53 protein-coding genes, 1 tRNA gene, 1 pseudogene and 2 riboswitches (1 of these 57 cut by a window edge) are annotated in these 56,521 nt (G+C 66.2%); of the genes and pseudogenes, 37 read left to right on the forward strand and 18 right to left on the reverse strand.

The features are described from left to right. Both ASG86_RS04865 and ASG86_RS04870 read left to right on the forward strand, forming a co-directional pair. Positions 1–1,288: L-serine ammonia-lyase (locus ASG86_RS04865; protein WP_056331364.1), on the forward strand; the 1,288-nt coding region annotated here is incomplete at its 5' end. A 15-nt stretch (positions 1,289–1,303) separates the two neighbouring features. After that, a pseudogene (locus ASG86_RS04870) lies at positions 1,304–1,545 on the forward strand (L-serine ammonia-lyase, iron-sulfur-dependent, subunit alpha); the annotation flags it as partial. A gap of 52 nt (positions 1,546–1,597) precedes the next feature. On the opposite strand, the gene ASG86_RS04875 reads toward ASG86_RS04870, so the two are convergent. Further along, entirely contained in the window at positions 1,598–2,110 is a 513-nt protein-coding gene (locus ASG86_RS04875; RefSeq protein ID WP_235565102.1) for a TspO/MBR family protein, read from the reverse strand. Between the two features lie 154 nt (positions 2,111–2,264). Between ASG86_RS04875 and ASG86_RS04880 the strand changes: the two genes are divergently transcribed. The 3 genes from ASG86_RS04880 to ASG86_RS04890 all read left to right on the forward strand — a co-directional run bounded on the left by ASG86_RS04880 (position 2,265) and on the right by ASG86_RS04890 (position 6,367). Continuing rightward, complete coding sequence (locus ASG86_RS04880) at positions 2,265–3,398, forward strand: lipid II:glycine glycyltransferase FemX (RefSeq protein ID WP_082566676.1); 1,134 nt, start codon at positions 2,265–2,267, stop codon at positions 3,396–3,398. A 131-nt stretch (positions 3,399–3,529) separates the two neighbouring features. Further along, entirely contained in the window at positions 3,530–4,846 is a 1,317-nt protein-coding gene (locus ASG86_RS04885) for a peptidoglycan bridge formation glycyltransferase FemA/FemB family protein (protein ID WP_056331085.1), read from the forward strand. A 33-nt stretch (positions 4,847–4,879) separates the two neighbouring features. Then, positions 4,880–6,367, forward strand: coding sequence for a threonine/serine ThrE exporter family protein (locus ASG86_RS04890; protein ID WP_056331088.1), 1,488 nt, complete (start codon positions 4,880–4,882; stop codon positions 6,365–6,367). A 19-nt stretch (positions 6,368–6,386) separates the two neighbouring features. On the opposite strand, the gene ASG86_RS04895 is transcribed toward ASG86_RS04890, so the two are convergent. Both ASG86_RS04895 and ASG86_RS04900 read right to left on the reverse strand, forming a co-directional pair. After that, positions 6,387–7,226: a siderophore-interacting protein gene (locus ASG86_RS04895; RefSeq protein WP_056331091.1), complete on the reverse strand. Its 840-nt coding sequence runs from the start codon at positions 7,224–7,226 to the stop codon at positions 6,387–6,389. Positions 7,227–7,240: 14 nt separating this feature from the next. After that, positions 7,241–8,011 carry a uracil-DNA glycosylase gene (locus ASG86_RS04900; protein ID WP_056331093.1) on the reverse strand — a complete coding sequence of 257 codons (771 nt, stop codon included), beginning with the start codon at positions 8,009–8,011 and terminating at the stop codon, positions 7,241–7,243. A 154-nt stretch (positions 8,012–8,165) separates the two neighbouring features. Between ASG86_RS04900 and ASG86_RS04905 the strand changes: the two genes are divergently transcribed. The 5 genes from ASG86_RS04905 (at position 8,166) to groL (ending at position 12,765) form a co-directional block, all read left to right on the forward strand. After that, positions 8,166–8,495 carry a DUF3263 domain-containing protein gene (locus ASG86_RS04905; RefSeq protein WP_018769531.1) on the forward strand — a complete coding sequence of 110 codons (330 nt, stop codon included), beginning with the start codon at positions 8,166–8,168 and terminating at the stop codon, positions 8,493–8,495. 50 nt (positions 8,496–8,545) lie between these two features. Beyond that, positions 8,546–9,187: a LytR C-terminal domain-containing protein gene (locus ASG86_RS04910; protein ID WP_056331096.1), complete on the forward strand. Its 642-nt coding sequence runs from the start codon at positions 8,546–8,548 to the stop codon at positions 9,185–9,187. 166 nt (positions 9,188–9,353) lie between these two features. Then, positions 9,354–9,560 carry a cold-shock protein gene (locus ASG86_RS04915; protein WP_156386126.1) on the forward strand — a complete coding sequence of 69 codons (207 nt, stop codon included), beginning with the start codon at positions 9,354–9,356 and terminating at the stop codon, positions 9,558–9,560. Next, positions 9,560–10,840 carry an ABC transporter substrate-binding protein gene (locus tag ASG86_RS04920; protein ID WP_056331102.1) on the forward strand — a complete coding sequence of 427 codons (1,281 nt, stop codon included), beginning with the start codon at positions 9,560–9,562 and terminating at the stop codon, positions 10,838–10,840. Before ASG86_RS04915 ends, ASG86_RS04920 begins: the two co-directional genes overlap by 1 nt. A 290-nt stretch (positions 10,841–11,130) precedes the next feature. Continuing rightward, positions 11,131–12,765, forward strand: a complete 1,635-nt coding sequence (gene groL / locus ASG86_RS04925) for a chaperonin GroEL (protein WP_056331105.1) — start codon at positions 11,131–11,133, stop codon at positions 12,763–12,765. A gap of 82 nt (positions 12,766–12,847) precedes the next feature. On the opposite strand, the gene ASG86_RS04930 is transcribed toward groL, so the two are convergent. After that, positions 12,848–14,158 (reverse strand): ABC transporter substrate-binding protein, encoded by a 1,311-nt coding sequence (locus tag ASG86_RS04930; RefSeq protein ID WP_056331107.1) that lies wholly within the window; start codon positions 14,156–14,158, stop codon positions 12,848–12,850. Between the two features lie 296 nt (positions 14,159–14,454). Here ASG86_RS04930 and ASG86_RS04935 point away from each other — a divergent pair, with 296 nt between their 5' ends. After that, the gene (locus ASG86_RS04935) at positions 14,455–15,555 is read left to right on the forward strand and encodes a ribonuclease HI family protein (RefSeq protein ID WP_056331110.1); all 1,101 of its coding nucleotides are present in this window, start codon (positions 14,455–14,457) and stop codon (positions 15,553–15,555) included. A gap of 25 nt (positions 15,556–15,580) precedes the next feature. On the opposite strand, the gene ASG86_RS04940 is transcribed toward ASG86_RS04935, so the two are convergent. From ASG86_RS04940 to ASG86_RS04955, 4 genes are all read right to left on the reverse strand, one after another. Continuing rightward, the gene (locus ASG86_RS04940) at positions 15,581–15,868 is read right to left on the reverse strand and encodes a WXG100 family type VII secretion target (protein ID WP_056331113.1); all 288 of its coding nucleotides are present in this window, start codon (positions 15,866–15,868) and stop codon (positions 15,581–15,583) included. Positions 15,869–15,971: 103 nt separating this feature from the next. After that, a complete protein-coding gene (locus ASG86_RS04945) occupies positions 15,972–17,474 on the reverse strand; it encodes a sensor histidine kinase (RefSeq protein ID WP_056331116.1) in 1,503 nt (500 codons plus the stop codon). A gap of 2 nt (positions 17,475–17,476) precedes the next feature. After that, the gene (locus tag ASG86_RS04950; protein WP_056331118.1) at positions 17,477–18,187 is read right to left on the reverse strand and encodes a response regulator transcription factor; all 711 of its coding nucleotides are present in this window, start codon (positions 18,185–18,187) and stop codon (positions 17,477–17,479) included. Between the two features lie 73 nt (positions 18,188–18,260). After that, positions 18,261–18,761 (reverse strand): DUF427 domain-containing protein, encoded by a 501-nt coding sequence (locus tag ASG86_RS04955; protein WP_056331121.1) that lies wholly within the window; start codon positions 18,759–18,761, stop codon positions 18,261–18,263. Positions 18,762–19,013: 252 nt separating this feature from the next. Here ASG86_RS04955 and ASG86_RS04960 point away from each other — a divergent pair, with 252 nt between their 5' ends. Both ASG86_RS04960 and ASG86_RS04965 read left to right on the forward strand, forming a co-directional pair. After that, the gene (locus tag ASG86_RS04960) at positions 19,014–19,271 is read left to right on the forward strand and encodes a hypothetical protein (protein ID WP_056331124.1); all 258 of its coding nucleotides are present in this window, start codon (positions 19,014–19,016) and stop codon (positions 19,269–19,271) included. Between the two features lie 5 nt (positions 19,272–19,276). Continuing rightward, complete coding sequence (locus tag ASG86_RS04965) at positions 19,277–20,146, forward strand: FHA domain-containing protein (RefSeq protein WP_056331126.1); 870 nt, start codon at positions 19,277–19,279, stop codon at positions 20,144–20,146. A 16-nt stretch (positions 20,147–20,162) separates the two neighbouring features. On the opposite strand, the gene ASG86_RS04970 is transcribed toward ASG86_RS04965, so the two are convergent. From ASG86_RS04970 to ASG86_RS04980, 3 genes are read right to left on the reverse strand one after another with little or no spacing between them, the layout of a single operon-like run. After that, entirely contained in the window at positions 20,163–21,809 is a 1,647-nt protein-coding gene (locus ASG86_RS04970; protein WP_056331129.1) for a DNA repair helicase XPB, read from the reverse strand. Positions 21,810–21,821: 12 nt separating this feature from the next. Next, the gene (locus ASG86_RS04975) at positions 21,822–24,290 is read right to left on the reverse strand and encodes a helicase-associated domain-containing protein (protein WP_056331368.1); all 2,469 of its coding nucleotides are present in this window, start codon (positions 24,288–24,290) and stop codon (positions 21,822–21,824) included. A 10-nt stretch (positions 24,291–24,300) separates the two neighbouring features. Beyond that, the gene (locus tag ASG86_RS04980; protein WP_056331370.1) at positions 24,301–24,534 is read right to left on the reverse strand and encodes a hypothetical protein; all 234 of its coding nucleotides are present in this window, start codon (positions 24,532–24,534) and stop codon (positions 24,301–24,303) included. 225 nt (positions 24,535–24,759) lie between these two features. Here ASG86_RS04980 and ASG86_RS04985 point away from each other — a divergent pair, with 225 nt between their 5' ends. Then, positions 24,760–25,143 (forward strand): cold-shock protein, encoded by a 384-nt coding sequence (locus tag ASG86_RS04985; RefSeq protein WP_056331132.1) that lies wholly within the window; start codon positions 24,760–24,762, stop codon positions 25,141–25,143. 6 nt (positions 25,144–25,149) lie between these two features. After that, on the forward strand, positions 25,150–25,701 hold the full coding sequence (locus tag ASG86_RS04990; RefSeq protein WP_056331134.1) for a DUF3027 domain-containing protein: 552 nt from the start codon (positions 25,150–25,152) through the stop codon (positions 25,699–25,701). A gap of 60 nt (positions 25,702–25,761) precedes the next feature. On the opposite strand, the gene serC is transcribed toward ASG86_RS04990, so the two are convergent. Continuing rightward, positions 25,762–26,892, reverse strand: coding sequence for a phosphoserine transaminase (serC, locus tag ASG86_RS04995; RefSeq protein ID WP_056331137.1), 1,131 nt, complete (start codon positions 26,890–26,892; stop codon positions 25,762–25,764). Positions 26,893–27,185: 293 nt separating this feature from the next. Between serC and ASG86_RS05000 the strand changes: the two genes are divergently transcribed. The 10 genes from ASG86_RS05000 to ASG86_RS05045 all read left to right on the forward strand — a co-directional run bounded on the left by ASG86_RS05000 (position 27,186) and on the right by ASG86_RS05045 (position 38,598). Further along, a complete protein-coding gene (locus ASG86_RS05000) occupies positions 27,186–27,881 on the forward strand; it encodes a metal-dependent transcriptional regulator (protein ID WP_056331139.1) in 696 nt (231 codons plus the stop codon). A gap of 146 nt (positions 27,882–28,027) precedes the next feature. Further along, positions 28,028–28,239: riboswitch (cyclic di-AMP (ydaO/yuaA leader) on the forward strand. Positions 28,240–28,251: 12 nt separating this feature from the next. Next, positions 28,252–29,073, forward strand: a complete 822-nt coding sequence (locus ASG86_RS05005) for a M23 family metallopeptidase (RefSeq protein WP_082566679.1) — start codon at positions 28,252–28,254, stop codon at positions 29,071–29,073. Positions 29,074–29,201: 128 nt separating this feature from the next. Further along, a riboswitch (cyclic di-AMP (ydaO/yuaA leader) is annotated at positions 29,202–29,382 on the forward strand. 70 nt (positions 29,383–29,452) lie between these two features. After that, on the forward strand, positions 29,453–30,139 hold the full coding sequence (locus ASG86_RS05010) for a C40 family peptidase (protein WP_056331144.1): 687 nt from the start codon (positions 29,453–29,455) through the stop codon (positions 30,137–30,139). 163 nt (positions 30,140–30,302) lie between these two features. After that, the gene (locus tag ASG86_RS05015; RefSeq protein WP_056331146.1) at positions 30,303–31,076 is read left to right on the forward strand and encodes an NlpC/P60 family protein; all 774 of its coding nucleotides are present in this window, start codon (positions 30,303–30,305) and stop codon (positions 31,074–31,076) included. 266 nt (positions 31,077–31,342) lie between these two features. Beyond that, positions 31,343–31,843, forward strand: a complete 501-nt coding sequence (locus ASG86_RS05020) for an HNH endonuclease (protein ID WP_056331149.1) — start codon at positions 31,343–31,345, stop codon at positions 31,841–31,843. A gap of 116 nt (positions 31,844–31,959) precedes the next feature. Then, complete coding sequence (mobA, locus tag ASG86_RS05025; protein ID WP_056331152.1) at positions 31,960–32,685, forward strand: molybdenum cofactor guanylyltransferase; 726 nt, start codon at positions 31,960–31,962, stop codon at positions 32,683–32,685. After that, the gene (locus ASG86_RS20925) at positions 32,682–32,978 is read left to right on the forward strand and encodes a DUF6457 domain-containing protein (RefSeq protein ID WP_056331155.1); all 297 of its coding nucleotides are present in this window, start codon (positions 32,682–32,684) and stop codon (positions 32,976–32,978) included. The genes mobA and ASG86_RS20925 overlap by 4 nt, the downstream gene beginning before the upstream one ends. Further along, positions 32,975–34,513, forward strand: a complete 1,539-nt coding sequence (locus ASG86_RS05035) for a molybdopterin molybdotransferase MoeA (RefSeq protein ID WP_056331158.1) — start codon at positions 32,975–32,977, stop codon at positions 34,511–34,513. Before ASG86_RS20925 ends, ASG86_RS05035 begins: the two co-directional genes overlap by 4 nt. A 50-nt stretch (positions 34,514–34,563) precedes the next feature. Next, positions 34,564–35,442, forward strand: coding sequence for a formate dehydrogenase accessory sulfurtransferase FdhD (gene fdhD / locus ASG86_RS05040; protein WP_056331159.1), 879 nt, complete (start codon positions 34,564–34,566; stop codon positions 35,440–35,442). 123 nt (positions 35,443–35,565) lie between these two features. Further along, positions 35,566–38,598: an alpha-mannosidase gene (locus tag ASG86_RS05045; RefSeq protein ID WP_056331162.1), complete on the forward strand. Its 3,033-nt coding sequence runs from the start codon at positions 35,566–35,568 to the stop codon at positions 38,596–38,598. Between the two features lie 210 nt (positions 38,599–38,808). On the opposite strand, the gene ASG86_RS05050 is transcribed toward ASG86_RS05045, so the two are convergent. Both ASG86_RS05050 and ASG86_RS05055 read right to left on the reverse strand, forming a co-directional pair. Continuing rightward, positions 38,809–39,546 carry a hypothetical protein gene (locus tag ASG86_RS05050; RefSeq protein WP_056331165.1) on the reverse strand — a complete coding sequence of 246 codons (738 nt, stop codon included), beginning with the start codon at positions 39,544–39,546 and terminating at the stop codon, positions 38,809–38,811. After that, positions 39,543–40,274 carry a hypothetical protein gene (locus ASG86_RS05055; RefSeq protein ID WP_056331168.1) on the reverse strand — a complete coding sequence of 244 codons (732 nt, stop codon included), beginning with the start codon at positions 40,272–40,274 and terminating at the stop codon, positions 39,543–39,545. Before ASG86_RS05055 ends, ASG86_RS05050 begins: the two co-directional genes overlap by 4 nt. 250 nt (positions 40,275–40,524) lie before the next feature. On the opposite strand from ASG86_RS05055, the gene ASG86_RS05060 reads away from it, so the two are divergent. Next, positions 40,525–42,186, forward strand: a complete 1,662-nt coding sequence (locus ASG86_RS05060; protein ID WP_056331171.1) for an ABC-F family ATP-binding cassette domain-containing protein — start codon at positions 40,525–40,527, stop codon at positions 42,184–42,186. A 2-nt stretch (positions 42,187–42,188) separates the two neighbouring features. Further along, the gene (locus tag ASG86_RS05065) at positions 42,189–44,102 is read left to right on the forward strand and encodes an ABC transporter ATP-binding protein (RefSeq protein WP_056331172.1); all 1,914 of its coding nucleotides are present in this window, start codon (positions 42,189–42,191) and stop codon (positions 44,100–44,102) included. Here ASG86_RS05065 and ASG86_RS05070 read toward each other — a convergent pair. The 3 genes from ASG86_RS05070 to ASG86_RS05080 form a co-directional block, all read right to left on the reverse strand. Next, positions 44,099–44,551: an NUDIX hydrolase gene (locus ASG86_RS05070; protein WP_056331175.1), complete on the reverse strand. Its 453-nt coding sequence runs from the start codon at positions 44,549–44,551 to the stop codon at positions 44,099–44,101. The two genes, ASG86_RS05065 and ASG86_RS05070, sit on opposite strands and share 4 nt — an antisense overlap. Further along, on the reverse strand, positions 44,548–45,027 hold the full coding sequence (locus ASG86_RS05075) for a DUF6314 family protein (protein ID WP_442854289.1): 480 nt from the start codon (positions 45,025–45,027) through the stop codon (positions 44,548–44,550). The genes ASG86_RS05070 and ASG86_RS05075 overlap by 4 nt, the downstream gene beginning before the upstream one ends. A gap of 1 nt (position 45,028) precedes the next feature. Continuing rightward, a tRNA-Arg gene (locus tag ASG86_RS05080) sits at positions 45,029–45,101 on the reverse strand. An 83-nt stretch (positions 45,102–45,184) separates the two neighbouring features. Here ASG86_RS05080 and ASG86_RS05085 point away from each other — a divergent pair. Next, entirely contained in the window at positions 45,185–45,952 is a 768-nt protein-coding gene (locus ASG86_RS05085) for a DUF998 domain-containing protein (RefSeq protein ID WP_056331178.1), read from the forward strand. Here the strand turns inward: ASG86_RS05085 and ASG86_RS05090 are convergent. Continuing rightward, positions 45,949–46,575, reverse strand: coding sequence for a hypothetical protein (locus ASG86_RS05090; protein WP_056331181.1), 627 nt, complete (start codon positions 46,573–46,575; stop codon positions 45,949–45,951). The genes ASG86_RS05085 and ASG86_RS05090 overlap by 4 nt on opposite strands. 32 nt (positions 46,576–46,607) lie before the next feature. Between ASG86_RS05090 and ASG86_RS05095 the strand changes: the two genes are divergently transcribed. The 9 genes from ASG86_RS05095 to ASG86_RS05135 all read left to right on the forward strand — a co-directional run. After that, the gene (locus ASG86_RS05095) at positions 46,608–47,438 is read left to right on the forward strand and encodes an inositol monophosphatase family protein (protein ID WP_056331183.1); all 831 of its coding nucleotides are present in this window, start codon (positions 46,608–46,610) and stop codon (positions 47,436–47,438) included. Between the two features lie 89 nt (positions 47,439–47,527). Beyond that, entirely contained in the window at positions 47,528–50,080 is a 2,553-nt protein-coding gene (gene pcrA / locus ASG86_RS05100; protein WP_056331186.1) for a DNA helicase PcrA, read from the forward strand. 19 nt (positions 50,081–50,099) lie between these two features. Next, positions 50,100–50,816, forward strand: a complete 717-nt coding sequence (locus ASG86_RS05105) for a hypothetical protein (protein WP_235565103.1) — start codon at positions 50,100–50,102, stop codon at positions 50,814–50,816. Positions 50,817–51,040: 224 nt separating this feature from the next. Next, positions 51,041–52,210 carry an ADP-forming succinate--CoA ligase subunit beta gene (gene sucC, locus ASG86_RS05110; protein WP_056331192.1) on the forward strand — a complete coding sequence of 390 codons (1,170 nt, stop codon included), beginning with the start codon at positions 51,041–51,043 and terminating at the stop codon, positions 52,208–52,210. An 11-nt stretch (positions 52,211–52,221) separates the two neighbouring features. Further along, positions 52,222–53,124, forward strand: a complete 903-nt coding sequence (gene sucD, locus ASG86_RS05115; protein ID WP_056331195.1) for a succinate--CoA ligase subunit alpha — start codon at positions 52,222–52,224, stop codon at positions 53,122–53,124. A 194-nt stretch (positions 53,125–53,318) separates the two neighbouring features. Beyond that, on the forward strand, positions 53,319–54,050 hold the full coding sequence (locus ASG86_RS05120; protein WP_056331197.1) for a FadR/GntR family transcriptional regulator: 732 nt from the start codon (positions 53,319–53,321) through the stop codon (positions 54,048–54,050). 220 nt (positions 54,051–54,270) lie between these two features. Beyond that, positions 54,271–55,620 (forward strand): MFS transporter, encoded by a 1,350-nt coding sequence (locus tag ASG86_RS05125; protein ID WP_056331202.1) that lies wholly within the window; start codon positions 54,271–54,273, stop codon positions 55,618–55,620. Positions 55,621–55,629: 9 nt separating this feature from the next. Continuing rightward, positions 55,630–56,406 (forward strand): SDR family NAD(P)-dependent oxidoreductase, encoded by a 777-nt coding sequence (locus ASG86_RS05130; RefSeq protein ID WP_056331206.1) that lies wholly within the window; start codon positions 55,630–55,632, stop codon positions 56,404–56,406. Between the two features lie 113 nt (positions 56,407–56,519). Beyond that, positions 56,520–56,521 carry a 2-nt sliver of a GntR family transcriptional regulator gene (locus ASG86_RS05135; RefSeq protein WP_056331209.1) on the forward strand. Its footprint extends 688 nt past the window's final position, so a 2-nt sliver of its 690-nt coding sequence is all that appears in the window; only part of the start codon is in view: it crosses the right edge, with 2 bases visible at positions 56,520–56,521; its stop codon lies off the right edge, out of view.

The raw sequence follows: 56,521 nt of genomic DNA on the forward strand, positions 1-56,521 counted from the left end.
TGGGTCGCTGGCCGCGACGGGGCACGGGCACGGGACGATGACCGCTGTGCTGTTGGGGTTGGAGGGGTTCCATCCGGAGCTGATCCTGCCGGCGGAGGTGGAGGAGCGGCTGGCCTCGATCGAGGAGACTGGGATGCTGAACCTGGCCGGTGCGGTGCCGTTGCCGTATGGGGTGAAGGACATGGTGYTGCGGCCGTTGACGGTGTTGCCGCGGCACACGAACGGGATGACGTTCACGGTGTCCGATGCAGAWGGTTCGGTGCTGCATGCGGCGACGTTCTTCTCGGTCGGTGGCGGSTTCATCGTCCGGGAGGGTGAGGAGGACGCGGCGCAGCAGGAACTGGACGCGTCCAAACAGGAACTGCCGCTGCCGTTCCGGACCGCCGCGGAACTGCTGGAGCACTGCGCGGTGACCGGGCTGGGCATCGCCGACGTGATGCTCGTGAACGAGAAAGCCTCCCGCACCGAGGAGCAGATCCGGGCGGGGCTGCTGCACATCTGGTCGGTGATGGAAAACTGTGTGGCCACCTCCCTGAAGCGTGACGGGGTGTTGCCGGGCGGGTTGAAGGTCCGCCGCCGCGCCCCKGACTGGTACGAACGGCTSAARAAGGAAACCGCCGAYATCCGGGACGAGGAGCAGGACGGGGACTGGGACGCSGTCCGCTTCGACCCCCGGTATTGGCAGGAGTGGGTTAACTTGGTGGCCCTGGCGGTAAACGAGGAGAACGCCTCCGGCGGCCGGGTGGTCACCGCCCCGACCAACGGCGCGGCCGGGATCATTCCCGCGGTGCTGTTCTACGCCCTGCACTTCGCCCCCGGTATGGACCGGGCCAGCCARRCSGACCGGGACGACGTGGTGGTGAAGTWCCTGCTCGCCGCCGGCGCGGTCGGGGTGCTCTACAAGGAACAGGCCTCSATCTCCGGGGCCGAGGTGGGCTGCCAGGGCGAGGTGGGCTCGGCGTCCTCGATGGCCGCCGCGGGCCTGGCCGAGGTGATGGGCGGGACCCCGGCGCAGGTGGAGAACGCCGCGGAGATCGCGATGGAACACAACCTGGGCCTGACGTGTGACCCGATCGGCGGGCTGGTCCAGGTCCCCTGCATCGAACGGAACGCGATCGCCGCTGCGAAAGCGATCAACGCCGCGAAAATGGCGCTCTGGGGCGACGGCACCCACCGCGTCTCCCTGGACGAAGTCATCATCACCATGCGCGAAACCGGCAAGGACATGTCCTCCAAATACAAGGAAACCGCCATGGGCGGCCTCGCCGTCAACGTCGTCGAATGCTGACCACAACAAACCCGNACAACCTGGGCCTGACGTGTGACCCGATCGGCGGGCTGGTCCAGGTCCCCTGCATCGAACGGAACGCGATCGCCGCCGCGAAAGCGATCAACGCCGCGAAAATGGCGCTCTGGGGCGACGGCACCCACCGCGTCTCCCTGGACGAAGTCATCATCACCATGCGCGAAACCGGCAAGGACATGTCCTCCAAATACAAGGAAACCGCCATGGGCGGCCTCGCCGTCAACGTCGTCGAATGCTGACCACCACCAACACGGCACGGTGGGCACGGCAGCTGACTGGTGTTCCCTGCGCCTAGTTGTGCGCTGCCGCCCACCAGTTCAGGCTGGCAGCGAACACCAGCCATGACATGTAGGGCAGCAGGAGCAGTCCGGCCGTCCGGCTGATGGGGCCGAAAAACAGGACCGTTACCGCGACGGCGGCAATCAGGGCAAGGATGACGACCAGCCCCAGCCACAATGCCGGTGTGCCGAGGGCGGGGTAGAGGGCAAAGAACGCCGGGGTCCAGGCGAGATTGAGGACCAGCTGGACGGCGTAGGCGGCCAGCGCCGACCGTGTCCGGTTGGTCCGCTTACGCCATACCAGCCAGGCGGCCACGGCCATTGCGGTATAGAGGATGGTCCAGACGGGGCCAAACACGCCGTTGGGAGGGGACCACGGTGCCTTGTCGGCGGTGGCGTACCAGCCCGTGACATTGGCCGCGGAAGCCAGGCCCCCCAGTGCTGCCACCACCAGGGACGCCACCAGGAATCCGATGAGCGCGGCCACCTGAATCCCGGCGCTGTAGGGCTGCCTGCCGCTTCCCATGCGAGCTGTGGTTTCTTTCCCATTCGGCCTCATGCCTCAACCCTTGTTCAACGCCAACAGCGCCGTCAAGCGGGCACCCGGCACGGCGGAAGGCGCGCTGTCCCGCCGTGCGGGGAAATGCCGGAAGCACATCAGGCTTTAGACTTGAGGCTGCATGTCCGCACGCATCCAGAAGTACAGAAACCGCGCACAGACCCGATTGGACAAGGCCCCCTTGCGACAATTCACCGCACGTTTTGCCACCGCCGAGGAAATCGAAAACTGGGACAAGCACGTCACGGCCAACCCGAACGGCGGCAATATGCTGCAGTCCGCAGCCTACGCATCGGTCAAGAACGGAAGTGGCTGGAAAGTCCGGTTCCTGGTGCTGGAAGGCGACGGAAACGCCAGCTACAACCTGGTGCTGGAGAGGAGCTTCCCCGTCCTGGGACGGTTGTGGTACCTGATCAAGGGCCCCGACCTGGCGGCTGCAGCGGACCTTGGAGCCGCCCTTGAAGCCTGCGCATCCTTTGTCCGCAGCAGGAAGCTGAACGTCTTCACCATCAAGGTGGAGCCGGACATCATCGATTCCGACGAGGCGCAGGAGGAACTGCGCGAAGCCGGCCTGGTCAAGGCGCCCAATATCCAGTCCAACGACTCCACCGCCCTGCTGGACATCTCCGGCTCTGAGGAGGAAGTCTTCAAAGCCATCTCCTCGCGCGCCCGCAATGCCGTCCGGCGCGCCGAGCGCGAGGGCTGCCAGGTGGTCCGGCAGGAACAAGGACCTGAATCCTACCGCGCCCTGTACGACCTGATGGCCAACACCGTCAACGCCAAGGGATCCATGCCCCTGCGCAGCTACGACTACTACGCACGGTTCTGGGACGAGTTCTGCAACCGCGGCCAGGGAAACTTTTTCTTCACCTACGAGGACGGAAAACCCAGCGTTGGCGCATTCGTCATCAACTACGGTGCCAAGGCAACCTACAAGGACGGCGGTTCCACGCAGAACCGCAAGCAGTACGGGGACTCGCACCTGGTGCAGTGGGCCGCCATCCGGCGGATGCAGGAGCTCGGCTGCACGGAATACGACTTCTGCGGAACCCCGCCGGCTGCACGGATCAAGGACAAGACCCACAACCTCTACGGAATGGGCATGTTCAAGACCAGCTTCACCAAGACAGTCACCGACTTTGTCGGCTGCCACGACTTCGTCCTTTCCCCGCTGCGGCACCGGCTCTGGGTCAAGGGCGGCGAAAAGGTCTTCCGCCGCATCGAAACCGCAAGGACCGGCCAGCAGTTCTACTGACCTGACGCCGCCACACCGAAAAACCAACGCGACCCAGCAGGCCCCGTACACATCCGTTGCGGCCCGCTCCGAACACCGCCCGTCCAGCGCGTGCCCACCAGGCCGCGAAGAGTCCAGAAGAAGGTCACCCCTTGAATCCAGTTACCGCCGCTACCGGGCTTGAGTACGCCAACCTCAGCGACGCCGAATTTGAGGCCTTCGCCCTGAAGCACCCGCAGAACAGCTTCCTGCAGTCCATCGATTTTGCCCGCTTCCAGCGGTCCCGCGGCCAGCAGGTGGAACTCTTCGGCGTCCGGCGCAACGGGGAACTGGTGGCAGCAGGAAAGCTGAACTACACCACCACCCGCCTCGGGTACACCGTCTGCGAATGCGCCAAGGGCCCCCTCATGGACTACACGGACAGTGAACAGGTACGTGCCGTCGTCGAACTTCTGCGCAAGCACGCGGCACGCCGCAAGGCCGCCGAACTCCGGATCTCGCCGAACGCCAGGTACATCGCCCGCGATGCTGACGGCGCCGAGCACCCCGAGATCGAGGACAACCGGCCCCTGGTGGCCGACCTGGAACGGCTGGGGTTCCGGCACCAGGGCCTGGACATGAACTTCGTCAACGTCAACTGGATGTTCATCAAGAACCTGGTGGGCATCCAGGACGCCGAAGAACTGATCATGAGCACCAGCTACCGGACCCGCAAAGCCATCCGCAAGGCCGAAAAGAACGGCGTCTTCCTGGAGCAGGCCACCCTGGAAACCCTGGACGATTTCTACGGCGCCCTGAGCCGTGCCGGTGACGAAAAGGGATTCGTCTACCGCGAACGCGAATACTACGAACACCTGCTCCGCACCACCTCTGCGGAATTCACCAAGCTGATGATGGCCAAGATCGACATCCCGGCATACCGGAAATCCATCACCGAGCGCCTGGCCACCGAATCCGCCACCGCAGCAGATCTCCGCCGTGAGGTGGAGGAGACCGGCAGCAAGAAGAAAGCCAACCGCCTCAAAGTGGTCCAGGACCTGGTGGACAGCTACGAGCGGAGCCTGAAGGACATCGAAAGGTTCCCCGATTCGGTAGGGACTGCCACCGTGGCAGCCATCCACTTCGTCTGCTACGGCGACGAGGTGGTGTGCGTCATCGGCGGCACCGTCCAGGACTACATCTACTTCAACGGCGCCACCTCCCTGTACTGGGGAATGATGCTGCATGCACTCGAGAAGGGATACCCGAGGTACAACTTCTACGGCACCTTCGGCATCTCCGGCCAGGACGAGGAAGGCCACGGCGGCTACGAATTCAAGAAGGGATTCGGCGGGGAAGTGGTCCAGCTGGTGGGCGACTTCGTCCTGCCGGTCCGGCCCGCCGTCTTCCACGCCAACCGGCTTGCCAGGTCCGCTGCGGCGGCCGCCCGCGCGCTGCTGGGCAAGCTGCCCCTGAAGCGTGCAGCCTGACCGTCATAAACCGCGTACAGGGAGGAAACGGGCATGACCGACCGGCCCGCACGGCCAGGGCACAGGCCGAAGACTGACGGCCTGCCCAAGACTGAACCGCTGACCCCTGCGCAGCTTCGGCAGGATGCTGCCGCCAAGAGGATGCTGCGCCGCCTGGTACAGGGGGAGAACCCGCCAACGGCACCGTTGAGCATCGTGGACCGGCTGGCCGGCAGCCCGTACGCCAACCCCACCATCCAGGTGGGTGGCGTGGATACGTCCGCCCGGAAAACCCTGGACTTCGCCCTGCACCTGGCCGAGACCATGTTCCGGTACGGTGCCGGCGCCCTCGAAGTGGAGACCAGCATCATCGCCGTCACCGCGGCCCTGGGGCTGAAGAACATCGAAGTGGACATCACCAACCAGTCCGTGGGCATCAATTACGCGCCCAAGGACCAGACCCCCATCGCCTTGCTGCGTGTGGTGCGGTCCTGGACCAACAACTATGCCGGCCTGGCAAAAGTGCACCAGCTGGTCACGGACATCGTGGCAGGCGGCGTGGGCCGTGACGAAGCGATCCGCCGGTTGAACGAGGCCATCACCAGCCCCAAGCCGTACCCGCGTTGGATGGTCACGGTGGCCTTCGGCATCTTCGCCGCCGTGTTTGTCGGCGTGCTCGGTGGCGGTCCCGTTTCCTCGGCAGTTGCCTTCGCGGCCAATATCGGTATCAGCCTGCTGGCCCGGCAGCTGGGGCGCTGGCGGGTGCCGGACTTCTTCATCACCGCCAGCTGCTCCTTCGTGGTCACCATGCTGGCGCTGCTGCTCTGGCAGTTCGGTCTCACCGCGTCGCCGTCCATCGTGGTGGTGGGCGGCATCCTGCTGCTCCTGCCCACCGGACGCCTGGTGTCCTCGGTGCAGGACGCCATCAACGGCTTCCCGGTGACGGCGGCCGGACGGTTCCTCTCCACCCTGCTGACGTTCGGCGCGATCGTTGCCGGGATCGCCGTGGCCTTCGTGGTGGGGGAGCTGACCGGGCTGCAGCGCATCGACGTCACGCAGACCTTCCCGCCCGCCTATGATCTGTGGGTCCTCATCATCTTCGTGGCCGCTGCAGTGATGGCCATCGGCATCACCGAACAGACCACCTGGAAGCTCCTGCTGCCCACGGCAGGCGTCGGCGTGGCGGGCTACCTCGTGCTGCTCGGCTGCGGCCTGCTCGGCATCGGCGACCGTTTCGCCCCTGCCATCGCCGCCGTCGTCATTGGGCTGCTGGCAAGGGTGGTTGCCTTGCGGATGGGGGCGCCCCAGCTTGTGGTGGCAGTTCCCGCCGCCCTGATCCTGCTGCCGGGCCTCACTATATTCCGTTCCATGTATGTCTTGACCGTCGAGGAGTCCGAAATCCTGGCCGGCGCGGGAGGAATGCTCAGTGCCGGGGCGATCGTGCTGGGAACGGCCGGGGGAATCGTCCTGGGCGACGTGCTGGCCCGCCCGCTGACCCGCAGCCTTGCAAGCAACGAGCGGCGCCGGGCCCGCCGCCGCTAGCCTTCAGCAGCAGGTCCGCCTAGATCTGGCCGACGGGGAGCTTCTTCTCGGCCTGGAATACATCCTCCACCCGGCCCTGCGCCCAGTACCCGGAGAGTGACACCTGCCGGCGCTCCAGCCCGCGCTGCTTGAAGAAGACTTCGCGGAGGGACTTCATGTAGGCGCGTTCGCCGTGCGCAAACACATCCACAGTGCCGCCGGGCCACTCGGCGTCCGCCACTGCCTTGGCCAGCAGGTCGCTGGAACCTGCAGGAGTGCCGTTGCGGGCCAGCCAGGTGATGTCCAGCCCGGCGGGAGCGGAGATGGGCTGGATGTCGGCCTCGGAACCAACCTCAAGGAAGGCAAGGCCGGTGGCGTCGGCCGGCAGCGCCTCGATGCAGGCGGCGATGGCCGGCAGCGCCGCTTCATCTCCTGCGAACAGGTACCAGTCCGCGTCCGGGTTGGGGTTGTAGGCGCCGCCGGGGCCCGTGAACGTGAGGTTGTCGCCGGGCTGGGCCGCGGCTGCCCAGGGACCCGCCAGGCCCTCGTCGCCGTGGACCACAAAGTCGATGGCCAGCTCCCGTGCCTCCGGGTCCACCCATCGCAGTGTGTAGGTGCGGGTGAACGGCCATTGTTCGCGCGGCATGGTTTCCCGGACAGCCCACAGATCCAGCGGGGAGGGGTAATCCACGCCGGGCTGGGGGAAGACGATTTTCACGTACCGGTCCGCGAAGCCGTTGTTGGCGAAGTCGCTGAAGCCCTCTCCGCCGGCCACGATCCGGACCATGTGCGGCGACAGTTGCTCCTTGCGCAGCACGGTCAGGTTGACCTGGGGTCGGCTCTTCTTCGTGGCGCTGGTGGCGGCGGGGACGGTGCTCATAAGGCAAGCCTAAGCTAGGGCGACGGCGGGAGCTCCCAGGTTACGGCCGGCGCACCTTGTTCACGCAGCAGTTGGTTGACGCGGCTGAACGGCCGGGAGCCAAGGAAACCGCGGGAGGCGGACAGCGGGCTTGGGTGGGGGCTGCTGACGGCGGGGGCACCGGCCAGGAGCGGCCGGACGCCCTCGGCCTCCTTGCCCCACAACACCGCCACCAGCGGTTTCCTGGACCCGTCCGCAGCCCGACGGTTGGCGAGGGCGGTGACTGCCGCCGTCGTAATCTCCTCCCAGCCCTTGCCCCGGTGGGAAGCCGCCGAGCCTGCCCTGACAGTGAGCACGCGGTTCAGGAGAAGCACACCCTGCTCCGTCCACGCCGAGAGGTCGCCATGGGCACGCGGCGGAATGCCAAGGTCCGACTCAAGCTCCTTGTAAATGTTCACCAGGCTGCGGGGGAGGGGCCGGACGTGCGGCTCGACGGAAAATGACAGGCCGACGGCGTGTCCCGGCGTGGGGTACGGGTCCTGCCCAACGATGAGGACCTTCACGTCCTCGAAGGGCTGGCGGAAGGCGCGCAGGACGTTCGACGGCGGCGGCAGGAGTTGGTGCCCCGCCGCCTCTTCAGCGGCCAGGAAGGTCAGGACCGACCGGAGCTTGCCCTCCACGCCCTGCAGGGCCGCCGTCCAGTCCGGAGCCATGAGCTCCGCCAGGGGCAGGGCAGCCAGGTCTGCGAAGCGGGCTCCGTCCGCCGGGTCCTGCTCCAGCTCGAAGAGCGCGTCCGATTCAAACATCGTTCCATTCTTGCAGGCGCCCTCCTTGCGGGCGTTCGGCTAAAGACCTCCCGACGGCCCCAACCTCCAGCGGGGCGGCGGCGAATGACACTGGTGTTATTCGACCGGTAGCATGGGGGTAAGACATTTACCGTAACCAGCGAAGGAGTGTGCCGTGGCGGAACCGGCCCGGGAACACCTGCCGGAGCAGGATCCGCGGAAGTCCCTCCTGGCGGATTTCACCCTCCGTGAGTCCTCCCTCTCCGAGCGGGAACAGCAGATGCTGGCCCTGGAACGGCAGTGGTGGAAGTACGCCGGGGCCAAGGAACAGGCCATCCGCGACCTGTTCGACCTCTCCGCGACGCATTATTACCAGCTCCTCAACGCCCTGATCGACCGGGAGGATGCCCTGGCCCACGATCCCATGCTGGTGAAGAGATTGCGTAGACTACGTACGTCGCGCCACCGCGCGCGCACCGCCCGGCGCCTGGGATCAGACGCTTAATACGCCCAGGCCGGGACAACCGCCGCAATCAACAAGGATGTCCTTCCACCATGACCAGATACGCCCGCGATGAATTCGACAAGGTCCCGGAGGCCGCGTCGCGACAAGGTGTCCACCGGACGGCCTCGGCCCCGTCCCGGGTGCGGCTCTGGCCCATCCTGGCGGTGGGAATGGCGGCCCTGGCCATTGGGCTGGTGTCCTTCCTGATCCTTCCCAAGCTCGGGCTGAACGCCACGGTGAGCCAGGCATCGGCAAACGTGGAGTCCGCCCCGCTGGCCGGCACCGGAACCACCCCCTCGGCCACCCAGGCATCCGCTCCTCCTGCTGTGCCGGCGCCGTCTGCTTCGTCCGCGCCAACCCAGAGCAATGACCCAGAGCCCCAGGCGAGACCTTCCGCAACCACCCCGCAGGCCGTCGTCGACAGGACCCAGGCCGTTGCCGTCTATAACGCCGCAGGCACTGCGGGCCTGGCCAGCCGGGTGGGCGGAACGGTCCAGGCTGACGGGTGGCGCCTGGGCCAGGTGGGCAACTGGTCCGGCGCCCCACAGAAATCCTCCGTGATCTTCTACTCCGGCCCCCAGCAGCTGGCCAGCGCGCAGGCGCTTGCCGAGCTGCTCAACATCCCCACAGTGGTAAGCAGCACCGAATTCCAGGTGCCGCTGGTGGTAGTGCTGGGCCCCGGATACCGGTAGCCGCACCCGCTCCAGTCACGCCTGCATAACGTTCCTGGTCCACGGCAGGCCGCTGTCAGCGCCGGGCTGCGGGGATTGGCTAGAGTGATTTCCAGGCCAGGGCCGGCCCGGCTCTAAGCCCCACGGTCCGGTCCCACCCGGCCCCCAACGGAAAGAGTTGTTCATCATGGCACTGGGAACCGTCAAATGGTTCAACGCTGACAAGGGCTATGGCTTCATCACCGTTGACGGCTCCGGTGACGACGTCTTTGTCCACTGGTCCGCGATCCAGGGGGAGGGCTACCGCGCCCTCGATGAAGGACAACGGGTGCAGCTGGACCTTGGGGAGGGCGAAAAAGGCCCCCAGGCGGAAAACGTCCGGCCCGCCCAGTGATGCTGTTTCAGAGGTCCGCAGTCCGCGTCCGTCCGGCACTGGCCGTTTCCCTGGTAGCCGTCCTGGCGGTCACGGCATGTTCGGGGGCCGGCGGCAACGCCAGGGTGGACACAGCGGAAGCCTCCGGAGACGGTGTGCTGCGGGTGGGCCTGATCCTGGACAACACCGGCAACAACGCCTTCCTTAATGCGCCCCAGTTGGCCGCCGCCAAGCTGGCCATCCAGGAGATCAACGCAGCCGGCGGACACAAAGGCCGGCCGGTGGAGCTGCTCCCGGCGCGTCCCGACCGGGAAGCCGCAGGGCAGGCGAGTGACCTGGTGGACGCCAAAGCGGATGTGGTCATTGGACCGACAGATTCCACCCACGCAACCGCCGCTGTGGACGTCCTGTCCCGCGCGCATATACCCCTCATCTCGCCGGCCAACACCGCTGCCGCCCTCTCCGGAATCGCCAGTGGAGGCTACTACTTCCGCACCGCTGCCGCCGACGTCGCACAAGGGCCCGTGCTTGCCAAGCTCGCCAGGGACGCCGGGGCGGCCACCATCAGCGTGCTGCACCAGGAAGGCGCCTACGGCAAGGACCTCTCGGCTGCCGTCACGGAGGCTGCCCGGCAGTCCGGCCTCACGGTCCTGCCCGGGGCCGGTTTCAAGCCCGGTGATGCCGCCCAGGCCGCACGCTCCACCGCCAAGGCCAACCCGGACGCCGTCGTCCTCATTGCCCGGGAAGGTGCGCAGGGGGCATTGGCCGAGCTGAACAATTCCGGCCTCAACGGTTCGAAAATCATCCTCAGCGATGGCGGCTTCGCCCGCTACGGGTCAGGGCTCGCCTCCCGCGTCCTGGACGGCGCCCGCGCCGTGGTCCCCGGCCAGCTGCCCACCGCCGCCTTCCAGGGAAGACTCCTGGCCGTGGATCCATCCCTGAAGGATGTTTCCTATGCGGCTGAAACCTACGACGCCGTAACGCTGGCGGCACTGGCCGGTGCCAGGGCCCAGGATGACGCGGGACGCTCCATCGCTGCCAACCTGATCCCGGTATCGGGAGGGACTGCACCTGCGGGGAGTGGCAGTGCGGGCGCATCGGGGCCTGCCCCGTGCCTGACCTACAAGGAGTGCCTGGGCGGGCTCGCCGCCAGCCGGGACATCAATTACGACGGCGAATCGGGCCCGGTTGCCTTCGATTCCAACGGGGATATCACCAGCGCCGTTTTCTCCGTCTACAGATATGGCCCGGACAACAACCCCAGCCCCACAGGCCGGGAGACGGCCGGACGCACTGGCTGATCGCCCTGGGCGAAGCGACTCCCTTTACCCGGCAGCCCGGCGTCTTTTCGCTTGCACTCTCACCTGGGGAGTGCTAATTATTGAGTTAGCACTCTGACGTACCGACTGCTAAAGCAAAGCCTGGTCCCGGCCGGCAGCGCGTGGCACCGGTCGAGGAGCGAAAGAAACACCTCACTTCAGTGAGATCCGCACCCGGAGGCATACAGAGGCCGCCGTCAAAGGATCGTCCGTCGCGGGCACTGCAGCGAAGGTTCATTCTTAACGACTGTCCCGAAAGGACTACTGCCGTTATGGCCAAGATCATTGCATTTGATGAAGAGGCACGCCGCGGCCTTGAGCGTGGCCTGAACACCCTCGCCGACGCCGTTAAGGTCACCCTCGGCCCGCGTGGACGCAACGTCGTCCTCGAAAAGAAGTGGGGCGCCCCCACGATCACCAACGATGGTGTTTCCATCGCCAAGGAGATCGAGCTGGACGATCCTTACGAGAAGATCGGCGCCGAGCTGGTCAAGGAAGTTGCCAAGAAGACCGACGACGTCGCCGGTGACGGCACCACCACGGCTACCGTGCTGGCACAGGCCCTGGTCAAGGAAGGCCTGCGCAACGTTGCCGCCGGCGCCGACCCGCTGTCCCTCAAGCGCGGCATCGAGAAGGCCGTTGACGCCGTCACCGCCGAGCTGCTGAACTCCGCCAAGGAAATCGAAACCAAGGAAGAGATCGCGGCCACCGCCTCCATCTCCGCCGGTGACGACGAGATTGGTGCGCTCATCGCCGAAGCCCTGGACAAGGTGGGCAAGGAAGGCGTCATCACGGTCGAGGAGTCCAACACCTTCGGCCTGGAACTCGAGCTCACCGAAGGCATGCGCTTCGACAAGGGCTACATTTCCGCCTACTTCGTCACGGACACCGAGCGCCAGGAAACGGTCCTCGAGGATCCGTACATCCTGATCGTCAACTCCAAGATCTCCAACGTCAAGGAACTGGTTGCTGTCCTGGAAAAGGTCATGCAGTCCAACAAGCCGCTGCTGATCATCGCCGAGGACATCGAGGGCGAGGCCCTGGCCACCCTGATCGTCAACAAGATCCGTGGCACCTTCAAGTCCGTCGCCGTCAAGGCTCCGGGCTTCGGTGACCGCCGCAAGGCCCAGCTGGCCGACATCGCCGTCCTCACCGGCGGCCAGGTCATTTCCGAAGAGGTTGGACTCAAGCTGGAGAACGCCGGCCTGGAGCTCCTGGGCCAGGCCCGCAAGGTTGTTGTCACCAAGGACGAGACCACCATCGTCGAAGGTGCCGGCGACGCCGACCAGATCGCAGGCCGCGTTTCCCAGATCCGCGCCGAGATCGAGAACTCAGACTCCGACTACGACCGCGAGAAGCTGCAGGAACGCCTGGCCAAGCTGGCCGGCGGCGTGGCAGTCATCAAGGCCGGTGCCGCCACCGAGGTTGAGCTCAAGGAACGCAAGCACCGCATCGAGGACGCAGTCCGCAACGCCAAGGCTGCAGTTGAAGAAGGCATCGTTGCCGGTGGCGGCGTGGCCCTGATCCAGGCCGGCGCCAAGGCATTCGCCAACCTTCAGCTGTCCGGCGACGAGGCAACCGGTGCCAACATCGTCCGTGTTGCCATCGACGCCCCGCTGAAGCAGATCGCCTTCAACGCAGGCCTCGAGCCCGGCGTGGTTGTGGACAAGGTCCGCGGCCTCCCCGCAGGCCACGGCCTGAACGCAGCAACCGGCGAGTACGTCGACCTGCTGGCTGCCGGCGTCAACGATCCCGTCAAGGTAACCCGCTCTGCCCTGCAGAACGCGGCTTCGATCGCCGGCCTGTTCCTCACCACCGAAGCAGTGGTGGCTGACAAGCCGGAGAAGAACGCTGCTCCCGCAGGCGGAGACGACATGGGCGGCATGGGCGGCATGGGCGGCTTCTAAGCCTTCCTGCCGGGACCTGTCCCGCTAAACAAAATGCGGCCCCCTCGTTTGTGAGGGGGCCGCATTTTTGTGTCCGGTGGAATTACTTGCGGGCCGAGTCCAGCATTCCCTGGACTTCCTCTTTAAAGGCTTCCGCCGCAGCCTGCGGAGTCATCCGGTCATACAGCACTTCATCCGTGTACCGCTTGATGACGTTCTGGACGCTGCCTGCACCTACCGGCGGGACCGGCGGTGCCTCCTTGATGTCCGGCCCCAGGTCCTTCAGGAAACCAACCACGGTGGTGTCGGCCGGCTTGAGTTGCGGGGTGATGCCGGCAACGATTTCCGAGTTGGTGGGGACGCCCCTGTCGGTCATCAAAATGGCGCCCGCCTCCGGGCTGTTGGTCAGGTAGTTGATGAACTCGGCGGCCTGCTGGGGATGCTTTGAGCGGGAGGACGCTGACCAGAACATGCTGGGCTTGTAGTACATGCCGTTGCCGGCCGAGGTTCCATCGACGCTGGGGGCCCGCAGCATCTTGATGCTGCTGCCGGTGGTGGCCTGAAGCGAACCAAGCTGGTTGGTCCACCACCAGGCCATGCCCACCCGGTTCGTTCCGAACAGGCTTTCTTCGAGGCCGGCGCCTGCATCCTCGGTGGCCACGGTGGCCGGCGGGCTGGCCTTGGAGTCGCGCTGTTCCTTCAGCCGTTCCCAGAAGGAGGCCGCAGTGGCGGTCTCAAAGTCGAGCTTGCCGTCCGCCGAGTACAGGTTCTCCCCGTGCTGGCGGAGCCAGATGATCAGGTCGGCTTCGTTGCTCCCATAAGCGGCCCCGTAGCTCTTTCCGTCTCCTGCTGCGCTGATCTTCGCCGCCGTCTCCACGAAGTCTTTCCACGTCCACGTCTTGTCGTCCGGAACGGGCACTCCCGCGTCCTGGAAGACCTTGGTGTTGGCCATGATGACGTAGGCGTTCTGGCCGGTGCTCAGCCCGTACTGGGCGCCGTCGTACTGGCCGGAGGCCAGTGCTTCCTTGTCCAGTTTTGAGGTATCGATGCCGTTCTGTTTGGACAGGTCCAGCAGCGCTCCGCGGCCGCCGTACTCTGCGATGTATTTCTGGTCCATCTGGATGACGTCCGGCGCATCATTGGCGGCAGTCTTGGTTGCCAGCTTGTCCCAGTAGCTGGACCATTCGCCCGGTTCGGCCTTGATCTTGATGTTGGGGTGCGATGCTTCGAAGGCCGCGATGACCTTGTCCGTCTGTGCGTTCAGGTATTCATTTCCCCACCAGGCGAACCGCAGGGTGACCTGGCCGTTGTCGCCTGACCCGCCGGGGGCTCCGCAGCCGGTGGCCAGGATGGAGAGGGCCAGTGCGGCGGCACCCATCTGGAAGCGGCGTCGGCTTACGACTGGAATCTTCATTGATGTTCCTTCCGGATTGGCTCCTCTCCGTGGGGGCAGCAATGGTTGTTGACCACTCCAGTGAGAAACCGCTTTCTTAGGTAATGCTGTGATTGTTTCGCGGGGCCGCCGCTTTCGTCAAGAACATTCGGTAAACGTTTTCCCGCACGTGAGGGAGGTCGTGCCTATTCCGCGTTCGCGCCCACGGACCTGGCCCGGCACGCGAGCCTGCCAAGCGCGCAAGGGCGGGGTCGACCGTTCGGGATCCTGGCCGCCAGTGGCATTCCGTTGTCCGTGGCTTCTGGCAGGATGGATTGGTGACGATTACTGCAGCGGCTGATGGTTCGGCCTTGGGAAATCCCGGCCCGGCCGGTTGGGCCTGGTATGTGAATGACGATTGCTGGCGGGCCGGCGGCTGGCCGCACGGTACCAACAACCAGGGCGAGCTGATGGCTGTCCTTGACCTCCTGCGCGCAACCGCGCATCTGCCCGGGGAAGACCTGCGCATCCTTTGCGACAGCCAGTATGTCATCAACTCCATTACCAAGTGGATGCCGGGCTGGAAGCGCAAGGGCTGGCGCAAGGCTGATGGAAAGCCCGTCCTGAACGTGGAACTGTTGAAGGAACTCGACCGCGCATTGGCCGGCCGGACCTACACGTTTGAGTGGGTCAAGGGCCACGCCGGCCATGAGCTGAACGAGGCTGCCGACGAACGGGCCAGGGCCGCGGCGACTGCCTACCAGCAGGGAGTGGCAGCAAGGTCCGGCCCCGGCTTCCCCGGCGGACACCATCCTGGCACACACCAAGCCGCTTCCGGGCGTGCCGCGAATGCCCAGGCACCCTCCGGCAGTGGCCTGCAGCCCGCCACCCTGGACATCCCTTCCGCCACCCTTGACATCCCGGCCGCTGCATCTGCGCGCCAGGCAACGCGACCCGGCGCCGGCGCACCTGCGGCGGGCGGCGGCCGGCCCCCGGCCATACCTGAACCGGTCGCTGCCTTCGATGAACTGGACCTGTTCAGTGAACTGGACAGCGAAGCCCTTGAAGAGGCCGAGGCAACGCAGCAGGCCGGCTCCATCCCGCCCGAGGCCCTGGTGGAAGAACTCGAACGCGAGCTGCTGGGGCCACTGGTCCGGGGGGATATCGGCCGGACCGCTGTCCTGCTGCACCCGGACTTCATGGAGATCGGCAGCTCCGGAAGGGTCTGGACCCGGGACGCCATGATGATGGCCCTCGAAGAGGACCCAGGAGAACGGACCGACATCGAGATCCTGGGTGTTGACCGCATCGGCGCCGGCGCCGTCCTCCTCACCTACCGGAGCTTCGCCCGCTCCGGTACCACGCTGCGCAGCTCGCTGTGGGTCCTGGACGGCGGCCGGTGGCGGCTGCGGTTCCATCAGGGAACGCCGGAAGCCTAGGTCCCCATCCGGCTGGACCGGATCGTCAGCTGAACCGCTGCGTGTTCCCCTGCTCGGCCTGGACATACGTGGCGGCGGCAGAGGCCAGGGCCGCGTTGATGGATGCCAGCGACGCCTCCACCCGGCCTTGGGTGATGGTCCATTCGGTGACGAGCGCCTGGAAGCTGGTGGCCGCGGAACCGCGCCATGAACCCTGTAGTTCGTCGAGGCCGCGCTTCATTGTTTGCACATCGGTACTGATCCGGTCCACGGTTGCCTGGACGTTGGCGGATTTCAGCTGCAGTAATTCAGTGTCGACGGAAATGATGCTCATGGCTGTCCCTTTCGAACGGCGGGCGGGAACGCCCGCGCCCGGCGGATCCGGGCTGCTGGAATCAGCCTATGGAGCAGGGGCAGGAGCCAGCCATGGCCGGCGGCTATATGTGGATAACTGATCCGCCGCCAGTGGCTTCGGCAGGGGCAGCAGTGTCCTGCCCGTCCACGCCGTCAGTGCTGGCTGCGTCCTCACGCCGCGGAAGGCTGACCACCAGTGTGGCGCCGCCGCCGTCGGTCTTTTCCACCCTTACCGACCCGCCATGGGATCCCACGATTGCCGCCACGATGGCGAGCCCAAGGCCGCTGCCGCCCGTTTCCCTGGTCCGGGAGGTGTCAGCCCGGTAAAAGCGTTCAAAGACCTTGGCTGCATCCTCTTCCGAAATGCCCGGCCCATGGTCCCGCACTTCGATGACCGAACGTTCCCCGGCGTCGGTCCTGCGGACTCCGACGGCGAGTTCGATGGGGCTGCCTTCAGGGGAGTAGCGCAAGGCGTTGCCCACGAGGTTGCCCACCACCTGGCGCAGCTTGGCCTCGTCCCCAAGCACCGGGGCCGGTGCCGCCGGTCCGTCGTCGAGCCCGGTGAGCGTGATGAGCCGGGACCGGTCACTGGCCTGGGTGTCAACCACGGCGTCGTGCGCAATGAGCTGAAGGTCCACCGGCTTCTGCTGCAGCGGCCGCTGTTCATCGAGGCGGGCCAGCAGGAGCAGGTCCTCCACCATGGACCCCATGCGTTTGGCTTCGCTTTCGATCCTGCCCATGGCGGTGGCAACGTCTTCGTCCGTGGCGAGGGCGCCATGGCGGTACAGCTCGGAGAATCCCCGGATGGTGACCAGGGGAGTGCGCAGCTCGTGGGATGCGTCAGCGGCGAAGCGGCGCATCCGTGCTTCGGAAGCGGTCCGGGCAGCGAACGCGGTCTCGATGTGCGCCAGCATGGCATTCAGCGAACTGCTCAGCCTGCCAAGCTCGGTTGCCGGGTTCTCCACCTCAACACGGCGGGAGAGGTCACCGGCGGCAATCGCAGCAGCCGTCTTCTCCACGCGGGCCAGGGGCCGGAATGACCGCGACACGGTCCAGCTGGCAATCAGTGAGGCCAGCAGAAGCGTCAACAGGCCCACGCCGGTGACCACCAGGGTGGCATGCTTGAGGACATCGTCAACGCTCTCCAGGGGCAGTCCGATGACCACCACGGCGGTGGTCTGGCCGTTTTGGACAGTTACGGCAACCACCCGCCAGTTTTCGCCGTCAGTCCCGCGGACCTGGAAGGGCGCCAGCCCGCGGGCCTGTGCCTGCTCCACGGTGATGGCGCTGATGTCGGGGTGGTCGGCGGGATTCCCGCCGAACGTGTACGGCTCCTCACCCGGGGCGAAGAGCATCAGCGAATAGTCGGTGGGAATGGAACTGGGTGCCTGCAGTTGGGTGAACGAGCGTTGTTTCCGGGCAGAGTCGACGGCGGCATTCAGCTTGTCGTCCACCTGGCCCTGGAGATAGCTGTGCAGCAGGGTCAGCGTGACCGTCCCGGTGACCGTCAGGGCCACGATCAGCAGGGCCATGATCATGGCCACCAGCTGCGACCTGAGCGAGGCCGATTTCCACCGCTTAAGCAAGGTCAGCGCTTTTCAGCCGTCCGCAGCACGTAACCCACGCCGCGCTTGGTCTGGATGAGGGCAGGCGCCTCCGGGTCGATGTCCACTTTCCGCCGGAGGTAGGAGATGTAGGACTCAACGATGGAGGCGTCGCCATTGAAGTTGTATTCCCAGACGTGGTCCAGGATCTGCGACTTAGACAGGACCCGGTTGGGGTTGAGCATGAGGTAGCGCAGCAGCTTGAATTCGGTGGGGGAGAGTTCGATGACCGTGCCCCCGCGCCGCACCTCGTGGGCGTCGTCGTCGAGTTCCAGGTCGTCGACCCGGATCACCGCGTCATCGTCCAGGAGGGGCTGCGTCCGGCGGAGCACGGCGCGGATCCGGGCCACCACTTCGTCGAGGCTGAAGGGCTTGGTCACGTAGTCGTCGCCGCCTACCGTAAGGCCGGTGACTTTGTCCTCAGTGTCGTCCTTCGCCGTGAGGAAGAGGACCGGGAAGTGCTTTCCGGAGGCACGGAGCCGGCGGGTCACGGTGAATCCGTCCATGTCCGGGAGCATGACGTCCAGTACGGCCAGGTCAGGGGCGTGGGTGTCCGCTGCGGCCAGGGCGTCGCGCCCGTTGGCGGCGGAGACCACTTCAAAGCCGGCGAACCGCAATGAGGTGGAGAGGAGCTCTCGGATGTTGGGTTCATCATCGACGACGAGCAGCCTGGCTTCTGGACCGTTCTTGTTCATGCTCCCATCATGCTCCCAGTGTCTGGGAGTTGTCTGGATATTCGTTGTGAGCATGATGAGGGCAGGCTTGCACCTACCAGTCCATGGTTCCGGGCTCCCCTTTGAAGGGCCCCACCACCCGGCTGGTGATCCAGCCGCCATAGAAGCGGCCGGGCTGCGCACGCACCCGTTCCCCGTCCACTTCGCAGTAATCCATCCTTCCCGGGTAAACGGCAACCCGGTCAGCGAGCACCTCAAACCCGGACGCGGGCTCGGGATAGGACCAGGCGGCGCCCTCCGCCTCCTTCCCGCCGCCGCGCACGGTCAGGTAATCCGCCGCGCCCTTGAACTCGCAGAAGCTGCTGCCCGCAGCGGGTTCCAGCGCGCCGGGGACAAATGCCGACTGCAGCACGTAATACACCGGTGGATGGCTGGTCTCAAGAACGCGGAGGGAATCGGTGGTGTCAAGGATGACCTCGCCGCCCAGGACGATGCGTACCCGTTCGGTGCTCGGTTCGATCCGCGGTGGACGGGGATAGTCCCAGACGGACTCCTGGCCGGGCCCTGGCACGTCGGGAATGATTCGTGGACTCATGCTTCCAGTGTGCGTCCGGGACCGCTGTTCCGCACGCCTCCGCATGCGGGAACCCAATTCACGGCAAGAACGTTCACCGCCCCGCGTCTTCCGCAGCACTGCACCCGGGAATACAGTGATGCTTGCCGGGCGGCCAAGCCCGGCACCAGCGTTCCAACGGATCACCTGTCGCTGCCTCCACCGCTGCCGGTGACCTGCACCAACACGGTAGTTACCCCATAATTCCTGGCCCATCGAAGGGGATAGACCATCATGACTGACCTGAGTGCTTCTGAAAACGCAACAGCCAACGACCGCAGCATCCGTGACTGGGCCGACCTTGCCGAGGAGATGTGGTCTTATCTCACCGGCAAAGGCGCCGCCATAAATTACCAGTTCATCGATATGACGGTGGAAGTTCCACGCGACATCGGCCCCGATGCCCCGCGTGCCACGTGGAAGCTCAACGGCAGCCTGCGCGTCACCACCAGTGACAGGGATGCCGCGGGGTCGGACGCGAACCGCGGTTGACGGACATGCCGGAGTACCGCCTGGACCTTAATCTGGACTTCTCCTACACGGATGCGGCGGGGGCTGTCACAACGGGCAGCGCCAAGGCTGCGGGAACGGAAGTAACGGTGTCCCTGGCGGGTTTGGCACCGTTGACCGGCGGTGGACTGCCCTCACTTGAGGAGATCAAACCACTGGCAGAGCTGCTGGCCGGCAAGGGTGTCAGCATCACGGTGGCCGGCCCTGATGGAAACATCCTCAGCCTGGGCAAGGTTGACAGCCCTGCCTCCCAGCGGCTGATTACGCGTTCGCCCCACATCAAGCTCGGGAAGCTCGGCTCCCTGCTGCCGCTGGTCCGCCAGGGCAGGCGGAAGCCCAAAGGCCTGCCGCTGCTGCCGCCGTCCACACCCCTGCCGCTGGTGCCTACCGTCCAGCGGAAGATCAAGCGCCGCATCACCACCACCCACTACGCCAGGGGCGGCGGGCGGCCGCGGCTGATCTTTGTCCAGGACGCCGCGACCTGGACCGGGCAGATCCCGCGGGAGGTGACCCTGACGGAGGACGTGACAACGATCGGCAGCGGTGCGGGGGCGGATGTCCGGCTGGACGGCCTGGAGGAGCTGCACGCCGAAATCAGGCACGACGGGCAGGACGAATACGTCCTGGTGCCGAACGGCCCCGTGAGCGGCAGCGTCTCCCGGACCGGACCATCTGTCCTGCGGACCGGGGCAAGGATCCAGATGGGGCAGTGGTGCCTGGCCTTCTTCCGGGAGGAGTTTGCGGACCACGGCCGTCCCTACGGCGGCCGCAGCGGCGGGGAGCTGGCCTACGAACGTCCGCAGCTCGATCCCAGGACAGGGACCGTGGAGCGGGACAGCTCCGAGGGCGTGACGTGAGTGGCGTGCACGCTGGCTACTCCGCCGCGTGCACGTCCTTGGCGTCCATGATCCGGTAGGCATACCCCTGCTCGGCCAGGAACCGTTGGCGCTTGGCGGCGAAGTCCTGGTCCAGGGTGTCCCGTGCCACCAGCGAGTAGAAGCGCGCCGCCCGGCCGTCCTTCTTGGGCCGCAGCAGCCGCCCCAGCCTTTGCGCCTCCTCCTGCCGGGAGCCAAAGGAGCCGGAGACCTGGATGGCCACCGAGGCCTCCGGCAGGTCAATGGAAAAGTTGGCCACCTTGGACACCACAAGGGTCTGCAGTTCCCCGGCGCGGAACGCGTCAAAGAGTTTCTGCCGTAGCTTGACGGAGGTATCGCCCTTGATCACCGGTGCCTGCAGGCGCTCGCCGAGGTCGTCCAGCTGGTCGATGTACTGGCCGATCACCAGCAGCTGCTCTCCGGCGTGCCGTGCCACCAGCTGTTCCACCACCTGCGTCTTGGATTCGGAGGTGGCACACAGCCGGTACTTGTCGGCGTCGTCGGCCATGGCGTAGGCAACGCGTTCGTCTTTCGGCAGGTCGACGCGGACCTCGACGCAGTCGGCCGGCGCGATGTAGCCCTGGGATTCGATGTCCTTCCAGGGCGCGTCATACCGCTTGGGCCCGATCAGGCTGAACACCTCGCCCTCGCGCCCGTCCTCGCGCACCAGCGTTGCGGTCAGCCCAAGCCGGCGGCGGGCCTGCAGGTCTGCGGTCATCCTGAAGATCGGTGCCGGCAGCAGGTGGACTTCGTCGTAGATGATCAGTCCCCAGTCGTGCCCGTCCACCAGCTCCAGGTGGGGGTAGATGCCGCCGCGCTTGGTGGTCAGTACCTGGTAGGTGGCGATGGTTACCGGCCGGACTTCTTTGAGGGCCCCGGAGTATTCGCCCACTTCCTCCTCCGTGAGGGAGGTGCGCCGAAGCAGTTCGTCCTTCCACTGCCGGGCGGCGACGGTGTTGGTGACCAGGATCAGCGTGGTGGTGGACCCGGTGGCCATGGCGGCGGCCCCCACCAGCGTCTTGCCGGCGCCGCAGGGCAGCACCACTACGCCGCTGCCGCCCGCCCAGAAGTTTTCGCTGGCCAGGCGCTGGTAGGGGCGCAGTTCCCAGCCGTCCTCGTTGAGCGAGATCAGGTGCGGGGTGCCGTCCACGTAGCCGGCCAGGTCCTCTGCGGGCCAGCCGATCTTGAGCAGCAGCTGCTTGAGCTGCCCGCGCTGGGAGGCGTGCACCACCACCGTCTCGCCGTCGATCCTCGGGCCCAGCAGCGGCGCGATCTTCTTGGCCCGGATCACTTCCTCCAGGACCGGATAGTCGTCCGTCCGCATGACCAGTCCGTGGCGCGGGTCCTTTTCGAGGCGCAGCCGGCCGTACCGCGACATGGTTTCCTCCACGTCGATCAGCAGCGAATGCGGAACCGGAAAGCGCGAGTACTTCAGGAGCGCGTCCAGCACCTTTTCCGCATCCAATCCGGCGGCGCGTGCATTCCACAGTCCCAACGGGGTCAGCCGGTAGCTGTGCATGTGCTCGGGGGCCCGCTCCAGTTCCGCGAACGGTGCGATGGCGTGCCGGGCCTCAGTGGCCAGCTCGTGGTCCACCTCGAGGAGGATGGTTTTGTCGCTTTGGACGATCAGGGGTCCGTCGGTCACGCGGGGGATCCTTTACTGGCGCAGTTCCTCTGCGGCCTCGATGTCGATGATGCGGTGGACGGACAGGACCCGTTCGGTGTCCTTGGCAGGATCGAACACGCGGACCCGGCCCCCGCTTACAGAGAGCGGAACAACAACTTCCAGGCTGGCATTCCCCAGGTTGTCCACCACGTTCATGTTGATGCGCTGCTTCAGCCGGATGGCCCGTTGCAGCGCTTCAAGCCCCAGCTGGGTTGCTGCCTCGCCGTCCGCACCGGAGTGGTGTCCGACGGCGGGGCCCGCCTGCCGCAGGACGTCCAGCTGGGCTTCGACCTCCTCGGCCGGCGGCGCGATTCCCGGAGCGGTGTACACGGGACGGGGGCTTTCCTGTGCTGTGGCAGGCCGCCGCAGGTGCCCGGCGGGTTCGGCGCCGTCGACGGACGGGGACAGGCCCAGGTTGCGGAGTGCGGCGGCCAGTTCGCGCGGTGGTGCCGATGACGTCAAAACCGTGGGGGACAGCCTGGCCAGGCCAAGCTGCGCCGCCTTGGGTCCCGCCAGCAACTCCCGGAGCGCTGCTTCGTCATCGCTCTGGATGAAGCTTGAGGCCTGGCCCACCCGAAGGCTGCCGTGCCGGGAAGCGGTGTCCTCCACCAGGTACTCCAGCGGCTGGGGAACAGCGGTGGCGGAGTGTTCCCGCAGGAAGGCCAGCAGGCCGGCGGCGTCGTAGCCCTGGTCGAGTGCCCGTTTAATGGACGCCGCCGAAAACCGGTAGATGGTGGCGGGGCCCTGCCCCTCGGCGTCGGCCATGACCAGGAGTTGCTCTGTCAGGGCGGGAGCGAGGTAGCCGGGCGCAACAGCGGTGAGGTCGGCCTGCAGCAGCACGTGGTTCAGGGCGGCCGGCAGGTGCTCGCCCAGGATGGCCAGGGCGGCATCGGGATTGTCTTCGGCGAAAGCGCTCCCTAATTGGCTCAGGGCACCCGACCCCACCAGGCCCAGCAGTTCAGCCTCGGCGAGGACCCCGCGGATGAGGGAACTGAACCGCCGGGCCATCCGCGGCTGTGACCATTCCGCACGCTCCAGGACCGCAGCGGCATCAAGGACGGGCACGGCACCGTCCGGCCCTTCGGCTTCCAGCGTGAGGTCGTGCAGGATCTCCAGGATGCGCTTGCGGACCACGGGCGCGTCCGGCCGTTGCGCCCCGGCGGACAATGCCGCGATGGTGGTTCCCGATGCGCCCCGGGACGGGCCCCCGGGTACCGTGTTCACGGGCTGGCCCACCATGGAAGGCACGCGCTCGCTGGCGAGCCATGCGTTCACCAGCCACAGCCATTGTTCCTGCCGCGGCAGGAAGAGCCACTCCAGCTGCGGCGGCTGCACCCATGAGGACGAGTCGACGTCGAGGCGGATCAGCCCTGCCAGCCCGCACAGCTCCAGCAACCGGCCAGCCGCGTCCTGGTCGATGCGCAACTGGTCGGACAGGCGGCGCATCTCACGGACTCCCACCCCGCCGCTGCGCAGCGTGGCCAGCGGGGTTTCCTTCACGGCATGCAGCAGTTCGGAGACCAGCCGCAGGGTTTCCGAGATGGCGCTGAGTGCTGCGTTCCTGCGCAGTGCCGAGGTGGTTCTGCCCAACTCGGGAACCGGCGGTGAGAGGGTGAAATCGTTAATGATCGCGCCATCGCGCAGGGCCAGCCCCACGCTGTGCGGCAGTTCCACGTGGGCGGCGTCCAGCGGAACCAGCAGCCCGCGCGCAAGGAGCCAGTCAACGGGCCCGACGTCGGCGCCTTCCGTGGTGACCGATGCCTTCCGTTGCGCCTGGGGGACGGCACCCATGGCCCAGTTGCGGAACTTGGCGAGCAGCGCCGTCGTCCGTTCCGGAGCCTTGGCGAGGATGTCCCGCAGTGCCTCGGGGGAGGAGGTCCAGTGCTGGAGCGCAAGGGCCGCCTCCATGGGCGTGGTGGCATCGTGGATGGCAAATCCGCTGCGGTGCAGCTCGGAGACCAGCTGGACCACCCGTTGGGCGAAGGCCGGCTGCAGGCGGACCAGTTCCGTGTAGCTGCGGCCCAACCCGGCGGGATAGATTCCCACCACGTCCTTGAGGGAGCCGACAGGGAGATAGAAGTGTTGACCGTCAGCCGGGGGAGGGGTGCCGTGCGGGGGAACGGCAGGATGCGCCAGGGCAAGTTCCTGCAGGGTGCCCATGATTTGCTCGATGACGGCCAGCGATGCACCCCGGATCAGCTGGTGGAGGCCCTCCGCCGAGGCGCTGTGGCCGGTATCTGTATTGGTGCACAGATGGAGGGTCTCAAGGACCTGCATCTGCGGCCGGTTGAGGCGCTCCAGGGCACGCTGCACGCTGACCCGCGAACTGGCCCGGGCCGCCAGTGCCGCGAAGTCAGGAACAGGCGGGGAAATGAGGTCCGGCCGCGCGGCGAACAACGCGCGCAACGAGTCGTTGCTGCGCGCCTCCAGGTCCTTGCCGAGCGCACGAATGAGGGACATCAGTTCAACGTTACCGCGGCTCCCGCTTCCCCGCCCGCCGCCGGGCGGCAACGCCGTCCAGGACCAGCAGGAGCATCAGGATGAAGGCCACCGGCAGGCCATAGAGGGCCGAGTAGGTGACCCATGCGGGGGCAACGGAGTCCGCGAAGGCCAGGGCCATGACTGTTCCCACAGCGACGAGGGAAAGTACGGCAATAACTGCGGCGAGGACCATCAACGGCCGCCGGTAACGCGATGGAGTCATGGACGTAACGGTACAGCGGCCGGACTGCCGCCCGTGAAAGCCGGGGAGCTTGCGCCTGGGGCGGAACGGTGCGGCCGGAAGCATGATTAGGGCATGCGGCAGGATAACCTTGAAGGATACAGACCAACACGGTTTGCGCTGGCCATACCCTGAACCCGCACAACAATGCGGACGCGGTGGCAGCGGGCCGTGTCTCATGACAGCAGAACGAAGAAGGTTGATTACGTGCCTACCGGCAAGGTCAAGTGGTATGACAAGGACAAGGGCTTTGGCTTCCTCGCGGGCGAAGACGGCCAGGAGGTCTTCCTGCCCAAGTCGTCACTGCCTGATGGAGTGACGGAACTGAAAGCGGGCACCCGGGTGGAATTCGGGGTGGCGGACGGCCGCAAGGGCGCCCAGGCCCTGGGCCTGCGGGTGCTGGATAAGACACCGTCGATCGCCAAGGCCAAGCGCCCCAGCGCGAAGGACCTCGCCCCGCTGGTGCAGGACCTGGTGACCGTCCTGGACAACCTGTCCGGAACCCTGTCCAAGGGAAAGTACCCGGACGGCAACAAGGGCAAGGCCATTGCTGCCGCCCTGCGCAAGGTCGCCGACGAGCTGGACGTTTAGGCGCCCATGGACCCCCAATCTGAACAGCCGGGCACGCCAGTGCAGGAGCAGGCTGCCAAGACTCCGCCCAAGCGCAAGGCAGGCGTGCCCGTGTGGCGTACGGGCAAGCCCGACGCTTTCCTGGCCGCGGCGGTGGACACTGCCCGGACAGCAGTGGAAGGCATCACCCCGGCCGGCACCATCGGGGCGCACCTGGCAGCCAAAAGCGAGGGCGACCGGCTGGTCACGCACCTGTTCGAGTCGCGGCTGCCCGGCTATATGGGCTGGCAGTGGTACGCGGTGCTGACCCGCAACTCGCGCTCCAAGGCGGTCACGGTCAACGAGTTGGGCCTGCTGCCGTCCGAGGAATCCATCCTGGCCCCGGAGTGGGTGCCGTGGGCCGAACGCGTCCGTCCCGAGGACGAGCAGCAGCAGGAGCCCGAACAGCAGGAGCCAGGGCAAGGGACTCCGGAAGAGCTGCCGGCAGGGCAGGGGGAACCCGGCGGCCAAGAGCCTGACGACGACGGCGGCGAGCCTGGGGACGTCGCGGAGCCTGGCGACGAGGCAAAGACTTCCTGACCACAAACAAACGGCGCCGCCCGGGAAAACCCGGGCGGCGCCGTCGTGCATTAACCTTGTTTACTTGCGCAGCTCGCCCACCACGTAGTCGATGCTGGCCAGCAGCGCCGAGACGTCGTTGGGCTCGATGGCCACGAAGGTGGCGATGCGCAGCTGGTTGCGGCCCAGCTTCCGATACGGCTCGGTGTCCACAATGCCGTTGGCGCGCAGGACCTTGGCCACGGCGGCCGCGTCAACCGACTCGTCGAAGTCGATGGTGGCAATGACGTTGGAGCGTTCCTCCGGGTTGGTGACGAACGGGGTGGCGAACTCCGAGGCGTCGGCCCAGCTGTAGATGCGGCCGGCGGAATCGGCGGTCCGCTTGGAGGCGAAGTCCAGGCCGCCGTTGGAGTTCAGCCACTGGACCTGCGAATCCAGGGTTACCAGCGTGGACAGCGACGGCGTGTTGTATGTCTGGTTCAGGCGGGAGTTGTCGATGGCGGTCTGGAGGTCCAGGAAGTCCGGGATCCAGCGGCCGCCGGCCTTGATGGCGGCAGCACGTTCCAGCGCTGCGGGGGAGAACAGGCCCAGCCAGAGGCCGCCGTCGGAGGCAAAGTTCTTCTGGGGGGCAAAGTAGTAGACATCGCTTTGTGCAACGTCAACGTCCAGGCCGCCGGCCGCGGATGTGGCGTCCACCAGGACCAGTGATCCCTCGTCGGCCCCGGATACCCGCTGGACAGGGGCTGCGACGCCTGTGGAGGTTTCGTTCTGCGGCCAGGCATAGACGTCCACGCCGGCCTCGGCCTGGGCTGCGGGCCGGGTGCCGGGCTCGGACTTGATGATCGAGGAGGCTTCGAGGAAGGGCGCCTTATTGGTGGCGGCGGCGAACTTGGACCCGAACTCACCGAAGGACAGGTGCTGGGCTTTCTTCTCCACGAGACCGAAGCTGGCAACGTCCCAGAAAGCGGTGGAGCCGCCGACGCCGAGGACCACCTCATAGCCGTCCGGCGCCCGGAAAAACTGGCTCAGCCCTTCCCGGACCGACCCGACCAGGTTCTTGACGGGGGCCTGCCGGTGCGAGGTGCCAAGGATCGTCCTGGAAGCCGCTGCCAGCGCGTCGATCTGTTCCTGCCGAACCTTTGACGGGCCGGCCCCGAACCGCCCGTCCTGGGGCAGGAGGTCGGCGGGGATCGTGATGCTGGTGTCGCTCACAGGTGCTCCAATTCGGCGGGGACGAAAGCTATGGTCCGGAAGGGCGGGCAGTGGTGGCCGGCAGGGCGCGGTGGCTGGGCTGCAGGCCACTCCCATTCTGCCTGAACCGCCGCCGGGGGCGGGAGCCGGGCACGTCATAGTCCGGACAGTGAGACGTGCCCGTACGGCCCAGCCCTTTGACCGCAGCTATTCGGACAAAGTCAAAATAGGCTAAGCTTTCCCCCGGACTACTTCGCGGGAAGAGGCGATACGGTGGGACAACGCAAGGTACTGCGCTCGAGGAGCTGAGCTGGATGACGGATCTGATCGACACTACGGAGATGTACCTCAGGACCATTCTGGAGCTTGAGGAAGAAAACATCGTCGCCCTCAGGGCCCGTATCGCCGAACGTCTGCGCCACTCCGGGCCCACCGTCTCCCAGACCATCGGCCGCATGGAGCGGGACGGACTTGTCGTCGTCTCCGGTGACCGCCACCTGGAACTCACGGATACGGGCCGCAAGCGCGCCACAGAGGTCATGCGCAAGCACCGGCTGGCCGAACGCCTTCTGGCAGATGTCATCGGCCTGGACTGGGCCTACGTCCATGACGAAGCCTGCCGCTGGGAACACGTCATGAGCGAGCGGGTGGAGCGGCGCATCTACGAGATGCTGGGCCACCCCACCGAATCGCCCTACGGCAACCCCATTCCCGGCCTCGCAGCGCTGGGAGGCCAGGCGGGCCGCGGCTTTGCCGATGGAGCCATCAGCCTGGTGGAAGCAATGAAGAACTACGCGCCCGCCTCGGGCGTGACCATCAGCCGTTTGGCGGAGCCCATCCAGGTGGAACCGGAACTGCTGGCCCAGCTGGACGAAGGCGGAATCCGGCCTGGTGCTGCGGTGACGCTGGAACGCGTGGGCGAGTACATTTCCGTTCGGGTCGCGGGAATTGAAGGGGCGCTGGAACTGCCGCCCGAGGTTGCTGCGCACGTCTTCGTTGCCCTGAACTAGGACTGATCCGGCACCTTCCATACCCCAGGCAGGGGTTTCCACGCAAAGGTAACGGAATTGTTACCTAGGGACTTAAGCCCCTATAGTGGAACCAAGCGTTGATACATAAGCGTTACCTGACCCGGAGCCGAGCTCTGCCAGCGGGCCAGGTGAACGAGTTCGTTACTGGCAGAGGCGGGGGAACCACAAGCGGCAGCGGGGGACTGCCTTGGGGTGAAGTCCGTCAGCAGCAAGCCTCTCCAGTGAAGGATTCTTCCGGGAATACCCCTGTGCAGAAGCTTGCCTACGACGGGCCGGGTCTTTGAACTCTCTGACCCGAATCCGACAGCTAACTCCGCAGGCTTCTTCCAGAGAGGAACCCTTCTTGACCATGCAGACCCAACGGGGCCGCCGACGCGCGGCCGGCCCCCCTTCGGCACCCCGGGTTGCCGAAGTCGTCGCAGCGGAGCGCCCCCGCGACCTGCATCGCGATGCGCGCCGCCGCCGGGGTCCCTTCCGGCAGATGACGGAGTTTGCCGCCGCCAGCGGCATCGGCCAAAAAGCCGGCATGGCCCTTGCCGCCACAGGCCTGGTGCTGACGGTCACAGTGCCCGCCACGAGTCCCGTCATGGCAACGGACTCCGCCGGCAATGCCCCCATGGCTGCCTCGGCTGTCAGCCCGCAGCCGCAGATTTCCGCTGATGTTGGAGCCCAGGTTGACTTCAGCCGCTCCGCCGTGGTCACGCAGGCGGACCCGGATGGAAAGCTGAAGCAGCTGCTGAGCGCACAGTCCGCCGGCTCCGTCACCCGTGCCGCTTCGGCCGGCACCCTGGCCGCACCCCTGTCGTCCCTCGCCACCGCTTCCCCTTTCGGTTACCGGGTCAGCCCCATCACCGGAGGCTCCGGAGACTTCCACAGGGGCCAGGACTTCGTGGCGCAGTGCGGCACCTCGGTCCTGGCGGCCGCAACAGGAACCGTCACCTTCGCGGGCTGGCACCAGTTCGGTGGCGGAAACCGGGTGGTCATCGACCACGGCAACGGGCTGGAAACCACCTACAACCACCTCTCGTCCTTCAACGTCAAGGTGGGCCAGACCGTCTCCCGCGGTGAGGTCGTGGCACTGAGCGGCACCACCGGAGCGTCCACCGGATGCCACCTGCACTTCGAGGTCCAGGTCAATGGCGAAGTGGTCGATCCGATGGGCTGGCTGTAACCGAATGATTGCTCACTCTCAGATCGCCGTGACCCGCCGTGACCTGAATGTGACATTGAAGCAAAACTGCTGTACCGTCTAACTCGCGTCAACTTTTCCGAAGTTGACGCTCTTGAGTGGATTGCCTAACTCTGCCACCGCTCAAGGTCCGTTCGCATTTCATCGTCTGGCAGGGGCGGGGGAACCAATTTTGGCCTTCATTTCCGGAAGGCCTTGGGGTTAAGTCACAAAGCTTCCCAGGAAGCAGCGTGGCCGGGTGACTCCCATCCGAATCCGACAGCTCACCTCGCAGGCATTGGGAGAGGCTACCTTCGTGTCTTCACGCCATCATTCTGCGCGCCACCGTGCGCAAACGGTTCGCACCAACCCCCTGGACGCCGTGTCCAAGGCTGTCAGTGCAAATGCCGGGACCGTAGGCCGCCAGGCTGCCGTTGTGGCAGCCGCTTCGGGCCTCATCCTGAGCATGGGCCTGCCCGCCACGGCAGCTGACACCACTGCCGGTGTCTCTGCCTCCACCGAGTCCGGTTCGGCCCAGACGGCACTCGCCGTCACGGCTGCCCCCACGGCCACGGTGTCCTTCGAGCGTCCGGTCGTCAAGACCACCGCCGCTCCCAAGGTTGAAGCGGTACGTACCCAGTCCACGGCAGCAGCGAACCGCGCCGCCAACACCGCCACTGCGGGCCAGGAGGCTTCCCCGGCCGCCAAGGCGGAAGAGTCTGTATCCACTGCGGCAACCTCGGGCATTGCCGCCATCGCCTACACCGGCATCGGCCACTCCTACGTATGGGGCGGCACCAGCCCCGTCACAGGCTGGGACTGCTCCGGTTTCGTGCAGTGGGTTTACGCCCAGGCCGGAATCAGCATCCCCCGCACCAACGCGTGGAACATCATGACCCCCACCTCGGCACCGCAGCCGGGTGACCTGGTTGTCCAGAACGGTGGCGCGCACGTCGGCATCTACGTCGGCAACGGCATGATGATCAGCGCACTCAACCCCTCGCAGGGCACGCTGCTCCACTCGCCGGCAGCCACCGGTTCCTCCACGTACTACCACTACAGCAAATAGTTCTTGGGCAACGCGTTCCAAGGGCTTTTTCTTTGCCCAAAGCTTCTTCGCTAAAAACCACATCCCCGTTCGGGATGCGCCGGCGTACCCCCAAGATGCCGGCGCGTCCATCACCCTTCGCCTGCCTACCTGCGGCTCGAGGGAAAAACGAAAGAGAGAACTGATGACGACTCGTGCCACCGCACGGCATCGCGCCGAGGTCACCAAAACCAACTCGATCGCTGTCATTGCCAAGGCTGTCAGCGACAACGCAGGCGGCATGGGCCGCCAGGCTGCGGTTATTGCCGCAGCGTCCGGCCTGGTCCTGACCAGCGGCATCGCTGCCAACGCTGCCGACGCCAACGTCAAGCGCGATTCCGCTCCTGCTTCCGCGCTGGAAGTTGAATCCGCCGTGGACGCCCCGATCTCGGCGGCTTCCACCATCTCCATCAGCTACGAGAAGCCTGCCGTGACCACCACGCCGGCTCCCGTCGTCGAGCCTGAGCCCGAGGTTGAGGTGCAGGAAGCCGCTCCCGCTCCTGCGGCCCAGCCCGCTGCTGCTCCCAAGGTCACGGCCAAGGTTGCCACCGCCGCTGCTCCTGCCGCTCCCGCAGCCCAGGCATCCGCCAGCGGCAAGGGTGCGGCCATCCTCTCTGCCGCGTACGCCCAGCTCGGCGTGATGCAGGACTGCACCATGCTGGTCACCAACTCGCTGGCCGCTGTCGGAATCCACTTCCACGACTGGCCCGCCGGCTACCTGTCCCTGGGCCGCACCGTGAGTGCAGCCGAAGCACAGCCGGGCGACCTGATCTACTACGCTGACGGTGGCGCGGGCATGGCCCACATCGCTGTCTATGCAGGAAACGGCATGGCCGTCCACGGCGGCTACAACGGAAACCAGACCGTGGTCTTCAGCGCAAACGTTGGATCCGGCCCGGTCTTCATCCGCGTCAACTAGGCATTCCGGCGCTGGCGTGAACGGCCGCCAGCCTCAAAATGTCCCAAGGCCCCCGTCATCGAGGCGGGGGTCTTCGGCGTTTAATGGGTGCCGCCGACGGGGAAGGCACCCTTTTTGGCGTATCGGCGGTGGAAGGACTCCCGGGCGGAAATTACCTGATTCTGCACTTCTTTGTTTACTCTTGTGATGTCGATCCATAGCCCGGACATGCCGAGGGCAGCCGGCCCTCGTGCCCCTGACGGGTGCGGCCGTGAAGAGGTAAGTGCATGCGCACTCTCGTTCTGAATGCTGGATATGAACCGCTGGCGGTTATTACTTTCCGCCGGGCGCTGGTGCTTGTGCTTACAGGCAAGGCCAGTGTGGTGGCCGAAGGGGACGACCCCGTGGTGGGCCCCACCGACGTCCTGGGGCGCCCGTCCGTGATCCTCCTCAACCGCTACATCCGCCCCCGGTACAACCACTCCACGGCCGTCAGCCGCAGGGGAGTGCTCCGACGCGACGGGCATAAATGTGCCTACTGCGGGAAAGCGGCGCACACCATTGACCATGTGCACCCGAAATCCCGGGGCGGGGCTGATTCGTGGGAGAACCTGGTGGCCGCCTGCCTGCGGTGCAACAACGTCAAGGGCGATCACACTCCCGCCGAGATGGGATGGACCCTGCGCTTCGTCCCGGAACCTCCGCACGGGACCATCTGGCAGATCAAGGAGCTGGAGAAGCCCACCCCGGCCTGGGATCCGTTCCTGCTTCCGGAACGGGCTGCCTGACCGCCTGCCCCGGCATCGACCTGTCTGTGGCGTGACTTGTCGTTTCGCCCTGACCTCTCAGACCGCCCTTAACCTCGCGTGCTGCCGTCCAGTGAGCCGGTGACTAGGCTGGGGGAGTGGAAGTGAGCAGCCTTGCCTTTGACGCCGTGGTCCTGTCCGGCGGGAAGTCATCGCGGCTGGGCGGCACGCCCAAGCAGTCGCTGGTCTTCCAGGGCCAAACCCTCCTGGAGCGCGCTGTGGCTGCTGCCGCGGGGGCCGGGCTTACTGTCGTTGTTGGTGACACGGATTTCCTGCCAAACCGGCCACCCGTCGCGCAGCCCCTGCCGGCCTGGCCTGCCACCCTTTTGACCTGCCGGGAGGAACCGCGCTTCGCCGGCCCCGCGGCTGCGATCGCAGCCGGACTGGAGGCGCTGGCGGCACACCATACAAGGACGGGCGTCGGTGGCGGGCCGCCCTACACCCTGGTGCTGGCCTGCGACATGCCGTTGGCATCGCAGGCGGTGGCAGCGCTGCTCGACGCATTGGGCGCCTCCATGGGACGGGCGTCCGGAGGTGTCATGGCCTGTGCCGAAGACGGCAGGGCCCAGCCGTTGGCAGGTTTTTACCGCACGTCTGAGTTAACTAAAGCCTGCAAGGCCCTTGCGGCCCGCGACGCATTGGTCAACGGCTCTGTCAGGGCTCTCCTTGCTAGTCTGGACGTGCAGCTTGTCACAGTCCCCGCCGGATCCACAGCCGATGTGGATACCTGGGATGACGTTGCCGCGCTGGGGATTGCCGCCGGGAACCAGCATGAAGGCCAGGACCGGCATTCGGGCGGAACAAACGTGGGAGGCAATTCGTGAAGAGCCAGGACGAAACGCTGGAAGAGTGGTGCAGGGCCCTTCTCCAGGCGTACAAGCTTGAGGATGTCCAGGTGGACGTCAATGCGGTGCTGGCGCTTGCAGGTGTAGCCGCCCACGCTGTTGTCCGGCCGGCGGCTCCGCTCACCACTTTTATTGCCGGCTTCGCTGCAGGCCTGGCTGCTGCTCCCGGCAGGGAGATGGATGCCGAATCAATGGACGCGGCACTGGCCGTTGCCCGCACACTGGCAAAGGACTACGAGGCCGAGGCCGCCGCCGGGACTCCCGGCGAATGACTGCAGAACCCCAGGGCGATCCGGAGGCACCATCTGGCAGTGATGCGGGACCCTTTGCCGACACCGCGGTAGGGGGAGCCACCGAACCGTGGCTGACTGAATCTGGTATCGCTGACCGTGGCACCTCTGAATCCGGCATCCCGGAATCGAGTACAGGAGAATCGGGTGCTCCCGATGCCCAGTCAGCTGAAGAAGGGCATGCAGCCCATCACCATCTGGCGCATACCTGGGAAGAGGCCAGGCAAGCTGCGTTCGACGCCGCAACACCGATTCCCCCGGGGCCTGTGCCCCTGCGGATCGCCTTGGGCCGCAAACTCGAAAGGGACATCATTGCCCTCCAGGACATGCCCCATTACGCCTCGTCGGCCATGGACGGCTGGGTGGTCAACGGAAGCGGCCCCTGGATACCGGTGGAGCCCGGCACCCGGCTGGCGCCGCACCAAGCCAGCCCCATCGCCACCGGCGGGCTGATCCCCGCCGGCGGCAAGGCAGTTCTCCGCACCGAGAGTGCAGTCCTTGGCCGGGACGATGAGGGACTTCCTGTCGTGATGACCGGAGGCAAGGCGCGCCCCGGCGAACCCCGCGCGGGGGAGCACATCCGGAAGGCCGGGGAAGAAGCCCTGGAGGGGGACATCCTGGTCAAAGCGGGAGTGGAACTCAATCCGGCCCACCTGGCGCTGGCCGCTTTGGCCGGCTACGACGAACTGCAGGTCCAGGGGAAGCCCGTGGTGCGCCTGGTGCTGACCGGGTCCGAAGTGGTGGAACACGGCACGCCGGCACCGGGCCAGGTGCGCGACACCTTCGGTCCGCAAATGCCGGACGTTGTGGCAATGCTGGGCGGCATCCCGGGCGGGCAGCAGCGGATCGGCGACTCGTACGACGAATGGCTGGCTGCGCTCGAGGACGTGCTGCCGGAGGTGCCGGGCGCGCCGGACCTGCCGGCCGACGTCGTTATCACGACGGGGGGCACCGGGCGCTCGGGGACGGACCACCTCCGGCGGGCGGTGGCTGAACTGGGCGGCCGCCTCATCATCGATGGGGTGGCCATGCGGCCTGGCCACCCCGCGGTCCTCGCCGAACTGCCGGACGGACGCTTTGTCCTGGGACTTCCCGGAAATCCGCTGGCGGCCATGATGGCCCTTTCCACCGTGGGCGCCCCGCTGCTGGCCGCATTGGGGCACCGCGCCATGCCGGCGGTGGAGGAAGTGCCCTGCGGGACGATGATCGAACCGGACCCCGGCCGTACCAGGCTGATGCCGTTCCGTTTGCTGTATGGCATGGCCTCCCCGGCACAACATACAGGCCCGGGAATGATGAGGGGACTGGCCGCTGCCGACGGTGTGCTGGTAGTACCCCCGCATGGCGTGCAGCTTGGGGAGCCGGTGCCCGCATTCGCGCTGCCATGGGGTCCGCCCATACCCCGCCGGCAGGAGGACCCGGCCAAAACCAAACCGCGCAGCAACGCCCGGGGCGCCCAGCCCAAGGGCAAACCAGCAGCGAGTGGACCCGTGGACTGGAGCGCGCTCCTGGGCTGAGGCGGGCCCCGTTGGTGCCATGATGGAGTAATGAACAGGCAGGGTGGAACATGGGACGAGTAACCCAGCGCCGCAAAGTGCACAAGTATGTTTTGGACGGTTCGCCGGGGGCCCAGGAATACCCGGTCCGGCATCGCGAGGACGTCCTCGCCGTCGAGGAACCGCTGGAAATCCGGCTGGGGAGCCTTTCCTATTCGGTCACCATGCGGACTCCGGGGAACGACTTTGACCTGGTGGCCGGATTCCTGGTGTCGGAGGGCGTCATCTGGGCTCCGGAGCAGTTGGTCTCGCTCCGTTTTTGTGCCGGGGAGGACGAAAACGGCGTCCAGACATTCAATGTGGTGGAAGCCCAGCTGCGGCCGGACGTCCCGCTTCCCCACACTGGCCGCAAGGTCTACACTTCCAGCTCCTGCGGCATCTGTGGAACCGACTCGATCGAAGCCGTGCAGAAGTCCTCCCACTTCAGCCCGCGGGCGGACCCGTTGACTGTGGATGCCAAAGTCCTGGCCGCCCTCCCCGGGCTGCTGCGGAAGTCCCAGCGTGTCTTCGAGGACACCGGGGGCGTGCACGCGGCGGGCCTGTTCAGGATTGGGGACGACGGCGAACCGCAGCTCCTGTGCCTGCGCGAGGACGTTGGGCGGCACAACGCCGTGGACAAAGTGGTGGGCTGGGCACTGCGCGAGGGCCTCCTGCCGCTGACCGGAACCGTGCTCCAGGTGTCCGGCAGGGCATCCTTCGAACTGGTCCAGAAAGCTTCCCTTGCGGGAATTCCCGTCCTGGCGGCTGTCAGTGCCCCTTCCAGCCTTGCGGTGGAGCTGGCGGAGGCGAACGGGCTGACCCTGGCGGGTTTCAGCCGGGAAACAAGTTTCAACGTCTACGCCGGGGACGCACGGATCCTGCGCCCCACACCCGCCGTGCCCATTGCTTAGGCCACCTCTGCCGCGATGGCCAAAGCCTGCCTTGGAAGGGGGTTGGTTGAGGTGCTGCCAGCGGGTAGATTTGTCCATCGAATGGACGCAATGATCCAGCCACGAGCCTAAAGAGGATTCATATTGCATGACGACCGCAGGATCACGGAAGTCCGCCTGGCCAGGCTTGTGCGCGAGCGCATCGCCCCTGCCGTCTACAGCCGGACGGTTCCCCTTGCCCTGAGCAGTTGGGAAGCTCCCGGCGAACCGGTCCCCGCGCTCGAAGCAATGCGCCAGGAGTTCCAGCCGCAGGAGCACGGCGCAGCATGGGGCCGGCCCTGGGGCACCACCTGGCTGCGGCTGCAAGGAGAAGTGCCCGAATCCTGGGGCGACGGCCCGGACACCACCGTTGAGGTGGTGGTGGATCTTGGGTTCACCACGGAGGCGCCCGGGTTCCAGTGCGAGGGCATTGCCTGGCGGCCGGACGGGACCATCATCAAGGCCATCTCACCCCGTAACCAGTACATTCCGCTGAAGCTGCTGGGCGGCGGCATGGCGGTGGACTTCTACGTCGAGGCAGCCGCAAACCCGGACATGGCGCAGGGCTGGACCTTTGCCGCCACCCCGCTGGGGGACAAGGCGACGGCCGGAGGAGCGCCGCAGTACCGGCTGGGGAGCATCGCCATCGCTGAACTCAACCAGTGTGTCTGGGAACTCCAACAGGACGTATGGACACTGGCAGGCCTCATGGAGCAACTCCCGCTGGAGCTTCCCCGCCGCCATGAGATCCTCCGGGCCCTTGAACGCATGATGGACGTGATGGACCCGGACGACGTTGCCGGCACCGCCGCGGCAGGCAGGGAAGCTCTAGCCGAAGTCCTGGCCCGGCCCGCGTACGCGTCCTCGCATCAACTGGTTGCCACGGGGCATGCGCACATCGACTCGGCATGGCTCTGGCCAGTCCGCGAAACCATGCGCAAATGCGCCCGTACATTCTCAAATGTTGTGGCCCTGATGGATGAAGACCCGAATTTCGTCTTCTCCTGCTCCTCTGCCCAGCAGCTGGAGTGGATCAAGGAGCTGTACCCGGAGCTGTTCAGCAGGATCCGGGAAAAGGTGCGGGCTGGCCAGTTCGTCCCCGTGGGCGGCATGTGGGTGGAATCCGATACCAACATGCCCGGCGGCGAAGCCATGGCGCGCCAGTTCGTCGAGGGCAAGGGCTTTTTCCTGGCCGAATTCGGCATTGAATGCAGGGAGGCCTGGCTGCCGGACTCCTTCGGATACAGCGCCGCCCTGCCGCAGATCGTTAAAGCCGCCGGCAGCCGGTGGTTCCTCACCCAGAAGATCTCCTGGAACCAGACAAACAGGATGCCGCACCACACCTTTAACTGGGAAGGGATCGATGGCACCCGGCTGTTCACCCACTTTCCCCCGGTGGACACCTACAACTCTGACCTGAGCGCCAGGGACCTGGCCCACGCCGAGCGCAACTACCGGGACCACGGCCGCGGAAGCGTGTCACTGGTGCCGTTCGGTTATGGCGACGGCGGAGGCGGACCCACCCGCGAAATGCTTGCGGCGGCTGCCCGGACCGCGGACCTGGAGGGATCACCCAAAGTCAGGATCGGCTCAGCGGAGAGTTTCTTCCGGCAGGCCGAGGAAGACTACCCGGCCTTGCCCGTATGGGTGGGGGAGATGTACCTGGAGCTGCACCGGGGCACCTACACCAGCCAGGCCGGGACCAAGAAAGGCAACCGGCACAGTGAGCACCTGCTGCGTGAAGCGGAACTGTGGTGCGCCACGGCTGCGGTCCGGGCGGGCGGCGCTTTCGACTACCCGGAGGCAGAGCTCAAGCGCCTCTGGCAACTGGTGCTGCTGCAGCAGTTCCACGACATCCTTCCCGGCAGCTCCATCGCGTGGGTCCACCAGGACGCCGAGCGGAACTACCAGGCCATCGAAACCGCGCTCGAGGCAATCATCAGCCGGGCTGCTGCCGCGATGTTGGGCCCGGGTGACCGGCAGTTCCTCCTCAACGCGGCACCGCATGAACGGAACGGGGTAAGGGCGCTGGCTGCAGGTGAGGCTTTGGCGGCCACGGACCCGGTGCAGGCCACAGCCCACAACGGCGGCTACATCCTGGACAACGGAATAATCCGGGCCGTGGTGGACGCGGACGGACTCCTCGCCTCCCTGTGCGACCATGCCAGTGGCCGTGAGGCCGTCGCTCCCGGCCAGCGCGGCAACCTGCTGGAGCTTCACCGCGACACCCCCAACGAGTGGGATGCCTGGGACATTGATGAGTTCTACCGGCGCAACGTCACACCGCTGGTCCACGCGGAGTCGGTCCGGCTGGCCAGTGAAGGCGGCAGCGCCGTGGTGGTGGTGGAACGGCTGGCCGGCAGCTCTCCGCTGACCCAGCGCATCACGCTGGCCCCCGGAAGCCCTTCACTGGAAATTGCCACCGCCGTGGACTGGCAGGAGCGCGAAAAGCTGCTGAAGCTTGGCTTTGCCCTCGACGTGCGTGCGGACCGGTCGGCCGCCGAAACCCAGTTCGGCCACGTCTTCCGGCCCACCCACACCAACACCTCATGGGAGGCCGCGAAGTTCGAAATCTGTGCCCACCGTTGGATCCACGTAGGTGAACCCGGGTACGGCGTGGCGGTGGCAAACGCATCAACGTACGGCCATGACGTGGGCAGGACCATCAGGGAATCCGACGGCGGGACCACCACTACCGTGCGCCTGTCCCTGCTGCGCGCTCCGAAGTTCCCCGACCCCGACGCGGACCGCGGCCAGCACGAATTGACAATCACCGTCCGCCCCGGTGCCGACATTGCCGCCGCCGTCCAGGAAGGGTACCGGACCAACCTTGCGCCGCGGCTGGCCAGAGGTGGCTCCGCGGCGGAGCCGCTCTTCTCCGTCAGCAACCCCGCCATGGTCATTGAAGCCGTGAAGCTGGCCCAGGACGGATCGGGCGATGTGGTGGTCAGGCTTTATGAGTCGCTTGGACAACGATCTGCCGGAACCCTCACGGCCAACTTCCCGATGAAGGGCGCGGTGCCGACGGACCTCCTGGAACGCCCCACCGACGCGCCCGGAATTGTTCCTGCGGAGAATGGCGCCCAGCTCACGCTCCGGCCGTTCCAGCTGGTGACGATGAGGTTTACGCGGAAATAGCGAGTGCGCGACGGCAGTTCAGGTCCTTAAATAGGCTGAGTGGGGGCGGTCCCCAACGATCCGCCACCACTCATCCCCCCAATGTGTGCAAAGGCCCCCGGGGCGGCCAGCGCCTTGAATTTATCCCCGTTCGAAAACGCTTGGGCGGCCCCGCCTTCACACATTCATGATTGTTTCACATTCTAATGAATTTGTGAAAGCAGCTGAACGTTACATTTCGCTGGATGTCCTGCGCTGTCCCGCCGTACGTGCGTTGACCACCTTTGCGACCCAGATCAGGGCAAGCCCGACCACAAAGCACAGTATGGCCGTGTAGTTAATGATGAACTCTACTTGGCCAAGTTCGGGTGGGATTACCGGGAACAGCAGCGTGAGGCCCACCGCCACTGCGCCGACTGCCAGCAGCGCGGCAGCGACGCGCACCAGGATGGGGAGCCGGTCCCGCACAGCGCGCACCATGGCCGGCACCAGGGCCAGGACAACGAACGCGGGATAGGCCCGTCCCGCCGCGCCGTAGTACTCAACGAGCGCGAAATGACGCGCGTCTTTAGCGGATATGGCCTGGAGCCCCGCAGAGGATCCGGCGGTGTCCATGGAGAAAAACAGTGCAATCATGACCGCCGAGACAACGAGCAGGACCAATATGCCGGTCCGGCCGGTGATGAGACGATATGCGTTGTCTGCGCCAAAGCCCCTGGAAATCCGGATGCCCATGAAGAAAATGGTGCCAAAGATGACGAAGCGCAGCAGCAGGTTGGCCAGGTTGATTCCGCCCAAGGCTTGGTCGATGACGATGTAGGGCGCCTGGATGCTCAACAGGATGGCCAGGGTCATCAAAGCGAAAATGCCGAAGAGGGAGCGGTTCTCGCCCCGGAGGGTGCTGGGGATGCGGGCCGCCGCAGTAAGGGCGCATATCGCCAGCGTGGTCCATTGAAGGGTCTCGATCATCCCAGGTTCTCCCATATTTTTTCTGTCTGCGCTTGGTCCTGCTCCTGGCGGCGCAGCACTTTGCCCATTGCCTGAAGCCGGTCTCCGGCAAGGGCTGTAAGTTCTCCATCGGCGAGGCTGTCCAGTGCAGCCTGCCGGGCACCGGGAGGCCAGCCGGCCTCCTCCTCCGTAATGATTCCGGTGGCCACCAGCCCGCCCGCCGGCCCCACTCCGGCTGCCAGCGCAGTGGCGACAGCAAGCTCGGGGGACAGCCGGTTGGCGGTCAACTGGGCGGAATAGTTTTGTGGGGCCACTCCTGTGGAGGCCGAAACGCGGTGCCGCACCTCGCCGTCGTCTATTGCATCCACCCAGTTCTTCACAGAGGTGGCGTGCGGGGTAGCGCTCAGGGCCGGGGCGGCTGCACCCAAAGCCGCGTCCATGGCCGGACGGGCCAGCAGCGCCCGGAGAAGGTCCGGGGTGGAAACTTGGCTGACCAGTTCGCTCCTGGTGGGTGGGCGCTGCGGGCCCGCCAAGGCGGTGTAGGCGTCAAATCCGGCCAGCGCGGCGACGGGATTGATCTTGTACGCGCGACTGATGCTGACCACTGTGCTCACGGAAACCTTGCCCCGGACCAGCTGCTGTGCCAGCGTGGTCCGCTTGATCCCGGAGACCCTGCAGACGTCTGCAGTGCTGGCATCGGGCGCGATGCCTTGCAGCCAGCGCTGGAACGCCTTGGCGGAAAGGGTCATGGAGGGCTCTCTGCAGAACGGGTGGTGCGGATGATTTTACCGTGCCCCCGGGGGCCCACCGTGACGGACGATTTTGCCCATTGTGCCGGTTCGTCTATAGTTGATGGTCGAGCCCGCTGGTCCGTACACCCCCCAAGTCCGGACCAGCGGGTTCTTCTATGTCCTGCAGCCCCAGCGGCGTCGCGGCCCGGTTTGCGCCGCATTTTCCGGCCGCCGATGGCTGTCCGGGCAGCGGCGAAAGGACGAATCCATGACTGCAACCCTTGTTGCCAAAGACATCTCCGGTGGCCATGGCCACCGGGTGCTCTTTTCCAACCTCTCGCTGACGGTGGCCCCCGGCGACGTTGTGGGCGTCGTGGGCGCCAACGGCGCCGGGAAATCGACGCTGCTCCGCCTCCTTGCCGGCGTCGACCAGCCACAGCAGGGCACCGTGAGCCTCGCCCCGTCCGACGCCTTCGTGGGCTGGCTGCCGCAGGAGCACGAGCGGGTTGCCGGGGAAACGGTGGCGGCCTACATTGCCCGCCGGACCGGCTGCGCGGAAGCAACCGTGGACATGGAGTCCACGGCGGAAGCACTGGGTTCCGGCGCTCCGGGCGCTGACGATGCGTACGCCCATGCCTTCGACCGGTGGATGGCCTCGGGCGCCGCCGACCTGGACGACCGCATTCCTGCCGTGCTGGCAGAACTGGGGCTGGACGCCGGCCCCGAAGCGCTGATGACGGGTCTTTCCGGCGGCCAGGCCGCCCGGGTGGCCCTGGCTGCCCTCCTGCTGAGCCGCTTCGACGTGGTGTTGCTGGACGAGCCGACCAACGATCTCGACCTTGCGGGCCTGGCCACCCTGGAGGCCTTCGTGAAGGGGCTGCGCGGCGGGGTGGTGCTGGTCAGCCATGACCGCGAGTTCCTTGCCCGCTGCGTGACCCGCGTGGTTGAGCTGGACCTGGCCCAGAACAGTGTGGCCGTTTACGACGGCGGCTACGACGCCTTCCTCGAGGAACGAGCGGTTGCGCGGCGGCACGCACGCGAAAAGTACGAGGATTTCGCCGCCACCAAGGCGGACCTGGTGTCCCGGGCACGGACCCAGCGTGAGTGGAGCTCACAGGGTGTCCGGAATGCCATGAAGAAGAACCCCGACAATGACAAGATCCGGCGCGCCGCCAGTACCGAGTCCTCGGAAAAGCAGGCGCAGAAGGTCCGGCAGATGGAGTCCCGGATCGCCCGGCTGGACGTCGTGGAGGAGCCCCGGAAGGAATGGCAGCTCCAGTTCAGCATCGGCCAGGCACCGCGCTCCAGCGCCGTCGTCGCCACTTTGCGCAACGCCGTGGCACGCCAGGGTGACTTCACGCTGGGACCTGTCAACCTCCAGCTCAACGGTGGTGAACGCGTGGGCATCACGGGCCCGAACGGAGCCGGAAAGTCCACCCTGCTGCGGCTGCTGCTGGGCACCCAGGCGCCGGACGACGGCGATGCCTCCATGGGTGCGAACGTGGCCGTCGGCGAGATAGACCAGGCCCGCGGGCTGTTGGATGGCGGCCTGCCGTTGGGCGACGCGGTGGAAGCCGTGCTGTCGGATTGGAACAGCGCCGACGTCCGCACCCTCCTGGCCAAGTTCGGCCTCAAGGCGGACCATACGTCCCGGACCGTGGATTCCCTGTCGCCGGGGGAGCGGACGCGGGCGGCCCTGGCGCTGCTCCAGGCGCGTGGTGTGAACCTCCTGGTGCTGGACGAACCCACCAACCACCTCGACCTGCCGGCCATTGAGCAGCTGGAAGAGGCCCTTGAAAGCTACGACGGAGCGCTGCTGCTGGTGACGCACGACCGCCGGCTGCTGGAGAACGTTCGACTCGACTACCGGTGGCACCTGGAAAACGGCACGGTCCAGGAACTCCACCACACTGCAAGCCAGGAGAAGTAATCATGAGCATGGACCGCGTGGCCTGGAGTTCGCTCTACAACATCAGCACCGCTAAGAGCGCTTCCAAGCCGTTTTCCAAGGAAACCCTGAAACGGGTACTGGCCTTTGCCGCCCCGCATAAGGGCAAGCTCATCGCCTTCGTGCTGTCCTCCATCGCTGCCGCCTTCCTGGCAGTCGCCACGCCGGTGCTGGCCGGGCAGGTGGTTGACGCCATCATCGCCAAGGCCGCAACTGGAACCGTTATTTGGCTGGCTGTGCTGATCGCGATCGTGGCTGTGGGGGAGGCCGGGGTGGGACTCCTGACCCGCTGGTTGTCCTCCACCATCGGCGAAGGCGTGATCGTGGACCTGCGGACGCGGGTGTTCGACCACGTCCAGCGGATGCCCATCGCCTTCTTCACCCGGACCCGCACGGGCGCGCTGGTCAGCCGCCTCAACAATGACGTCATTGGGGCGCAGTCCGCCTTCGCCGGAACGCTGTCCGGGGTGGTGAGCAACTCCGTGGCGCTGGTCCTGACGCTGGCCGTGATGCTCAATACGTCCTGGCTGGTGACGGTGCTCGCCATGGTCCTGCTGCCGATCTTCCTGATTCCCGCCCGCCGTATGGGCTCAAGGCTGGCCGACCTGCGCCGGGAAGCTGCCGCACACAACGCCGCCATGGGCACCCAGATGACGGAGCGGTTCTCCGCCCCGGGTGCCACACTGGTCAAGCTCTTCGGCCGGCCGGACGATGAATCCCGCGAATTTGCTGCACGTGCGGGACGGGTCCGTGACATCGGCGTCCGCATGGCGATGCTGCAGTTCACGTTCGTGACCGCACTGACCCTGGTGTCCGCGCTCGCACTTGCGCTGGTCTACGGCCTGGGCGGCTGGCTCGCCCTGGGTGGCCAGCTGGCGCCCGGGGACGTGGTGGTCCTGGCACTGCTGCTGACCCGGCTCTACGCTCCGCTCACGGCGCTGTCCAACGCCCGGGTGGAAGTCATGAGTGCCCTGGTCAGCTTTGAACGCGTTTTTGAAATCCTTGACCTGCAGCCGCTGATCCAGCAGAAGCCGGACGCAGTGCCGGTACCGGCCGGTCCGGTGTCCGTGGAATTCGACGACGTCCGGTTTGCCTACCCTTCCGCGGACAAGGTATCCCTGGCCTCACTGGAGGAAGTATCCACCCTTGACACCCGCGGCGGCGAGGAGGTGCTGCACGGCGTCAGTTTCCGGGTGGAGCCTGGCCAGACGGTTGCCCTGGTTGGTTCCTCCGGCGCCGGCAAGTCCACCATCGCCCAGCTTCTGTCGAGGCTGTACGACGTCGACTCGGGCGCCGTGCGGCTCGGCGGCACTGCGCCGGGGACGGGGCTGGACGTCCGCGATGCCACCTTTGATTCACTGCGCGACACGCTGGGCATGGTGACCCAGGACGGCCACCTGTTCCACGAAACCATCGCGTCCAACCTTCGGCTGGCCAAACCAGGGGCGAGCGAAGAGGACATGTGGGACGTCCTGCGCCAGGCCCGGCTGGAGACGATGATCAGGTCGCTGCCCGATGGGCTGGAGACGGTGGTGGGGGAGCGCGGCTATCGGCTTTCCGGCGGCGAACGCCAGCGGCTGACCATCGCCCGGCTCCTCATCGCCCAGCCCCGCGTCGTCATCCTCGATGAGGCCACCGCCGCGCTGGACTCAACGAACGAAGCCGCCGTGCAGGCAGCCCTGGGTGCGGCACTCGAGGGGCGTACCGCCGTCGTGATTGCCCACCGGCTGTCCACCGTCCGTGCGGCCGACGCCATCCTGGTGGTGGAAGGCGGCCGGATCGTGGAACGCGGCACCCACACCGAACTCCTGGCCGCCGGGGGCCGCTACGCCGAGCTCTACCGGACGCAGTTCGCGGAGGCCACCGCCGTGGCACAGGAAGCCGTGCCCGAGTTCTAGCGGCGCGGCGGCGGAGCCTGCGCCGCTCCCGGCATGGCACGGGCCGCCAGCAGGGGCAGGATGTGGTCCGTCAGCAGCGGGGCAAGGTCCCGCGGGAGGGACACGTCGCCGGCCGTCTCAAGGATGTGCAGCCAGCGGATCTCGGCGATTTCGGCCGCCGGACTGGCCGTCCACGTGCCCGGCGCGATGAACACGGTGGCTTCAATGTCGGTGGCGGCCTCGTTCGCGGCGTCCGCGATCCAGACGCCCATCAGTTCAAGCTCCTGCGGCGGCACCACGATCCCCACCTCTTCGGTGAGCTCCCGGGCTGCGGCCTCAACCGCCGTCTCACCCGGTTCGGGCTTGCCGCCCGGGTGCATGAACATACCGGTTCCGCGTTTGCGCACGGTCAGCAGCCGGCCTGCGTCATCGAACACGCAGACGGCGGAGACCACAATCCGGTCCTTCACGCGGGAATCCTTTCCAGGTGTGAGACCAGCAGCAGGTCCTTGCGGGGGCCGGTCACATCCCAGCTGAAGCTGAACTGGTCAGGGCCTTGGCGGGTGTAGGACACGCGGTAGGTATCCGGATCGCACCAGTGGCTGTCCAGGCTGGCGTCCGGGGTGAAGCTCATCCGGTGGAACGGCCTGCCGTCGGGAAAAAACACGTCCAGCGCATCGGGCCGCGGCGCGCGTTTCAGGACGTACTCACGTGACGCGGGGCCGGTGAAAGAAGGCCAGTGCATGGTTCCTTCCTCGCGAAGGTCCAGGCCGCCGTCGTCCGTAGGCGTGAAAAGGACGACGCCGGAAAAGGTTCCGCGGGTGCCGTCCGACCTGTCCAGGAGGTCCCGCTCAAGCCGCCAGCGCCCCGGCTGCCCGCGGTGGCCTGTTGGGCCGCCGCCCAGGAGGTAGGCGCGGAGGCTTGGCTCCGGGGAAGGAGATTTCAAGTGCCCTCGATTGGAATCGAACCAACGACACCGGCTTTAGGAGAGCCGTGCTCTATCCACTGAGCTACGAGGGCGGGTGTCCGGTGGTTCGGCGGGGCCGGTCCGTCCGGACACGGTTACAAGCATACAAGGTGCGGGGCCGTACTACGCTCAAGGCATGAGTCCAGCCCCCACTGCCGCTCCCGCCGCCGCCTTCATCCCGAATGTTGCCTCCACCCGCCAGTACATCGGGGCCTGGGCCATCCTGAGCGTGCTGCAGTATTTCGCCGCGGAGGCCGCCGTGGCCATGGCATGGGCCGGGCCCCGCCCCTACGATCTGCGCACCGGGTACATCAGCGATCTGGGCGCCCTCCACTGCGGGACCTTCTCCGGCCGGGACGTCTGCTCCCCGTTGAACTGGCTGATGAATGCCTCGTTCGTGGTCCAGGGGCTCGGCATGCTGGTGGGGGCGTTGCTGCTGACGTCGGGGCTGCTGCGCGTGGCAGCCCGGCCCGGTATCCGGATCAACTGGGGCCGGAAGGAGCCGTGGCTCGCCGCCGCCGCGGTCCGGCTGCTCACGGGTGCCGCGGGCGCCGGGACGGTGGTGGTGGGCCTGGTGCCCGAGGACGTTGGCTCCCCATGGCACTACTGGGGTGCGGTCACGTACTTCCTGGCCGGCGGCGCTGCCCTGCTGGTGCTCGGCCTGCTCTGGCTCCGCAAAACGGGCATGGCGTGGTTCATCCTGGCATGCGGCGCCGTCTCCCTGGCCGCGGTGGCGACGGGCGGCCTGACACACATGATGGTTCCGGAGCCCGGGACACTGGAACGGCTGATGGGATATCCCGTGACCGTCGGCATGGCCACCTCCGGGCTGGTCATTGCACAGCGGGTGCACCGGCACCGGAAGGAACGGCGGGCTGCTGCCGCCCGGGTAACTGCCGCCTAGGCCTGGTTCCGTGTCCGCCTGTTCAGGAACACCGCTGCGGCCCCGGCCAGAAGGCTCAACACCAAAAGCACCCAGCCGGCAACGGTGAGGCCGGACGCCAGGGCAACCTGGCCGGCGTCGGGACCTTCCGACGCCATCATGGCGTCAATGGCAACGTTTCCCCACAACCGGACCACCACGAACAGCATGGGCACGGCCCACAGTGCCCAGCGCAGCGCCTTCCGCGCCACATTGGTCCCAATGAGCAGCAGCCAGGTGAACCCGAAGATCAGCGGGAAGAGGGTTCCGGCGGTCTTGTGGACGTAGTTCAGCTGGCCCAGGGCGTCGCCGTTCATCTCCCCCTGCAGGCGGCCGATGTAGGCGGGATCGAAGCCGCCGACGAGTGAATCCGGCATGAACAGGCCTTTGGTGAGTTGCGTGAGCTGGTCCAGGGTCAGCAGGTGCAGGTACCAGAAGAGGAACAGGCTGGCCACCACGCCCGCAATGACGATCAGGTTGCTGTTGCCCTGCGCCTTCTCCGGCGTCCGGTTGGTGGTGGGGTTGAGCACCGGTGGCAGCTGGTGCTGCGGTACAACCGCTTTGGCGCCGTGCTTCTTGATCCGCTGGGCAGGGGTTTTGGCCATGGCACCATTATCCCGCCCCATAAACTGAAGCCATGACCACTGGCCGACACAGCGCAGCTGTTCTTGACCCCTCACTGGACGACTACGAGCTGGCGGCGGCGCTGGTCCGTGAAGCCGGGCAGCTGGCGCTCCTCATGCGCATGGCCGGCCTGCAGTCGGAACAAAAAACCTCCGTCTCGGACGTTGTGACAGCAGCGGACCACGCAGCCGAGGCCTATGTTCTGGAGCAGCTGCAGCGCTGCCGGCCGGAGGACGGCATCCTGGGGGAGGAAGGCGCCTCCGTCCAGGGCACCAGCGGCCGCACCTGGGTGATCGACCCCGTGGACGGCACCTACAACTTCCTGCACGGCTCCACTTACTGGTGCTCCGCCATCGCCCTCAAGGACCGCGGCGACGCAGTGCTGGGCGCCATTTTCCAGCCGGAGGAGGACAAGCTGTGGCTCGGCGGCCGCGACCGGCCCGCCACCATGAACGGCGATCTCCTTACCGTTTTCAGCGATGACGGCGGCAAACGCAACGCCACCAGTGTCGCCGAACTTGGCGCGGCCACCTACATCCACCCCACCTGGCTGATGGACCCAATGTGCGCCATGCCCTGGCACGCCGCCGCCACCTCCGCGGCGTCCCTCCGCATGCTGGGCTCCGGGTCCTGCGACCTGGGCCGTGTTGCGGACGGACAGCTGGGGTGCTGGTTCCAGCACAGCTGCCCGGAATGGGACTGGCTGCCGGGCAAGGCGATCGTCCGTGCCGCCGGCGGCGCCGTGGATACCGTCCGCGTCAACGGCTTGGAGTGGTTCCTGGCAGGAGGAACGACGGCGGTGCATCAGTTGCGTGCGGCGCTCCAGTCAGGCTCGGTCAGCTGAGGCGGCTGCCCGGTGCGGTTCCCCGCGACGGGGAGTAATCCACAGGCTGGAAGGCGCTGTCGGTCCCACCGCCTAGACTTGTATGCACCATGGATATGTTGTTTGACCCGTACTCTGACGGACCGTTCAAGGCCGCTCCTGCCGCCGCCGCCCGCACCAGGACGGGGCCGGAGGGCGTTGCCACCACGGCCGGGCCCGGCGGAATACCGGCCAGTCATGGCGGCCTGCAGCAAGACAACGGCGCCCGGAACGATGGCGCCTGGAACCACGGCGACAGGCGCGACGACGGCCACCACCACAGCCGCCGCCCGGACGCGGCCCAGCTGCTGGAGGGACTGAACCCGCAGCAGGAGGAAGCGGTCAAGCATGCCGGGTCGGCACTGCTGATCGTCGCCGGTGCCGGGTCCGGCAAGACCCGCGTGCTCAGCAACAGGATCGCGTACCTGATCGCCACCGGCCGCGCGCACCACGGCGAAATCCTGGCCATCACCTTCACCAACAAGGCGGCCGCGGAAATGCGGGAGCGCATCGAAGCCCTGGTGGGCGGGCGCGCCAAAATCATGTGGATCTCCACGTTCCACTCCTCCTGCGTGCGGATCCTGCGGCAGGAAGCGGCCAACGTCGGCCTGAAATCCAACTTCTCCATCTACGACTCCGCGGACTCCCTGCGGCTGGTCACCCAGGTGTCCAAGGCCCTGGACCTGGACCCCAAGAAGTTTGCCCCCAAAGCCATCCAGCACAAGATCTCGGCCTTGAAGAACGAACTCATTGACGCCGATTCCTTTGCCTCGGCGGCCAATTACAACGACCCCTTCGAACATGCGGTGGCGGACGTCTACAAGGGCTACACCCAGCGCCTCCGGCAGGCCAACGCCATGGACTTCGATGACCTCATCGCCGAGACCGTCTACATGTTCCGTGCCTTCCCCGCGCTGGCCGAGTCCTACCGCCGCCGGTTCCGCCACGTCCTGGTGGACGAATACCAGGACACCAACCACGCCCAGTACGCCCTGGTGCGGGAAATCGTGGGGGAGGGCCCCGGCGCGTCGGAGCTCACCGTGGTGGGTGACTCGGACCAGTCCATCTACGCCTTCCGCGGCGCGGACATCCGGAACATCGTGGAGTTCGAAAAGGACTACCCGGAAGCCCGCACCATCAAGCTGGAGCAGAACTACCGCTCCACCCAGAACATCCTGAGTGCCGCCAACTCGGTCATCTCGCGGAACCCCAACCGTCCGGAGAAACGGCTGTGGACCGCCGAGGGCGAAGGCCACAAGATCATCGGCTACGTCGGCGAAAACGAACATGACGAAGCGCAGTTCATCGCCAAGGAGATCGACCGGCTCCAGGACGAGGAAAACCTGCGCCCGGGCGATGTCGCCATCTTTTACCGGACCAACGCCCAGTCCCGCTCCATCGAAGACGTCCTGGTTCGCGTGGGCCTGCCGTACAAGGTGGTGGGCGGCACCCGCTTCTACGAGCGGAAGGAAATCAAGGACGCCCTGGCGTACCTGCGCGTCCTGGTGAACCCGGATGACGACGTCAACCTCCGCCGGGTGCTGAATGAACCCAAACGCGGCATCGGCGACCGTGCCGAAGGCGCCGTCGCAGCCCTGGCCCAGCGTGAGCGGACGTCGTTCATGGAAGCCGCCCGCCGCGCCGACCAGGCGCCCGGCATGGCCACCCGGTCCGTCAACGCAGTCCTGGGTTTCGTGAAGATGCTGGACGACCTCGCCGAGGTAGCCGCCGGATCCGGAGCGGCTGCCGCGCTGGAGGCCGTCCTGGAACAGACGGGCTACCTTGCCGCGCTGCGTTCCAGCACCGATCCGCAGGACGAATCCCGCGTGGAGAACCTCGCCGAACTCGTGGCGGTGGTGCGCGAGTACGAGCAGGAGAACCCGGAAGGCAGCCTCGGCGCGTTCCTGGAGCAGGTGTCCCTGGTAGCCGACGCCGACCAGATCCCGGACGCCCCCGGCGCGGACATTGACGCCGCCGTGGCCGAAGCCAAGCGGCTTGGCGTGGTGACCCTCATGACCCTGCACACGGCCAAGGGCCTGGAATTCCCGGTGGTCTTCCTGACCGGTATGGAGCACGGGCTCTTCCCGCACCAGCGCTCCGCCACGGATCCCAAGGAACTGGCAGAGGAACGGCGGCTGGCCTACGTGGGCCTGACCCGCGCCCGGAAGCGGCTTTACGTAACCCGGTCAGAGGTCCGCAGCATGTGGGGCCAGAGCCAGTACAACCCCGCCAGCCAGTTCCTGGAGGAAATCCCGGCAGAGCTCCTGGAATGGAAACGGGAAGGAACCAGCAGGCAGGCCGGCGGCTGGGGCGGCGGCTCCATCGGATCCGGCCGCTACAGCGGCTCCTTCTGGGGCGCCGGCACCTCCCGCGGCGCCGCGGCGGACTCCTCCGCCGGGTTCAATGCCGACGTTCCGGCCTTCATCGCCAAGAACCGGGTGCAGCCGCAGAAGGAAATCATCGCCGTCAGTGTGGGGGACAAAGTCAACCACACCAGCTTCGGCGACGGAACCGTGCTGGCGCTTGAAGGGGCGGGGGACAAGACCGTAGCCAAGGTGAAGTTCGATGTTGGCGAGAAGCGCCTCCTCCTGCGGTACGCACCGCTGACCAAGCTGGACGCCTAAGCGGTCCGCGGCGGGCATAATGGAGCCCATGCGACGCACTGTATGGGGGATGCTCGCCGCCCTTTTCCTGGTCACCGCCGCCGCCACCTCGGGGTGCAGCGTGACCACCGAGGACCCTTCGTACGTTCCACCGGCGCCGCTGCCTCCCATGGAGCAGCTGGAAAAGGCGCCCCTGGCTGACGCGAAGGCCTTCTCCAGCGGAGGCGACGTCCTGTCCTTCATCACCGCGGACCGGACCATTGCCTGTTCCCTGACCTCCGCGCGGGGGGACCACGTGAACCTGCCGTACGAGCAGAACAGCTACAGCGATGCTGCCAACAACAAGCTGCCCATTGTCCCGGTGGCCCACTGCGGGCTTGCCACCTATCAGCCTCCCCAACCCGGCGACGTCAAGGATGACTGCGCCGGAACCCACCTTGGTTACCTGGGCGGCGTGGCCCTGCTGTCGCCGGACACCGCACGCTACGGGGAATGCCGTTCCGGGGTAACGCCAATGGAAGCGGCCTACGGGCCCGCGGGCACCAAGGCCGGACCGCTGACCCAACTGCCTGTGCTGGCCGACGGGCAGAACCTCGAACGCAACGGCTTGCGCTGTTCGGCGTACAACGGCGGCGTGGCGTGCGGAAATGTCTCCGCCGGCGTCGGATTCTTCATTTCCCCAGAACGTTACGAACTGCTCCCGGGCTCGCCCAAAAGCAGCGCATCCCCGCAGGCGGAAGGCTTAAAAACCCCGTAAATCCGCGGTTTTTCTACGCTCCATAGAATAGTGTGCTTACTCACATAAGAGGTAGTCTGGGACGGCCCGGTCCCTCCAAAGGACTAGAGTTCCCCATGGAGCATCACGCCGCGTGGCTCGTTTCCAACAGGCCGCCGGTGCGTGCAATCCGCAGCCCGGTCATCGTCCTACTCGATGGTGTCCGACTGTACAGAAACTACTTCGACGTAGAAGGACACTAAACCGTGGACCTGTTTGAATACCAGGCGCGCGATATGTTCGAGGCGCACGGTGTACCCGTGCTTGCCGGCATCGTGGCGTACACCCCAGAAGAAGCAAAGGCAGCTGCCGAGAAGATCGGCGGCGTAACCGTTGTCAAGGCACAGGTCAAGGTAGGCGGGCGCGGCAAAGCCGGCGGCGTCAAGGTGGCAAAGTCCGCCGACGAGGCGCTTGAGCACGCCACCAACATCCTGGGCATGGACATCAAGGGCCACACCGTCAACAAGGTGATGATCGCCCAGGGTGCCGACATTGCCGAGGAGTACTACTTCTCCGTCCTGCTGGACCGTGCCAACCGCAACTACCTGGCCATGTGCTCGGTTGAAGGCGGCATGGAAATCGAACAGCTCGCCGTCGAACGCCCCGAAGCGCTGGCAAAGATCGCCATCGACCCCGCCGTGGGCATCGACCAGGCCAAGGCCGACGAAATCGTCGCAGCCGCCGGCTTCGCCGAGGAACTCCGCGGCCAGGTGGCAGGCGTCATCCTGAAGCTCTGGGACGTCTTCAAGAAGGAAGACGCCACCCTGGTGGAGGTCAACCCGCTGGTCAAGACCGGCAACGGTGACATCCTGGCCCTCGACGGCAAGGTCTCCCTCGACGAGAACGCCGACTTCCGGCACCCGAAGCACGCGCAGCTCGAGGACAAGGACGCTGCAGACCCGCTTGAGGCCAAGGCAAAGGCGCAGGACCTCAACTACGTCAAGCTCGACGGCGAAGTAGGCATCATCGGCAATGGTGCCGGCCTGGTCATGTCCACGCTCGACGTCGTCGCCTACGCCGGCGAAAACCACGGCAACGTCAAGCCTGCCAACTTCCTGGACATCGGCGGCGGAGCCTCGGCAGAGGTCATGGCCGCAGGCCTGGACGTCATCCTGGGTGACGAGCAGGTCAAGTCCGTGTTCGTCAACGTCTTCGGCGGCATCACCGCCTGTGACGCTGTTGCCAAGGGCATCGTGGGTGCACTGGCCGAACTCGGCAGCTCCGCCAACAAGCCGCTGGTAGTCCGCCTCGACGGCAACAACGTCGACGAAGGCCGCCGCATCCTCACCGAGGCCAACCACCCGCTGGTTACCCTGGCCGCCACCATGGACGAGGGCGCCGACAAGGCCGCCGAGCTCGCCAACGCAGCGAAGTAAAGGGACGCACCATGTCTATTTATCTGAACAAGGACTCCAAGGTCATCGTCCAGGGCATCACCGGCGGCGAAGGCACCAAGCACACCGCCCTGATGCTCAAGGCCGGCACCAACATCGTCGGCGGCGTCAACGCCCGCAAGGCCGGCACCACGGTCCTGCACGGGGACAAGGAAATCAACGTCTACGGCACCGTCAAGGAAGCCATGGCGGAAACCGGCGCCGACGTCTCCATCGTCTTCGTACCGCCGGCATTCACCAAGAACGCCGTTGTTGAAGCCATCGAGGCCGGCATCGGCCTGGTCGTTGTGATCACCGAAGGCGTTCCCGTCCAGGACTCCGCCGAATTCTGGGCCCTGGCCCAGTCCAAGGTGGACGCCAACGGCAACCAGGTCACCCGCATCATCGGCCCGAACTGCCCCGGCATCATCACCCCCGGCGAAGCACTGGTGGGCATCACCCCGGCCAACATCACCGGCAAGGGCCCCATCGGCCTTGTCTCCAAGTCAGGCACCCTGACCTACCAGATGATGTACGAACTGCGCGACCTGGGCTTCTCCACCGCCATCGGCATCGGCGGCGACCCCATCATCGGCACCACCCACATCGACGCCCTGGCCGCGTTCGAAGCTGACCCCGAGACCAAGGCCATCGTCATGATCGGCGAAATCGGCGGTGACGCCGAAGAGCGTGCAGCCGACTTCATCAAGGCCAACGTGACCAAGCCGGTTGTCGGCTACGTCGCCGGCTTCACGGCTCCCGAAGGCAAGACCATGGGCCACGCAGGCGCCATCGTTTCCGGTTCCGCCGGTACCGCCCAGGCCAAGAAGGAAGCGCTCGAGGCCGCCGGCGTCAAGGTCGGCAAGACGCCGTCCGAGACCGCCAAGCTGCTCCGCGAGGTCTACGCAGCCCTCTAGCAGTACCGCACAGCGCGGGGCCATTCCCGGCCCGGTCCGCCCTGGACCGGCAAGGGATGGCCCCGCGTTTGCTGTTTAACGAACTTTGCTGTTTGACGAACGACAGCGGCCCGGAAGCGGGTGCCCCATCGCGTCGAGTAATGTTGAGGAAGGAGAATCGGGGCGCCCGGGGCGCACAGGCAGGGGAATGACGGATGGCAGAGAAGCGACCCACCCTGGTCGACGCCGTCGTGGACAAGGTCCTGGAGCACATCCTCAGTGGCGAGATCAAGGCCGACGACGCCCTGCCGCCAGAGGCTGATATCGCCAAGGAGTCCGGCGTCAGTAGGCTGACAGCCCGCGAAGCCATGAAAGTGCTGAAGGCGCAGGACGTCGTGTACGTAAAGCGCGGCCTGGGCACCTTCGTCAACCCGCCCGAGCGCTGGACGGGACTGGACGCCATTATGCGCTCAGCCTCCCGGGGAGTGGCCTCGGACCAGGTGGCGCTTCGTTTGCTCGAAGTCCGCCGCATGGTGGAGACCGGAGCGGCGGAACTTGCTGCTTCCCGCCACCGGCCGGCTGACCTCGCCGCACTGCAGGACAGCGTGGAGCAGATGGAAGCGGCGCATCACGCCGGCGACGTGGACGCGCTGACCGTGGCCGACATCGCCTTCCACGACACCGTCCTGCGCGCATCCGGCAACCCGTTCGTGCCGGCCTTGCTTGGCCAGCTGTCCACCCTGCTGTACGCGATGCGGCGCGAAACCTCGGCGTTCCCTGACGTGCAGCGCCACGCCATCCACCATCACAAGATGGTCCTGGCCGCCATTGCCGCCGGGGACCCGGCCACCGCCCGCTCCACCATGGACGCGCACATCACCCAGACTTTCGAGGACTACGAGCGCTACCTCGCCGTGTCCAGCCCCTCCGGAGCAAGTGCCCGCTAGGCCTGTCTGAACCTCTTCCACCTGGTATTTGCCTGCTATCGGCATGCCGTCCGGTCCCGGCGGCAATCGTGTTTGACGCTCCCGGTCCCTGTGATTAGAATCTCATACAGACATCAGACATCTGATATCAATTTCCCCAAAAAATGCCGCCAGCCAAAGGAGCCGTTATGCGCGCGCATTCCCCTTTCGAGGGTTCCCCCATCACACTGGGAGGCCAGCGATGACCTCCCGCGCCACCGCCCCCGCCCTCAGCGAGCTGGGCGAGACCACCCTCCGCAAGGTTCGCCGGAGGCTTATGCCCCTGATCGTCCTTCTCTACTTCATTGCTTACCTGGACCGGAACAATGTCGGCTTCGCCAAGCTCGGAATGCAGGGGGACATCGGCCTGACCGAGGCCGCCTACGGCCTGGGCGCCGGCATCTTCTTCCTCGGCTATGCACTGCTTGAAATCCCGTCCAACGGCGGCATGTACCGCTATGGCGCCCGCAAGTGGATTGCCCGCATCCTCATCAGTTGGGGCATTTTTGCCACTGCCATGTTCCTGGTGAACGGTGAAACCACCTTCTACATCATCCGTTTCCTGCTCGGCGCTGCCGAGGCCGGTTTCTTCCCTGCCATCCTCTTCTACCTGACCCTGTGGTTCCCCGCAGCGCAGCGGGTAACGGTGCTGGGTATCTTCATCCTGGCCCAGCCCATCTCCAACGCCCTCGGCGCACCGGTGTCCGGCTTGCTACTGAACCTGGAAGGCGTGGCAGGCCTGCACGGCTGGCAGTGGCTCTACATCATTGAAGGCATTCCCGCCATCATCCTGGGCATCATCACGCCCTTCGTTATGACTGACCGGCCCGAACACGCCAAGTGGCTCAAGCCGGAAGAACGCGAATGGCTTTCCACCACCATGGCTGAGGAACTGGCGCACAAGCAGAAGTCAGGCAACCACAACTTCCTGGCCGGCCTGAAGGACCCCCGCACCATCGCCTACTCGGCTCTGTACTTCGGCCTGGTCTGCGGCATCTACGGACTGGGCCTGTGGCTGCCAACCATCGTCAAGGCGCTGGGCAAGTTCGACTCCACCCAGGTGGGCTTCATCGTCTTCATCCCGTACGCCATCGCAGCGGTGTTCGTTTACTTCTGGAGCAAGCGCTCGGACCGAACCGGCAACCGCGTGTGGCATGCCAGCATCAGCATGGTGCTCGCCGCCGTCGGCCTCCTGGGCGCAGGCTTCCTGCTGCCGGTCAACGCCGTGCTGGCCATGGTGTTCCTGACCCTCGCCGCTATGGGCATCTACTCCGCCATCGCACCGTTCCTCGCCATGCCCTCCGCAGCCCTCACAGGTGCTGCTGCCGCTGCCGGGCTTGCCATGGTCAACTCCCTGGGCAACCTGGGTGGCTTCGTAGCGCCCTACATCGTGGGCATCCTCAAGGACGCCACCGGAAACAGCCAGAGCGGGCTGGTGTTCCTGGCCGCCTGCCTCGCCATCACCGCTGCAGCCACTTACCTTTACGCACGCAAACGGCCGGAAGGTGTCTCCGCCCCCGGGGCCACGATTCCTGCCGCCGAAACACACTAGGACGCACCAATGACTACACAGCACACTTTTCCCGCAGAGCGCACCGCGGTCCTGACCGGGGCCGCATCGGCCCGCGGGATCGGCCGGGCAACCGCAGACCGCCTGGCCAGCGAAGGCTGGTCCATCGCCATCCTGGACATCAACGCAGAGGATGCGAAGGCCGCGGCGGCGGAAATCGGCTCCAGCCGTGCCGTCAAGGCTATCGGCGTGGGCGCCGACGTCTCGGACGAGGCATCGGTTGACCGTGCCATCACCGAGATCGAGCAGACGCTTCCGCCCATCGTCGGTCTGGTCAACCTTGCGGGAATCAGTTCACCCACGCCTTTCATGGAAACCACGGTGGCGGAATGGGACAAGGTCTTCGCCATCAACATGCGCGGCACGTTCGTTGTTTCCCAGCGGGTCCTTCGGGGCATGATCGAGCGCGAACTCGGGAGGATCGTCAGCATCTCCTCCATTTCGGCCCAGCGCGGCGGCGGCACCTACTCCAAGGTGGCCTACAGTGCGTCGAAAGCCGGCATCCTTGGCTTCACCCGTGCCCTGGCCCGCGAAGTGGGCGGGCACAACATCACCGTGAACGCCATTGCCCCCGGTCCGATCGACACGGACATCATGGGCGGCACCCTGACGGACGAGCGCAAGGCCCAGATGTCCGAGGGCATCATGATGGGCCGCGTGGGAACCCGCGAGGAAGTGGCAGCGCTGATCGCGTTCCTGCTTGGCGAGGACGCCGGTTACATCACCGCCGCCACCTACGACATCAACGGCGGCCTCCAGGTCTCCTGACCACCACTTCCTGCTGGTGCCCTGCGGCCGCCCGGCCGCAGGGCACCAGCAGGCGTGCCCGGGACCACCTCATCCACGCGCTCCGGCGCGCTTTCCGGCTATAGGATTTCTACAT

This window comes from Arthrobacter sp. Soil764, from assembly GCF_001428075.1.
GTDB lineage: Bacteria > Actinomycetota > Actinomycetes > Actinomycetales > Micrococcaceae > Arthrobacter.

Excerpts from the sequence above, each read along its gene's own strand:
- ASG86_RS05055 (WP_056331168.1), bottom strand. The coding sequence starts at position 40,274 with ATGACCCTTTCCGCCAAGGCGTTCCAGCGCTGGCTGCAAGGCATCGCG.
- ASG86_RS04980 (WP_056331370.1), bottom strand. The coding sequence starts at position 24,534 with ATGACTCCATCGCGTTACCGGCGGCCGTTGATGGTCCTCGCCGCAGTT.
- ASG86_RS05095 (WP_056331183.1), top strand. The coding sequence starts at position 46,608 with ATGACCACTGGCCGACACAGCGCAGCTGTTCTTGACCCCTCACTGGAC.
- ASG86_RS05065 (WP_056331172.1), top strand. The coding sequence starts at position 42,189 with ATGAGCATGGACCGCGTGGCCTGGAGTTCGCTCTACAACATCAGCACC.
- ASG86_RS04890 (WP_056331088.1), top strand. The coding sequence starts at position 4,880 with ATGACCGACCGGCCCGCACGGCCAGGGCACAGGCCGAAGACTGACGGC.
- ASG86_RS05085 (WP_056331178.1), top strand. The coding sequence starts at position 45,185 with ATGAGTCCAGCCCCCACTGCCGCTCCCGCCGCCGCCTTCATCCCGAAT.
- ASG86_RS05035 (WP_056331158.1), top strand. The coding sequence starts at position 32,975 with ATGACTGCAGAACCCCAGGGCGATCCGGAGGCACCATCTGGCAGTGAT.
- ASG86_RS05050 (WP_056331165.1), bottom strand. The coding sequence starts at position 39,546 with ATGATCGAGACCCTTCAATGGACCACGCTGGCGATATGCGCCCTTACT.
- pcrA (WP_056331186.1), top strand. The coding sequence starts at position 47,528 with ATGGATATGTTGTTTGACCCGTACTCTGACGGACCGTTCAAGGCCGCT.
- ASG86_RS04930 (WP_056331107.1), bottom strand. The coding sequence starts at position 14,158 with ATGAAGATTCCAGTCGTAAGCCGACGCCGCTTCCAGATGGGTGCCGCC.
- ASG86_RS04955 (WP_056331121.1), bottom strand. The coding sequence starts at position 18,761 with ATGAGTCCACGAATCATTCCCGACGTGCCAGGGCCCGGCCAGGAGTCC.
- groL (WP_056331105.1), top strand. The coding sequence starts at position 11,131 with ATGGCCAAGATCATTGCATTTGATGAAGAGGCACGCCGCGGCCTTGAG.
- ASG86_RS04895 (WP_056331091.1), bottom strand. The coding sequence starts at position 7,226 with ATGAGCACCGTCCCCGCCGCCACCAGCGCCACGAAGAAGAGCCGACCC.
- ASG86_RS04910 (WP_056331096.1), top strand. The coding sequence starts at position 8,546 with ATGACCAGATACGCCCGCGATGAATTCGACAAGGTCCCGGAGGCCGCG.
- ASG86_RS04975 (WP_056331368.1), bottom strand. The coding sequence starts at position 24,290 with ATGTCCCTCATTCGTGCGCTCGGCAAGGACCTGGAGGCGCGCAGCAAC.
- ASG86_RS04880 (WP_082566676.1), top strand. The coding sequence starts at position 2,265 with ATGTCCGCACGCATCCAGAAGTACAGAAACCGCGCACAGACCCGATTG.
- ASG86_RS04920 (WP_056331102.1), top strand. The coding sequence starts at position 9,560 with ATGCTGTTTCAGAGGTCCGCAGTCCGCGTCCGTCCGGCACTGGCCGTT.
- ASG86_RS05020 (WP_056331149.1), top strand. The coding sequence starts at position 31,343 with ATGCGCACTCTCGTTCTGAATGCTGGATATGAACCGCTGGCGGTTATT.
- fdhD (WP_056331159.1), top strand. The coding sequence starts at position 34,564 with ATGGGACGAGTAACCCAGCGCCGCAAAGTGCACAAGTATGTTTTGGAC.
- ASG86_RS05125 (WP_056331202.1), top strand. The coding sequence starts at position 54,271 with ATGACCTCCCGCGCCACCGCCCCCGCCCTCAGCGAGCTGGGCGAGACC.
- sucD (WP_056331195.1), top strand. The coding sequence starts at position 52,222 with ATGTCTATTTATCTGAACAAGGACTCCAAGGTCATCGTCCAGGGCATC.
- ASG86_RS05105 (WP_235565103.1), top strand. The coding sequence starts at position 50,100 with ATGGAGCCCATGCGACGCACTGTATGGGGGATGCTCGCCGCCCTTTTC.
- ASG86_RS04965 (WP_056331126.1), top strand. The coding sequence starts at position 19,277 with ATGCCGGAGTACCGCCTGGACCTTAATCTGGACTTCTCCTACACGGAT.
- ASG86_RS05005 (WP_082566679.1), top strand. The coding sequence starts at position 28,252 with ATGCAGACCCAACGGGGCCGCCGACGCGCGGCCGGCCCCCCTTCGGCA.
- ASG86_RS04915 (WP_156386126.1), top strand. The coding sequence starts at position 9,354 with ATGGCACTGGGAACCGTCAAATGGTTCAACGCTGACAAGGGCTATGGC.
- ASG86_RS05090 (WP_056331181.1), bottom strand. The coding sequence starts at position 46,575 with ATGGCCAAAACCCCTGCCCAGCGGATCAAGAAGCACGGCGCCAAAGCG.
- ASG86_RS04900 (WP_056331093.1), bottom strand. The coding sequence starts at position 8,011 with ATGTTTGAATCGGACGCGCTCTTCGAGCTGGAGCAGGACCCGGCGGAC.
- ASG86_RS05015 (WP_056331146.1), top strand. The coding sequence starts at position 30,303 with ATGACGACTCGTGCCACCGCACGGCATCGCGCCGAGGTCACCAAAACC.
- ASG86_RS04990 (WP_056331134.1), top strand. The coding sequence starts at position 25,150 with ATGGACCCCCAATCTGAACAGCCGGGCACGCCAGTGCAGGAGCAGGCT.
- ASG86_RS05120 (WP_056331197.1), top strand. The coding sequence starts at position 53,319 with ATGGCAGAGAAGCGACCCACCCTGGTCGACGCCGTCGTGGACAAGGTC.
- ASG86_RS04960 (WP_056331124.1), top strand. The coding sequence starts at position 19,014 with ATGACTGACCTGAGTGCTTCTGAAAACGCAACAGCCAACGACCGCAGC.
- ASG86_RS05130 (WP_056331206.1), top strand. The coding sequence starts at position 55,630 with ATGACTACACAGCACACTTTTCCCGCAGAGCGCACCGCGGTCCTGACC.
- ASG86_RS04950 (WP_056331118.1), bottom strand. The coding sequence starts at position 18,187 with ATGAACAAGAACGGTCCAGAAGCCAGGCTGCTCGTCGTCGATGATGAA.
- ASG86_RS04875 (WP_235565102.1), bottom strand. The coding sequence starts at position 2,110 with ATGGGAAGCGGCAGGCAGCCCTACAGCGCCGGGATTCAGGTGGCCGCG.
- ASG86_RS04940 (WP_056331113.1), bottom strand. The coding sequence starts at position 15,868 with ATGAGCATCATTTCCGTCGACACTGAATTACTGCAGCTGAAATCCGCC.
- ASG86_RS05060 (WP_056331171.1), top strand. The coding sequence starts at position 40,525 with ATGACTGCAACCCTTGTTGCCAAAGACATCTCCGGTGGCCATGGCCAC.
- ASG86_RS05000 (WP_056331139.1), top strand. The coding sequence starts at position 27,186 with ATGACGGATCTGATCGACACTACGGAGATGTACCTCAGGACCATTCTG.